This window comes from Planctellipticum variicoloris, assembly GCF_030622045.1.
Classification (GTDB): Bacteria; Planctomycetota; Planctomycetia; order Planctomycetales; family Planctomycetaceae; genus Planctellipticum; species Planctellipticum variicoloris.
Genome location: NZ_CP130886.1, coordinates 5,073,815 through 5,131,485, shown reverse-complemented (window position 1 = coordinate 5,131,485; position 57,671 = coordinate 5,073,815). Strand labels below are relative to the sequence as shown.

43 protein-coding genes (2 of these 43 running past the window's edge) are annotated in these 57,671 nt (G+C 64.6%); 18 read left to right on the top strand and 25 right to left on the bottom strand.

Going from position 1 to position 57,671, the window contains the following annotated elements; all coding sequences use genetic code 11:
• The 3 genes from SH412_RS19935 to SH412_RS19925 all read left to right on the top strand — a co-directional run.
• On the top strand, positions 1 to 975 hold the 3' portion of the coding sequence (locus SH412_RS19935) for a DUF1553 domain-containing protein (protein WP_336519773.1). Its footprint begins 621 nt before the window's first position; only the last 975 of its 1,596 coding nucleotides appear in the window; its start codon lies beyond the left edge, outside the window; the stop codon is at positions 973 to 975.
• Positions 976 to 1,117: 142 nt separating this feature from the next.
• Entirely contained in the window at positions 1,118 to 2,470 is a 1,353-nt protein-coding gene (locus tag SH412_RS19930; protein WP_336519772.1) for a DUF1501 domain-containing protein, read from the top strand.
• Positions 2,467 to 4,128, top strand: coding sequence for an EF-hand domain-containing protein (locus SH412_RS19925; RefSeq protein ID WP_336519771.1), 1,662 nt, complete (start codon positions 2,467 to 2,469; stop codon positions 4,126 to 4,128). Before SH412_RS19930 ends, SH412_RS19925 begins: the two co-directional genes overlap by 4 nt.
• Before the next feature lie 101 nt (positions 4,129 to 4,229).
• Here the strand turns inward: SH412_RS19925 and SH412_RS19920 are convergent, their stop codons facing one another.
• From SH412_RS19920 to dps, 3 genes are all read right to left on the bottom strand, one after another.
• Positions 4,230 to 4,802, bottom strand: coding sequence for a YfcE family phosphodiesterase (locus SH412_RS19920; protein ID WP_336519770.1), 573 nt, complete (start codon positions 4,800 to 4,802; stop codon positions 4,230 to 4,232).
• Between the two features lie 9 nt (positions 4,803 to 4,811).
• Positions 4,812 to 5,474, bottom strand: a complete 663-nt coding sequence (locus tag SH412_RS19915) for a hypothetical protein (protein WP_336519769.1) — start codon at positions 5,472 to 5,474, stop codon at positions 4,812 to 4,814.
• 105 nt (positions 5,475 to 5,579) lie between these two features.
• Positions 5,580 to 6,062 (bottom strand): DNA starvation/stationary phase protection protein Dps, encoded by a 483-nt coding sequence (gene dps, locus SH412_RS19910; protein ID WP_336519768.1) that lies wholly within the window; start codon positions 6,060 to 6,062, stop codon positions 5,580 to 5,582.
• A gap of 616 nt (positions 6,063 to 6,678) precedes the next feature.
• Here dps and SH412_RS19905 point away from each other — a divergent pair.
• From SH412_RS19905 to ltrA, 3 genes are all read left to right on the top strand, one after another.
• Entirely contained in the window at positions 6,679 to 7,584 is a 906-nt protein-coding gene (locus SH412_RS19905) for a helix-turn-helix domain-containing protein (RefSeq protein WP_336519767.1), read from the top strand.
• Between the two features lie 31 nt (positions 7,585 to 7,615).
• Positions 7,616 to 8,854 (top strand): PQQ-binding-like beta-propeller repeat protein, encoded by a 1,239-nt coding sequence (locus SH412_RS19900; RefSeq protein WP_336519766.1) that lies wholly within the window; start codon positions 7,616 to 7,618, stop codon positions 8,852 to 8,854.
• 966 nt (positions 8,855 to 9,820) lie between these two features.
• Entirely contained in the window at positions 9,821 to 11,239 is a 1,419-nt protein-coding gene (gene ltrA, locus SH412_RS19895) for a group II intron reverse transcriptase/maturase (RefSeq protein WP_336519765.1), read from the top strand.
• Between the two features lie 186 nt (positions 11,240 to 11,425).
• Here ltrA and SH412_RS19890 read toward each other — a convergent pair whose 3' ends face one another.
• Together SH412_RS19890 and SH412_RS19885 are read right to left on the bottom strand one after the other, a co-directional pair.
• Positions 11,426 to 11,875, bottom strand: a complete 450-nt coding sequence (locus SH412_RS19890) for a hypothetical protein (protein ID WP_336519764.1) — start codon at positions 11,873 to 11,875, stop codon at positions 11,426 to 11,428.
• A 218-nt stretch (positions 11,876 to 12,093) separates the two neighbouring features.
• Positions 12,094 to 12,555, bottom strand: a complete 462-nt coding sequence (locus SH412_RS19885) for a hypothetical protein (RefSeq protein ID WP_336519763.1) — start codon at positions 12,553 to 12,555, stop codon at positions 12,094 to 12,096.
• A 308-nt stretch (positions 12,556 to 12,863) separates the two neighbouring features.
• Between SH412_RS19885 and SH412_RS19880 the strand changes: the two genes are divergently transcribed.
• Positions 12,864 to 14,465: an arylsulfatase gene (locus SH412_RS19880; RefSeq protein ID WP_336519762.1), complete on the top strand. Its 1,602-nt coding sequence runs from the start codon at positions 12,864 to 12,866 to the stop codon at positions 14,463 to 14,465.
• Between the two features lie 59 nt (positions 14,466 to 14,524).
• Here the strand turns inward: SH412_RS19880 and SH412_RS19875 are convergent, their stop codons facing one another.
• Both SH412_RS19875 and SH412_RS19870 read right to left on the bottom strand, forming a co-directional pair.
• Positions 14,525 to 17,350: an efflux RND transporter permease subunit gene (locus tag SH412_RS19875; RefSeq protein ID WP_336519761.1), complete on the bottom strand. Its 2,826-nt coding sequence runs from the start codon at positions 17,348 to 17,350 to the stop codon at positions 14,525 to 14,527.
• A 298-nt stretch (positions 17,351 to 17,648) separates the two neighbouring features.
• Entirely contained in the window at positions 17,649 to 19,172 is a 1,524-nt protein-coding gene (locus tag SH412_RS19870; protein ID WP_336519760.1) for a thiamine phosphate synthase, read from the bottom strand.
• Between the two features lie 274 nt (positions 19,173 to 19,446).
• On the opposite strand from SH412_RS19870, the gene SH412_RS19865 reads away from it, so the two are divergent.
• Positions 19,447 to 22,041: a protein-disulfide reductase DsbD family protein gene (locus SH412_RS19865; RefSeq protein WP_336519759.1), complete on the top strand. Its 2,595-nt coding sequence runs from the start codon at positions 19,447 to 19,449 to the stop codon at positions 22,039 to 22,041.
• 465 nt (positions 22,042 to 22,506) lie between these two features.
• Here the strand turns inward: SH412_RS19865 and dprA are convergent, their stop codons facing one another.
• The 11 genes from dprA to SH412_RS19810 all read right to left on the bottom strand — a co-directional run bounded on the left by dprA (position 22,507) and on the right by SH412_RS19810 (position 34,976).
• Entirely contained in the window at positions 22,507 to 23,640 is a 1,134-nt protein-coding gene (dprA, locus tag SH412_RS19860; RefSeq protein ID WP_336519758.1) for a DNA-processing protein DprA, read from the bottom strand.
• A gap of 443 nt (positions 23,641 to 24,083) precedes the next feature.
• Positions 24,084 to 24,905 carry an OmpA/MotB family protein gene (locus SH412_RS19855; RefSeq protein ID WP_336519757.1) on the bottom strand — a complete coding sequence of 274 codons (822 nt, stop codon included), beginning with the start codon at positions 24,903 to 24,905 and terminating at the stop codon, positions 24,084 to 24,086.
• Positions 24,906 to 25,569: 664 nt separating this feature from the next.
• A complete protein-coding gene (locus tag SH412_RS19850) occupies positions 25,570 to 26,979 on the bottom strand; it encodes a hypothetical protein (RefSeq protein ID WP_336519756.1) in 1,410 nt (469 codons plus the stop codon).
• 475 nt (positions 26,980 to 27,454) lie between these two features.
• Positions 27,455 to 28,753 (bottom strand): Gfo/Idh/MocA family protein, encoded by a 1,299-nt coding sequence (locus SH412_RS19845; RefSeq protein WP_336519755.1) that lies wholly within the window; start codon positions 28,751 to 28,753, stop codon positions 27,455 to 27,457.
• A 119-nt stretch (positions 28,754 to 28,872) separates the two neighbouring features.
• Positions 28,873 to 29,442 (bottom strand): hypothetical protein, encoded by a 570-nt coding sequence (locus tag SH412_RS19840; RefSeq protein WP_336519754.1) that lies wholly within the window; start codon positions 29,440 to 29,442, stop codon positions 28,873 to 28,875.
• A 3-nt stretch (positions 29,443 to 29,445) separates the two neighbouring features.
• Positions 29,446 to 29,787: a hypothetical protein gene (locus SH412_RS19835; protein WP_336519753.1), complete on the bottom strand. Its 342-nt coding sequence runs from the start codon at positions 29,785 to 29,787 to the stop codon at positions 29,446 to 29,448.
• Entirely contained in the window at positions 29,784 to 30,611 is an 828-nt protein-coding gene (locus SH412_RS19830; RefSeq protein ID WP_336519752.1) for a TIGR04255 family protein, read from the bottom strand. Before SH412_RS19830 ends, SH412_RS19835 begins: the two co-directional genes overlap by 4 nt.
• A 139-nt stretch (positions 30,612 to 30,750) precedes the next feature.
• Positions 30,751 to 32,220 (bottom strand): MFS transporter, encoded by a 1,470-nt coding sequence (locus SH412_RS19825; protein ID WP_336519751.1) that lies wholly within the window; start codon positions 32,218 to 32,220, stop codon positions 30,751 to 30,753.
• 369 nt (positions 32,221 to 32,589) lie between these two features.
• The gene (locus SH412_RS19820) at positions 32,590 to 33,162 is read right to left on the bottom strand and encodes a peroxiredoxin family protein (RefSeq protein WP_336519750.1); all 573 of its coding nucleotides are present in this window, start codon (positions 33,160 to 33,162) and stop codon (positions 32,590 to 32,592) included.
• 104 nt (positions 33,163 to 33,266) lie between these two features.
• Positions 33,267 to 34,025, bottom strand: coding sequence for a DUF1223 domain-containing protein (locus tag SH412_RS19815; protein WP_336519749.1), 759 nt, complete (start codon positions 34,023 to 34,025; stop codon positions 33,267 to 33,269).
• A gap of 255 nt (positions 34,026 to 34,280) precedes the next feature.
• Positions 34,281 to 34,976, bottom strand: a complete 696-nt coding sequence (locus SH412_RS19810; RefSeq protein WP_336519748.1) for a hypothetical protein — start codon at positions 34,974 to 34,976, stop codon at positions 34,281 to 34,283.
• Between the two features lie 379 nt (positions 34,977 to 35,355).
• Between SH412_RS19810 and SH412_RS19805 the strand changes: the two genes are divergently transcribed.
• The 4 genes from SH412_RS19805 to SH412_RS19790 all read left to right on the top strand — a co-directional run bounded on the left by SH412_RS19805 (position 35,356) and on the right by SH412_RS19790 (position 41,259).
• Positions 35,356 to 36,177, top strand: a complete 822-nt coding sequence (locus tag SH412_RS19805) for a type III pantothenate kinase (protein WP_336519747.1) — start codon at positions 35,356 to 35,358, stop codon at positions 36,175 to 36,177.
• On the top strand, positions 36,170 to 37,327 hold the full coding sequence (locus SH412_RS19800; protein ID WP_336519746.1) for a GTPase: 1,158 nt from the start codon (positions 36,170 to 36,172) through the stop codon (positions 37,325 to 37,327). The genes SH412_RS19805 and SH412_RS19800 overlap by 8 nt, the downstream gene beginning before the upstream one ends.
• 315 nt (positions 37,328 to 37,642) lie before the next feature.
• Positions 37,643 to 40,711 (top strand): LPS assembly protein LptD, encoded by a 3,069-nt coding sequence (gene lptD / locus SH412_RS19795; RefSeq protein WP_336519745.1) that lies wholly within the window; start codon positions 37,643 to 37,645, stop codon positions 40,709 to 40,711.
• A gap of 110 nt (positions 40,712 to 40,821) precedes the next feature.
• Positions 40,822 to 41,259 carry a diacylglycerol kinase gene (locus tag SH412_RS19790; RefSeq protein WP_336519744.1) on the top strand — a complete coding sequence of 146 codons (438 nt, stop codon included), beginning with the start codon at positions 40,822 to 40,824 and terminating at the stop codon, positions 41,257 to 41,259.
• Between the two features lie 11 nt (positions 41,260 to 41,270).
• On the opposite strand, the gene SH412_RS19785 is transcribed toward SH412_RS19790, so the two are convergent.
• Entirely contained in the window at positions 41,271 to 42,347 is a 1,077-nt protein-coding gene (locus tag SH412_RS19785; RefSeq protein ID WP_336519743.1) for a threonine aldolase family protein, read from the bottom strand.
• 511 nt (positions 42,348 to 42,858) lie between these two features.
• Here SH412_RS19785 and SH412_RS19780 point away from each other — a divergent pair.
• Positions 42,859 to 43,617 carry a DNA alkylation repair protein gene (locus SH412_RS19780; protein ID WP_336519742.1) on the top strand — a complete coding sequence of 253 codons (759 nt, stop codon included), beginning with the start codon at positions 42,859 to 42,861 and terminating at the stop codon, positions 43,615 to 43,617.
• Positions 43,618 to 43,816: 199 nt separating this feature from the next.
• Here SH412_RS19780 and SH412_RS19775 read toward each other — a convergent pair whose 3' ends face one another.
• Both SH412_RS19775 and SH412_RS19770 read right to left on the bottom strand, forming a co-directional pair.
• Positions 43,817 to 45,496: a hypothetical protein gene (locus SH412_RS19775; RefSeq protein WP_336519741.1), complete on the bottom strand. Its 1,680-nt coding sequence runs from the start codon at positions 45,494 to 45,496 to the stop codon at positions 43,817 to 43,819.
• 225 nt (positions 45,497 to 45,721) lie between these two features.
• The gene (locus tag SH412_RS19770; protein WP_336519740.1) at positions 45,722 to 47,005 is read right to left on the bottom strand and encodes a class I SAM-dependent rRNA methyltransferase; all 1,284 of its coding nucleotides are present in this window, start codon (positions 47,003 to 47,005) and stop codon (positions 45,722 to 45,724) included.
• Between the two features lie 141 nt (positions 47,006 to 47,146).
• On the opposite strand from SH412_RS19770, the gene SH412_RS19765 reads away from it, so the two are divergent.
• The gene (locus SH412_RS19765; protein WP_336519739.1) at positions 47,147 to 47,623 is read left to right on the top strand and encodes a hypothetical protein; all 477 of its coding nucleotides are present in this window, start codon (positions 47,147 to 47,149) and stop codon (positions 47,621 to 47,623) included.
• Between the two features lie 39 nt (positions 47,624 to 47,662).
• Here the strand turns inward: SH412_RS19765 and SH412_RS19760 are convergent, their stop codons facing one another.
• The 3 genes from SH412_RS19760 to SH412_RS19750 all read right to left on the bottom strand — a co-directional run bounded on the left by SH412_RS19760 (position 47,663) and on the right by SH412_RS19750 (position 51,705).
• On the bottom strand, positions 47,663 to 47,917 hold the full coding sequence (locus tag SH412_RS19760) for a type II toxin-antitoxin system RelE/ParE family toxin (protein ID WP_336519738.1): 255 nt from the start codon (positions 47,915 to 47,917) through the stop codon (positions 47,663 to 47,665).
• A complete protein-coding gene (locus SH412_RS19755) occupies positions 47,914 to 48,153 on the bottom strand; it encodes a hypothetical protein (RefSeq protein WP_336519737.1) in 240 nt (79 codons plus the stop codon). The genes SH412_RS19760 and SH412_RS19755 overlap by 4 nt, the downstream gene beginning before the upstream one ends.
• A 315-nt stretch (positions 48,154 to 48,468) precedes the next feature.
• Entirely contained in the window at positions 48,469 to 51,705 is a 3,237-nt protein-coding gene (locus SH412_RS19750) for a PVC-type heme-binding CxxCH protein (RefSeq protein ID WP_336519736.1), read from the bottom strand.
• A gap of 419 nt (positions 51,706 to 52,124) precedes the next feature.
• Between SH412_RS19750 and SH412_RS19745 the strand changes: the two genes are divergently transcribed.
• The 3 genes from SH412_RS19745 to SH412_RS19735 all read left to right on the top strand — a co-directional run bounded on the left by SH412_RS19745 (position 52,125) and on the right by SH412_RS19735 (position 56,631).
• A complete protein-coding gene (locus SH412_RS19745; protein ID WP_336519735.1) occupies positions 52,125 to 54,185 on the top strand; it encodes a S9 family peptidase in 2,061 nt (686 codons plus the stop codon).
• Between the two features lie 23 nt (positions 54,186 to 54,208).
• Positions 54,209 to 55,012: a carbon-nitrogen hydrolase family protein gene (locus tag SH412_RS19740; protein WP_336519734.1), complete on the top strand. Its 804-nt coding sequence runs from the start codon at positions 54,209 to 54,211 to the stop codon at positions 55,010 to 55,012.
• A 590-nt stretch (positions 55,013 to 55,602) separates the two neighbouring features.
• Complete coding sequence (locus tag SH412_RS19735; protein WP_419555820.1) at positions 55,603 to 56,631, top strand: Gfo/Idh/MocA family protein; 1,029 nt, start codon at positions 55,603 to 55,605, stop codon at positions 56,629 to 56,631.
• A 37-nt stretch (positions 56,632 to 56,668) separates the two neighbouring features.
• Here the strand turns inward: SH412_RS19735 and ruvX are convergent, their stop codons facing one another.
• Complete coding sequence (ruvX, locus tag SH412_RS19730) at positions 56,669 to 57,160, bottom strand: Holliday junction resolvase RuvX (protein ID WP_336519732.1); 492 nt, start codon at positions 57,158 to 57,160, stop codon at positions 56,669 to 56,671.
• 492 nt (positions 57,161 to 57,652) lie between these two features.
• Between ruvX and SH412_RS19725 the strand changes: the two genes are divergently transcribed.
• A protein-coding gene (locus SH412_RS19725; RefSeq protein WP_336519731.1) for a DinB family protein crosses the window boundary here: on the top strand, positions 57,653 to 57,671 show its 5' end (the start). 467 nt of this gene lie beyond the right edge of the window; only the first 19 of its 486 coding nucleotides appear in the window; its start codon is at positions 57,653 to 57,655; the stop codon falls past the right edge of the window.

The window sequence follows — 57,671 nt, the reverse complement described above, 5'->3', positions numbered from 1 at the left end:
CACGACCATCCCTTCGACGCCTGGAAACGCCGGCAGTTCTGGGGGTACGCCGCCTTCTTCGCCGGCATCGTTCCCGCCCGGGCCGGGTCCGACGACATCCCCGTGCAGCAGTCGGTCGAAGTTTTCGACCGTCGTGAACTGGCCATTCCCGACGACATCAACCAGCGCGTCGTCCAGGCGACGTTCCTGAACGGCGATCAACCCGAATGGAAGCCCCGCACGTCGTCGCGCCAGACCCTCGCCGACTGGATCACCGCCCGCGATAACCCCTACTTCGCGCGCGCGACCGTCAATCGACTCTGGGCCCACTTCTTCGGCCTGGGTCTCGTCGACCCCGTCGACGATCTCAGCCCGGCCAACATCCCCAGCCACCCGGAGCTGCTCGACGAGCTTGGCCGGGAATTCGCCCGCCACGATTTCGACCTGCAGTTCCTGATCCGCGCCATCGTCAACAGCCGGACGTACCAGCTCACAAGCCGCAGAACCCATGACAGCCAGGATGAACCGTCCCGCTTCGCCCGGATGGCGGTTCAGGGCCTCACCGCGGAATCGGTCTACCGCAGCCTGCAGCGGGCCACCGGCGCCGCCCCGCCCGACGTCGCCGACCGATCGGTGGTCCTGTTCGCGCCGCAGGGTGAAGATCAGCAGTTTCGCGAACTGTTCGCCAACGTCACCGACCGCCCGATCGATCGCCAGACCAGCATCCTGCAGGCGCTCCTGATCATGAACGGTCCGCAAACCGACGTCCGCCAGCTCCGCATCCTCGAAGCAATCCTCGCCTTTCCCGATCTGACCGCCGCCGAGCAGATCGAAACGCTCTTTCTCTCGACAGTCAGCCGTCTCCCCGCCGCCGCAGAATCCGCCAGGCTCGTTCAGGCGGTCGAAGCGCAGGCTTCGCCGGACGAACGCCGCAAAGTCCTCGGCGACATCCTCTGGGCCTTGCTCAACAGCAGCGAGTTTCTGTTCAACCATTGAGGCCAGTCCATCAGGAGCGGACAGACAGGAATGTCTGCCCCGCCAGAAGAAAGTTTTTCAACAGAAGGCGGCCCCGACATTCTTGTCGGGCCCTCCTGCGAACAGGCGACGAAGTCAGACGCACACTCCGCCGGAGACTGTCATGCCAGCGAACTCCCCACACGCTCCTTTCACCCCCGCCTGGTCTGTCCCTCTCTCCCGCCGGCGCTGGCTGCAGGTCACCGGCGGCCTGTCTGCCGCCGCGGGGGCGAGCTGGCTCCCGCAACTCGCCGCCTGCGCGCAGCAGACCGGCGTTCGCCCCAGATCCTGCATCCTCCTCTGGATGAGCGGCGGCCCCTCCCACATCGATCTGTTCGACCTGAAACCGGAGCACGAAAACGGCGGCGAATTCAAACCGATCGACACCGCCGCCCCGGGCGTCCAGATCTGCGAACATCTCCCAAAACTCGCCGAGCAGGCCAGGCGGCTCGCCATCATCCGCTCCATGAGCACGAAGGAAGGGGACCACGCCCGCGCCACGCACGTCATGCGCACCGGCTATCTCCCCCAGGGGCCGATCCAGTACCCCGCACTCGGCAGCCTCCTCAGCAAAGAGCTGATCTCCGCCGACTGCGAACTCCCCGGCTACGTCAGCATCTCCCCCTTCATCGGTCTCGCCCCCGCCGCATTCGGTCCCGGATTCCTCGGCCCGCAATACGCCCCGCTCATCGTCGGCAGCAGCGGTCCGGGGCAAAGCGACGCCGCCCTCCGCGTGCAGAACGTCGAGTCCCACCCGGGAACCGACGCCCCCCAGGTCGATCGCCGGCTCTCCCTCCTGCAAGGCTTCGAAGCCGACTTCGCCGCCGCCCGCCCCGGCCTCATGGTCGACAGCCATCGCTCCGCCTACGCCTCCGCCGTCCGGATGATGCGCTCCGAAGGGATCAAAGCCTTCGATCTGGACGACGAACCCGCGGAGCTCCGCGACCGCTACGGCCGCAACACTTTCGGCCAGGGCTGCCTGCTCGCCCGCCGACTTGTCGAACGGGGCGTCCCCTTTGTCGAAGTCAGCTTCAGCGGAACCGAAGGAGCCCTCGGCTGGGACACCCACCAGCAGAACTTCCCCACGCTCAAAACCCTCTGCGGCACGCTCGATCCCGCCTGGGCGACTCTCATGGACGATCTCGGCCAGCGCGGACTCCTCGACTCAACCCTCGTCGTCTGGATGGGCGAGTTCGGCCGCACGCCCTCCATCAATAACAACGCCGGTCGCGATCACTTCCCCGCCGCCTGGTCGACCGTCCTGGGGGGCGGCGGCATCCGCGGCGGGCAGGCCCTCGGCAAGACCAGCGCGGATGGCATGACCGTCGCCGAGCGTCCGGTCACCACCGCCGACCTGCTGGCAACCGTCGTGCAGGCGGTGGGGCTCGATCCCACCAAACAGAACATGTCCAACGTCGGCCGCCCCATCCGCCTGGCCGATCCCGCCGCCAGGCCGATCGAGGAGGTCCTGGCATGATCGTCTCTCGGCTCTCCCTGATCCTGCTGCTGTTCGCCGCCGCAACCCCCGCGACCGCCGATGATCCGCCGCCGCTCCATCAGGACGTCCTGCTCCTGGCCGACGAGGGGCCGATCGGGCTGCGTCTCATCGTGACCGTCGAGGGGCGCGATCTCCGCAGCGGCTGGGACGCCTGTCTCGGCGCGCTGCTCGAAAAGGGCGACGCGAATGCCGACGGCACGACCACCTGGGAGGAGCTCGCGCCTCGACTCCCATCCTCCTCCGAAATTCAGTTCCTGATCAACGGCGGGGGCGGACGCGCCATCGCCGACCGCGAGGACTCGTCGTTCCTAAAGCAGAAACGTGGCCCCGTCTCGCGCGACGAATTGAACGCCTCCATGAACTCGCTCGGCTTCGGCCCGCTCGCGTTCCGCTACACGTCCGAAGCCACCCCGGCGGGCGGAGCCTTGCAGACCAACGCTCAGCAGTTCGCCGGCGTGGTCCTCTTCTCCCGACTCGACCAGGATCGCAACGGCCGACTGTCGCGCACGGAACTGCAGGACGGCCTCACCACCCTGCGGCATCTCGACGAAAACGAAGACGACCTGCTCGTTCCCGCCGAACTCGACAGCACCAACCGCCAGGGCGTGGTTTCCCGCATGGGAGGATCCATGGGCCGCTCGACCGATACCGGGCCGTTCCTGGTGCTGCCGCTCGGCGAGCGGACCGACGCCGCCGTCCGGATGCTGCTCCGCCGGTACGACCATGCCCCGGCCCGCGACGGGACGCTCACGGCGGCCGAGCTGGGACTTTCCGAAAGCCAGTTCGCCGGATTCGACAAAGACCACGGCGGATCGCTCGATCGCGGCGAGCTCGCCGCTCTGCTGCAAACTCCGCCGCTCCGTTACAACGTCACCTGCGACCTCCCCGCCGGCGGTCGACCGGCCGTGTTGAAGGTCACACCGCAAATGACCACGGACGCTGCTCCCGTCGCAGAACCGGGCCGCATCGCTCTTCAGCTCAATCGACTTCAGATCAGTTTTCAGGGCGTCAACCAGCCCCCCCTGGACGCCGAGGCCATCGCCGCCGCCTGGCTGCAGACGCTCGATCGGGACGCCAACGAGTACCTTGAGGCGACCGAGCTTCGCAACTATGGCCTGCAGCCCCTGTTCGCCCTCCTCGACGGCGATCGCGACGAGAAGGTCACCAAGGCGGAACTGGCCCATTACGCCGAGACCCGCCTTCACCTGTTCGAACAGCAGCTCGTCATCACCGCCGCCGACTCCAGCCGGAATCTGTTCGAATCGCTCGACGCCAACCGCGACGGCCGACTCTCCGCCGCCGAGTTCCGCCGGGGAGGCGAACAGCTCCCGGCCTGGGACGCCAATCGCGACGGCGAACTCGCCGACCAGGAAGTCCCGCAGCGGATGACCCTGTCGTTCGCCCGCGACTCCAGCCCCCTGCTCGCGCAGCGGCTCGGCTTCGCCCGTCCCGCCTCGATGGTCGAAGTCCAACCCTCGACCGTCAACGTCGTCGCCCCCGCCTGGTTCGCCGCAATGGACCGCAACAGCGACGGCGAAATCTCGCGCCAGGAATTCATCGGTCCGCTGCCGCGATTCGCCGCATTGGACGCCAACTGCGACGGCCGGATCGACGGAACCGAAGCCGCCCCGCGCTGATCTCCACTCGCCGACGTGTTGAACGCAATGACGTAGGGTCCGCTGGGCGGACCGTCCGGGTTGGCAATCGAATTCCGACGTACCGGTCCTCACAGCGGACCCTACATGGTGACGATGCCCTCACACAGCGCAACAATCCGCGCATCGAGCGGCCGCGTCTCCAGAATCGCTACCGACGGCTTCCGGTACGTCCAGCCGCTCGTTTCGCCCGGGTTCACAAACAACCGGCCGGACGAGTCCCAATGCACTCGTGCCTTGTGGGTGTGAGCGTAGACGCAGACGTCGAACTCACCCGGCTCTTCCCGCAGATGAGCCAGCATATGCGTGAGCAGAATCCGCGTGCCGTCCGCCGCCCGATAGCCGAAGGGCGGCTCCCCCAGCTCGCCGATGATCCGCATCCCCGCCGCCACGCCGGGCTTGTTTCCTTCGTTGTCCCCATAGCACGCCACAACCGGGCAGCGGAGCTGCCGCAACGGCGGGATCGCGATCGACGAAACGAAGTCCCCCGCAAACAGCACCAGCTCGCACGCCTCCGCATTGAACACCTCCACCGCCCTGCGGATGTAGTCCAGATGGTCGTGACTGTCGGCAAACACCCCGATCCGCATTCCATCGCCCCGACGAATTCGACTCAGCCGCAGCACGCAACCGGCCCGGCGAAACCAGAAACGCATCCGCCGCGATCAGCGCGACACCTCGCCCGCCACTCCCTCGTCGACGATCCTGAGGTGCTGCTCCAACCCCTGCTCGATCGCCAGCGCCAGCTCTGCAGAATCCAGTCCCGTTACCAGCTTCCGGCTCGTCCCCGCCGACTCAACCACCTCAACGTCGTACGTTACTGACGTCCCGTTCTTGCCGTGGCTGACTTTCTCTCGAACAAAGAACTGCCGGATCTCCCCGGCGTCGAGCGTCAGGTGACCCGGCCACGGGAGCGGCTCGTGGCGCACCGTCAGCTCGTGGTTCCGGACCGTCACCACCGTCCAATTCAAGAAGCCGCACAGTGTGTACCATGTCAGACCGACTCCGACCGCCACATGCGCGATCGGAAACAGGATCATGATCAGATTGAACGGAAACGGCGGCCCTCCGCCGAGCGCCATCGCATACCAGAACACCAGAAAACTGTCCCACACAACGCAGAAGAAGACCAGAAACACGTGCACCGGCCGAAACCACCGCCACGACAGCTCGTAACTCCAACCGTCGTCCGTAATCCGGAGTGCCGCCGGCTTGGGAACGCTCCCCCGCGACCGCGCCGCCGGCCCGGACGGAACAGCCTGCCGGCCGCAGTGCTCGCAAACCAGCGTTCCGACAGGCAGCGGTGCGCCGCAGGAATCACAGAGCATCGTGTAGATTCGTCCCGATTTCGAGCAATACCAGGCCGTTTCGCCGTTCCGCCTCGGACAACGCCGGCAGCACCGAACGGATCACTCGACGCCGGAACTTTTCCGCTACGCCTCCGCCTGCAGGTGCGCCTCCACGAACCAGAGCTGCTTGTCGATCTCGCGCGCCACGCCCGTGAACAAGTCCGCCGTCACGGCGTCCCCCAGCTCATCCGTCGTATCGATATCCGCCCGGACCCCCTTACCAAACGCCGCCAGCGCCGCCGACAGCGCCTTCACATGTCCCTTCCCCGTCGACAGCGTCAGGTCGTAGGCCGGCAATTGCGTCCGCGAACTGACCGCCGCCAGCGTCCCCTCCGCAATCCCCCCCAGCGCGGCAATCCGCTCCGCAATCTCGTCAGTCTGCTCTTCGACGATCTCCGCCACCGAATCGAACAGCTCGTGCAGCGCAATGAACGACGGCCCCTTCACGTTCCAGTGGGCCTGCTTCGTCTGCAGACCCAGATCGATCGCCTCCGCCAGCCGCAGGCTGAGAATTCGAATCACTTCCAGGCGTTTCTCTTCCGGAATATCGATCTGCGTGCGATGCATCGAGGCGCCTCCTGACTCAGTGGTGACGTGGAACTGAACCGAACGCGGTTCCGTCCCGGATGCTGACATTCTAGGCCCCGTTTCCGAAGAGGCCGAGTCAGCCGCAAAAAATGACGCATGCGACAGCCAGACAGAGCCGCCCCGAACTGTCGGCAGGGGACGAAGTCCGCGAGGTGGACTTCGCACGACAGTCCGGGGCGGTCGCCTCAAGGTCGAAACCCACGGGTCAGCAGTCATCTTTGAGTCCCCGCGCAGCCGTCGCTGCGCAGGCAGGCGACCTCCAAGAGCAGCAACCGCCGTACCAGACTCATCGCAAACACGACGCCCGCCGATCCGCTCAATTGCCATAACCGGCTTCCAGAACAACCGTTGCAGCGTCTTCTCGCTCCTCGACGCTTGCCCCGCCAGACCGCCCCCCCGGCCTCTCCGCGACCTCGCTGTCAACTTCCCGCGCACCCCTGCCCGACCATCGGGCGGGAACCGCCTCGCCCCCGCACCCCATTCCGGAAGCCCCCGGAATCGCGCACTGGCCGACAGCCCCCTCCCGCCTAGAATTTCTCGCCGATATTTTCAAACTCGTCTCCGCCAAACGAGTTGTCGATCCCGCGAGACTCTCGTGACTCCCCGTGAACTTCTCACTCCGAAGCAGGTCGCCCAGGCCATCGGCGTCAGCGAATCCTCGCTCAAACGCTGGTGCGATCGGGGGGCGCTCCCCACCGTCCGCACCGTCGGCGGACACCGCCGGCTCCCCCTCAACGGCGTCCTCAAGTTCCTCCAGGAAACCGGACAAACCCTCGTCCAGCCCGAGCTACTCGGGCTCCCCCCCCGCTGCGGCCAGACCCCCCGCTCACTCTCCCGGGCCGCCGAAGAGCTCCTCGGCGCCCTCCTCGAACCCAACGACGAACTCGCCCGTCGCATCCTCTTCGACCTCTATCTCGCCGGACACCGACTCGCCACCATCTTCGACTACGTCGTCCAGCCGGCCTTCCAGGAAATCGGCGCCTGCTGGGTCCGCAGCGAAATCGCCCCCTTCGAAGAACGCACCGCCTGCGAAATTGCCCAGCGCATCCTCCACGAGCTCCGACTCGCCTGGAACCTCATCGATCCCCTGCAGCCCGTCGCGTTGGGCGGCACCCTCGCCGGCGACGAATACCGCATCCCCACCTCCATGGTCGAACTCGTCCTCCTCGAATGCCGCTGGCGGGCCTTCTCGCTCGGAACCAACCTCCCCGCCGAGTCCTATTCCGCCGCCATCCTCAAGCATCGACCCGCCCTCGTCTGGCTTAGCATCAGCACCATTCCCGATCCGGACCGGTTCCTCCACGACTACGCCCTCGTCGCCCAGGCCACCCACGACGCCGGCGTCCCCCTCGTGATCGGCGGCCAGGCGCTCGACGAGTCCCTCCGCCGGCAGATCCGCTTCACAACGTTTTGCGAGAACATGCAGCAGCTCGAATCCTTCGCCGAAACCTGGCTCGCCGCAGCCGGTCCCCCCGCGCTGCTCAGCGACGCCACACCCTGAATCCAGCCTCCACGTCCCGGGAAAATTCGCCATGCTCGCGAAATCGCTCCTCCTGACCGGCGCCCTGGTCCTGTTGCCGACGTCTGCCTTTGCGGCCGACGCTGTCGAAAACTCGTGGCCGCAGTGGCGCGGCCCGGCCCGCGACGGAACCGTCGCCGGACCCGCCTGGCCCGAGAAGATCTCGGGCGGCCGACTGACCCGGACCTGGCGAGCCGAACTCGGTCCCAGCTATTCCGGACCGATCGTCGTCGGCGACCGCGTCTATACCACCGAAACCCGCAACGCGAAGACCGAGCACGTTCAGGCCCTCGACCGGGCAACCGGCCAGAAACTCTGGGAAGTCTCCTGGACCGGCGCCCTGAGCGTCCCCTTCTTCGCCAAATCCAACGGCGACTGGATCCGCTCCACCCCCGCCTGCGACGGCGAATCCCTCTACGTCGGCGGCATGCGCGACCTGCTCGTCTGCCTCGACGCCGCCACCGGGTCCGAACGCTGGCGCCTCGACTTCGCCGAGGTCTTCAAGTCGCCGCTCCCCGCCTTCGGCTTCGTCTGCTCCCCCCTCGTCGTTGACGACGTCCTCTACGTCCAGGCGGGGGGTGGATTCGTGAAGCTCGACAAACGGACGGGGAAAGTCCTCTGGCGAACCCTCGATGACGGCGGCGGCATGAACGGCAGCGCCTTCTCCTCGCCGATCCTCACCACCCTCAACGGACAACCCCAGTTGCTGGTCCAGACTCGCGAAAAACTCGCCGGCGTCGAACCCGAAAGCGGCAAGGTCCTCTGGTCAACTCCCGTCGAAGCCTTCCGCGGCATGAACATCGTCACGCCGACCCGGTACGAGAATCAGCTCTTCACCAGCAGCTACGGCGGCGGCTCGTTCCTGTTCGCAGTCGACCCGACCGACGCCGCCGTCTCGCAGGTCTGGAAAAACAAAGTCCAGGGCTACATGTCGACGCCGGTGATCATCGGCGGCCACGCCTACCTGCACCTGCGAAATCAGCGCTTCGCCTGCATCGACCTGGCGACCGGCAAGGAAGCCTGGGTCAGCACGCCGTTCGGGAAATACTGGAGCCTCGTCGTCCAGGGGGACCGCATCCTCGCCCTCGACGAAACCGGCGACCTGCGCCTCATCCGCGCGACGCCGGAAAAGTTCGATCTGCTCGACGAAGTCCACCTCACCGACGACTCCACCTGGGCCCACCTCGCCGTCGCTGGCCACGAGCTCTTCATCCGCGACCTGAAAGGCCTGACCGCCTGCCAGTGGAAGTAGGCCAAGCAGCCCCGCCGGGAACCTTGGAAATTTCAGGTCGATACCAGGGTGATCCGAGTCTTCGAGGCACGCCGCAATCCACTCTGGAAACCGGCAGGGCGGTCGCGAATGAGTGGTCGCAATGCGGACGCCGTAATCGTTAAAACGGGTCGGTCCGCATCCTGAACCCCAACGGGGCCGAAGAGGCGTCGAGAATGGTTGAGGGGCGGCACTGGGACGAGCCGCCAGTGGCGCGCTGCGACCAGTGCGACGCTGCGATATACCTGGTGAGGAGATTTCCCTCGTTCCGAGGCTCCGCCTGGGAATGCTTCTTTGGACGCTCTGCGTCCTCTTTCTGACTCACTCGAATCCGTCAAGTGGCAGACGACGTGGAGCCTCGGAACGAAGGAGGGGGTGAAGGCCACGAGCCCCGCGGCCTGGTGGCTACGGGGCTCGTGCTGGCGGTTTTGCTCATTCCCTGGCTCTGCCTGGGAATGCTGGTTTGTTTGCCAGGCATGTTTTGAATCTCGGAGATGCAAGTTCTCTGCGGGCCGTTGTGACCGGAACCGCGAGGCTAGGTCAGGGTGTTCGTCGCGAGGCGAAATCTGAAGGGAACCGATGCCAAAACTCGGACTCGACGTACAGAAATCGGATACAAGGCCGTTCACACGGGGTAACGCGGCAATGGACGCGGACGCCCGATAGTCACTCGGACGTGTGAGCGGTAGATCCGGCGGGGCCCGAGGGAAAGATTCAAGGCTTAACCTGGGAGGTCTCCTGCTCTGCGAAGGCGATCTTCGCTATTCATGCGGCAACGTGTGGAGATGGGGTGGGAGAAGTCAGCCGAGGTCGTAGTAGTGTTGGGCCGTCGATCCGCTCGGTCGAGACACTGACCCTAAAGGGCAGAAACAGCCAGGGACCGCAAGATCGCCCCGCCAGCACGAAGGACCGAATTCGTTGATGCAAGGAGCAGTCGGGAACGACTCGATGAGCGTGGAGCAGCAGCAAGGCGGAGAATACCAGCGGACCTTCGACTTCGAAGGTGCGGAGGAGTTTCTGCGCCCCGGCCAGAACGGCGAGGACGGCATCCAACCTGTTCGGTGCGAGGAGCGGCAATCGCTCACGGCGTTGACCCCAGCACGAGCCTTGACCGCAAGTCTGATGGAGGAGGTGACCAGCCGTGAGAATTTGAACCGAGCGTACCGCCGCGTGCTGGCGAACAAGGGGGCTCCGGGAGGGGACGGGATGACTGTCCAGCATCTGAAGACCTGGATCGCCGAACACAAGACGGCGCTCATTGCCTGTCTGTTGGACGGAACCTATCAACCACAACCGGTCCGTGGGGTGGAAATCCCGAAGCCCGGGGGCGGGGTGCGACAATTGGGCATCCCGACCGTGGTGGACCGTCTGGTGCAACAGGCCATCCTGCAAGTGTTGGAACGACTCCTGGACCCGACATTCTCAGCGTCAAGTTTTGGCTTTCGCGCGGGACGCGGGGCGCACCAGGCACTGGCGCAAGCCAGTCGCTATGTGGCGGAGGGCCGCACCATCGTGGTGGACCTCGACCTGGAGAAGTTCTTCGACCGCGTCAATCACGACATCCTGATGTCGCGTCTGGCTCGTCGGATTGCCGACCCGCGTCTACTGCGGATCATCCGCCGCTTCCTGGAAGCGGGGTTGCTGCAGCACGGCGTGTGTATCGAACGACACGAGGGGACGCCTCAAGGGGGACCGTTATCCCCCTTGCTGGCGAACCTGCTCCTGGACGATTTGGACCAGGAACTCGAACGGCGGGGACACAAGTTCTGTCGGTACGCCGACGACTGCAATATCTACGTGCGGTCGCAGGCAGCGGGAGAACGAGTGCTTTCGACAGTGACACAGTTCCTGGAAGGGCGCTTGCGACTGCGAGTCAATCCGGCGAAGAGTGCGGTGGCTCCCGTGCAGGAACGGAAGTTCCTGGGACATCGGCTCCTGCCCGACGGCACGCTGACCATCGCCCCGAAAAGTCTGGAGCGTGCGCAGGATCGCGTCCGCGAAATCACTCGTCGCAACCGAGGCGTCAGCCTTGACCAACAGATCCAGGAACTCAACTCCTTCCTGACAGGCTGGGTGACGTACTTTCGCCATGCGAAAGCGCGGTCCGCTCTGGCAGAACTGGGCGGTTGGGTTCGGCGGAAACTGCGGTGCGTGCGACTGAAACAGCGGAAGCGGGCCAAATCGATCACCGACTTCCTGCACGATCTGGGTGTTCCCTGGAACCGTTGCTGGACGACGGCGGCGAGCGGCAAAGGCTGGTGGCGGATGGCTCACACCCCCGCTGCCCAGCAAGGCATGAGCAACGCCTGGTTCCAATCTCTGGGACTGGTCGATCCTCTGGAAAGATACTTACGGCTCCAACATTAACGGAAACCGCCGGATACGATGAGTACGTCCGGTGGTGTGGGAGGACGGCGGGGGCAACCCCGCCTCCTACCCGATTGGACGCTCTGCGTCCTCCTTTTGACTGGGATTCGTCCCAGGGAAGACGAGGCGGAGCCGCGGAAGAGGGCGTTCCCAGGCGGGAGCCTGGGAACGAGAGGAAGATTGCGATTACTTCTTCTTGGCGATCTCATAACCCTTCGCGAACGCCGTGTCGCCGAAGACCAGGTTGAGCTGTTCTTCGCCCTTGGCGGCGGCCACCTTGCCCTGGCACTTGTCGCAGCAGAAGGCGACCTTCGTGCCGGCGACTTCGACGGTCGCTTCCGGATTCAGCTTCGCGCCGGACAGCGGGCACTTCACTTCCTTGAACTGTTCGGTCACGACGAGTTGATGATTGGCCTTGGTGGCGAACTTGGCCGTATCCTTCTCGAACGCGCCCGGGCAGTTGCCGCAGCAGAAGTAGACCTTGGCTCCCTTGTAGGCGACCGACTTGGACATATCGATGGCCTTGCCCGACACCGGGCACATCGCCTTCGATTCCTTCTTCTCGTCGGCGGCATTCAGCGAGAAGGCTCCGACCAGGGCGACAACAGCAGCAAGACTCAGAAGACGCAGAGACATGGGGAAACTCCACAACGCAAGAGGCGGGATCTGAGTCTGCGGAATCGGTTCGGGACCTTCCCGCCCCGCCGCAGACTCCAGAGTTCGGAAGGCATTCCGCAACAGACGGAATGCGGAAGCACCAGGCAGGGGGCCGACCGCGAGACGGCTTGGTGGGCCGACGGGGTCAGGGGCCAGAGGCCGCGCTCACAGAGACAGACGGGCGCGGCGGAGAACGGTTAGACGTTCCAGCGGCAGCAGGTCAGGCAGAGGGCGGCGCCCCAGGGGGCGGCATCGGGCTCGCTGGCGACGCCGGGGCGAAATGTCGCGGCGTCGTTCTCGGCGGGCATCGCCAGCCAGAGGAGGGGAGCGGCGGCCAGGAGCTCCGCGTCGGTGGACGGGGCTGCGGCGGGAGTACGCGGGGGGACGGAGGGAGTGGCGGCGGCTGAGTGTCTTTCGCAGGAGCAGCGGTGGTGCGAGGCGACCTGCGGCCCGCTCGTCTTCTGCCGCCCGGCCAGGCGTTTTGCGCAGCAGGGAGGGAGCGGCTTCGACTCCGGCGCGGCAGCACCGCAGCAGGATTTGCCGGCGGCCAGGGCCGTCTGCCGGGAGCAGCAGCAGTCGCGCGAGGCCCACGCCGGAACCGCCAGGCAGGCGGCCAGCGCAAGACGCATCGCAGCAGACAGCAGCCACGCGGCGGACATCAGCAGAAAACTCCCTGAGCCTCGAATCACCCCGATTGTAGGCGCATTCTCGCTGCGGTGACAGAGAAAAGTTTCCCGCATTCTCTATTGTAACAATTGGCCGGGATTCCGCGGAGTTGACAACCCAGTCCGCGCAATCCCGACTTCTTCCAATTCGGATGGCCCGGCACTCGGCTTGAGTCCGTTCGCAGCGTTCCCGTGTGGAACGCTCGACTCACCGTTTCCGGCCGTCAGCTCGCTGACGCGCCGTCCTTCGTCCGGTACGATCATTCGTGGTTCATTTTTTCTTTCTGCTGACAGGCCGCCCCATGACATCCCACCTCTGCCGGCTCCTGCTCGCTGCACTGATCGCCGGGTTGACGACATCCGCTCCGGCGACCGACAGCCCCAACGTCGTCGTCTTTCTGGCCGATGACCTGGGCTATTCCGATGTCGGCTGCTACGGCGGCGAGATTGCCACGCCCAACCTCGACCAGCTCGCCGCCGGCGGTCTGCGGTTCACGCAGTTCTACAACACCGCCCGCTGCTGGCCCTCCCGCGCGGTGCTCCTGACCGGCTACTACGCCCAGCAGGTCCGTCGCGATACCGTCCCCGACCTCCCCTATCCCACCGGCGGAGCAGGCGTCCGGCAGCCCTGGGCGCAGCTCCTGCCCGCCCGGCTGAAGTCGGTCGGCTATCGCAGCTATCACTCGGGGAAGTGGCATGTCGACGGCAAGCCGGTCGAGAACGGCTTCGACCACTCGTACTGGGTTCAGGATCAGGATCGATTCTTCAACCCGAAGGTCCACTACGAAGACGACGTGCAGCTTCCCCCCGTCGAACCCGATTCCGGTTACTACGCCACCGTGGCGATTGCAGACCATGCGGTGAAGTGCCTGAAGGAGCACGCGGAGCGGCATGCGGGAACGCCGTTCTTCCACTACGTCGCCTTCACCTGCCCACACTTCCCGCTGCAGGCTCTCCGCGAAGACGTCGCCCGCTACCGCGGCAAGTTCCGCCACGGCTGGGATGCGCTCCGCGAAGATCGGTTGACGCGAATGAAAGAGCTGGGGCTGGTGAAGTGCGAACTCTCCGATCGCACTCCCGGCGTCCCCGCCTGGGACGAGCTGACCGGTGCGGAACAGCGGGCGTGGGAACAGCGGATGGAAGTCCACGCCGCGATGGTCGACCGGATGGACCGTGAGATCGGGCGGGTGCTCAATCAGCTTCTGGCGATGGATGCGTTCGACAACACGTTGATTCTGTTTGCGAGCGACAACGGCGCCAGCGCAGAAAAGATCCTGCGCGGCGATGGCCACGATCCGACGGCCCCCATCGGTTCCGCGGCGACCTACCAGTGCCTCGAACCGGGCTGGGCGAATCTGGCGAATGCACCGTTGCGGCGTTCGAAGATTTTCGTGCATGAAGGGGGAATCTCGACGCCGCTGATCGCCTGCTGGGTGAATGGGATCACGAGTCGGGGGGAGCTGCGGCATACGCCTGCGCATTTGATCGATGTGGTTCCGACGGTGCTGGAGGTGACAGGGGCGACGTTGCCGGAGGTGTTCCAGAATGAGCCGCAGCCGGCGTTGCCGGGTCACAGTCTGACGCCGTTGTTTGCCGAGGATGGGGCGGCGCAGCACGAGGATCTGTGGTGGTTCCATAGCGGGAACCGGGCGATCCGCGTGGGAGACTGGAAGCTGGTCAGCGAGGGGAACGAGCCGTGGGAGCTGTTCAATCTGGGGATCGACCGGAGCGAAACCCTGAATCTGGCGGAAGGTTTTCCGGAGAAGGTCGAAAAGCTGGCCGCCCGCTGGGAAGCGAAGCTGGCGGAGCTCCGAGCCGTCGCTGAACGCAATCCCCCCCCGCCGCGACCGGCCGGGAGCGGACCGAACAAGAAGGGCGGTAAGAAGGCGGCAAAATCGGAGTGATCCGGCCCCGTTCTTCTCGCCCTGCGCATTCGCAACCTCGGGCGAAAGTCGCGAGAGACTCAGGCTTCCGGGCGGATCGACGATCGCACCGGGGCCTCAAACGACAGGTGCGGCGCGGGGACCGCCGAAGGAGTCGCGGAGGTGGCCGGCTCGGCGATGCCCGGTTTCGGTTCCTTGCTCGCCGCCAGGCGCGGCTCGAACAGCTTGCCGAGGGGTGACGCGAGCAGGTTCGGCAGGAGCATGATGTCCGCGAGCAGGGCCACGAAGATCATCGCCGACAGCAGCCAGCCGAAGCGACTGATCAGGAGCAGTTCCGCCGGGGCGAGGACGAGCAGCCCTCCCGCCACCACGAGGCTGGTCTGCCACATGGGCGGGCCGCAGTGCATGAGGGCGTCGGCGATGGCCTGATTCCTGGAATGGCCGATTTTCAGACCGCTCTGGAACCAGGTGAGGTAGTGCAGGGTTCCGTCGACCGCGATGCCGAGGGCGATGGAGGCGGTGATCATGGTGCCGATATCGACGCGATGTCCGAACCAGGAGATGGCGCCGAAGACGACGGTGATCGGCACGACGTTGGGAATCATGGCGACGATGGCGGCCGGGAGGCTGCGGAGTCGGATGACGAAGACGGCGAGGATGAGCACGGCAGCCAGTCCGAAGCTGGAGACGAGGCTTTCGAGGACGGCGACCTGGGTTCGGAGGAAGAGGGGGACGGCGCCGGTGATGACGTGCTCGGTGCCGGGGTGCAGCCGAAGGATGTTGCGGGTGAGCTGATTGAGATCGTTGAGAATGCGGCTGTATTCGGTTTCGGACATGACGGCGGTCTGGGCGCTGATCCGCCAGAGCTCGTCTTTCGGGTGGTTGAGTCCCTGATCGCCGGGCTGGTCGAGGTCGTGGGGCCGGGCGGCGACGGTGTAGAACGAGCGGGAGGCGGGGATCTGTCCTTCGCGGATCCGCTCTTCGATGGTGTTGGCGCGTTTGATGTACTGCTTGCCGGCCAGGAACGAGTCGGATTCCGGGGGGGCGCTGACGGGCTGGAAGTCGGCGAGGGAGATGGCGCCGCTGACTTCGGAATACTGTCGGAAGGCTTCTTCGATGGCGCGGACGACTTCCATCCGCTGCAGGAAGTTCTGTTCTCCCTGAGCCTGCTCGTCGAAGCGGACGATGACTTCGACCGGGACGATGCCGGCGAGGTTTTCTTCGATGAAGTGGTAGTCCTGGACGACGCGGGAGGTCTCCGGGAAATAGCGGATGACCTTGGTCTCGGTCCGGAACCGGGTGAGGCCGAAGGAGGCGACGCCGCAGACGAGCAGGAAGACGGCGGCCTGGAGCGACGGACGGTGGGTCATGGCGCGGCCGAAGGTTCGCCAGACCGTGTTGTCGACTTCTTCGCGGGCGGGCGGTCTGGCGGGCCAGAGCTGCAGCAGGGCGGGGAGGACGTAGAGGACCATTCCGAGGGACAGGAGCGTGCCGATGGCGGCGTAGAGGCCGAAGTCGCGCACGGGGGCAAGGGGGCTGGTGCACAGGGAGGCGAGGCCGATGGCGGTCGTCAGGCTGGCGAGTCCGCAGGGGGCGGCGGAGACTTTGCAGGTTTCGACGACGGCGGTGGCCGGATTGTGCAGGGCGGCGTGTTTCCAGTAGTTGGCGACATGGATGGCTCCCGAGAGGGTCAGGAGCATCAGCAGCGACGGCATCACCACGAGGACCATATTCATCGAGCCCCCGGTCACAGGGACCAGGGCAACCGCGAGGAACGGCGTGAACCAGGCGACGAAGAGGATCAGGGCGGACAGTCGGAGGTTGCGGACCATGCAGAAGGCCATCAGCGCGCCGATCAGGGCCGAGGTGAGAATCACCGACCGCTTATGAAACAGGTGCAGGGGCTGGGCCTTATCCCACCCGGCCTGCTTGACTTCGGCGTTCAATTCGGTGCCGGCGATGGCGCTGCCGCCGAGGCGCAACTGATCGCGGGGAATTCCGACGGCCTCAGCCGCCGCGCGGATGGCGAGGATTGCTTCGCGTTTTTCGGCGAGGCCGACTTCGGAGAGGCTGACGGCGACGGCCGCGGGGGCGCCGGGGACGAAGAAGGAGCGCGAGATGAGTTTTTCCGCGCCGGTCGTCCCGTCGTCGGCGCCGAGCGTGGATTGTTCGAGCCAGGCGGAGACTTCGCGGGTCAGCGGAGATCCGGAGCGCATGCCGCGGAACGAGACTGAGAGATCGTGATCGAGCGAGGTCTCGTCCGAAAGTTCCCCGTCGGGTCGCAATACGGCGGGTGCGCCGTGCCCGCGGGACTCTTCGCCTTCCGGGAGGGGGACGGCGACGAGGGCGGCCAGATTGGGCTGCGCGTCATGAAAGCGGAGTTCGATGCCGAACTTCGATTTGGCGGCGGCGGCGAGTTCGGCTTTCACTTTCCGCAGGCGCGTTTTGGCGGCATCGGTGAGCTGCAGGCGCAAGGGGCCGGCTCCGAGGACGGTCCCTTCCAGGCGGCGGACGGCTTCGCGCGGTTCGATGCTGTGTTCCTGCATCGCTCGCAGGATTTCGCGCGGTTCGACGACGTCGGACACGTGCATCAGACCCGAGCGTTTGACCCCCTCGGCGTCGGTGAATCCTTCGAGTTTCTCGACGAGGCGGGACAGGCGGGCGTCGCCCAGGGAGCTGTCGTCCCAGGTGAGGAAGATCCGTTCTTCGACGGGGAATTGCTCGCGCGCCCAGCGCAGAACCTTAAGCTGGGGGTCGGCGGCGGGAAGCCAGTTCTCGACGTCGTTTTCGAGCCGGGTCTGCTTGAGGGACCACCAGGCGAGCGGCGCGACAAAGACGAGGGCCAGAACGACCCACATGGCGTACCCGTTGCCCCACGGATCGCGTCGTTCGAAAAAGTGCGTCATCGACGGGCCTCACTCCTGATGCCGGCCGCCGTGACGAGCCGCACCATCCATCGCATCCTTGCTGGCAGGCCGATTACAACCGTCCGTAAGGACCATCGGGATTTCCCCCCGATCTGTCTGCAACCGTTTCCCGGAATCACGGAGATAATAAACGGGACCCGGCGTATGCCGGAAGACGGGTTGCCAAGTTGCTCGCAACTATTCTGGGATAGCCAGGGGTACTGGGGAGAGTGCATTGCTTTTGCGGCGTCGATTTTCCGCCTGGAACTGCCATTGTGTTCCGGTGGAAGGATTTCCGTCAGGCGCGGAGCCAGGCCAGGAGCTCGCCGGCGGCGTCGCGCGGGACCGATTCGCCGCAGATGGCGGCGCTGACGGCGACCCGTCGGGCTCCCGCGCCGATCACCTGCTGGACGTTTCCGCCGTGGATGCCGCCGATCGCGAACCAGGGGAGGGAAATTTCCCGGGCCACTTCGTGGACGAATTCCAGGCCGGGAAATTCGACAAACGACTTGGTGCCGGAGGGAAACGTCGGCCCGACGCCGAGATAGTCGGCGCCGTCGAGGACGGCCTGCCGCGCCTGTTCGATGGAATGGGTGGAAACGCCAACCAGTCGGTCGGGGCCGACGATCCGTCGGGCGTCGTGGACGGAAAGCTCTTCCTGCCCGACGTGGACGCCGTCGGCGTCGACCAGCACCGCGAGATCGGGGCGGTCGTTCATGATGAGGAGGGCGTCGAATTCGCGGGTGAGGAGTCGAACGCGGCGGGCGTATTCGACGAGCTCGCGGTCACGGAGGGACTTTTCGCGGACCTGGACGATGCGGACGCCGGCTTCCAGGGCGCCCCGGATGGCGGGACCGGCGCCGTGGTCGCAGAGGTTTTGCGTCACCAGGAGATAGAGCTGCTGCCCGGCCAGGCGGTCGCGGTTGGTCGTGCAGAGCAGAAAGGCTTTTTCGAGGGTATAGGTGCGGTAGCGGAGCTGTTCAATCAGGCCGCAGAAGTCGGCGTCGAGGATTTTTCCGTATTCTTCGAGCGAGCGGAGGGCCTCCTGGACCCGCTTCCACGCGGCCTGCAGGACGACTACGGGTGACGACCGGCGATACTCGGCCTGGGTGCTGATCCGGGTGCCGACATCGCCGAGGGTGTCGCGGGCCGCGAGCAGGGCCTGGGAGGGGAGCCGGGAGAGGGCCGCGGTCAGGGCGTGCCGGAGCTCCTTGAGTTCGCGGGCCAGGAGGCTGTCGTCGAGTCCGAACCGGCCGTAGTCTTCGATGACGCGGAGACCTTCGCGGACGCGATTGGCGGCTGCGTCGAGAATCCGATACGTCTCGGTGGCGTCGGAGGGGGTGGCTTCCCGGAGATCCAGGCGGGACTCCGACGTCAGCGGTTCCGCGTTCAGATCGGGTGTGCGGGGTGCGGGAGCGAACAGTTCTTCCGGGCGCAACCCGAGGTCTGCCAGGCGTTTGGCGGCGTCGGACGGCGTATGGAGCAGCGCCCAGAGGAGGTGTTCGGTTCCGACGTGGTCGTGGGTTCCGGATTCCACCGCCTGGCTGCGGGCCTGAGTGAGAATGACCTGCGCCAGCTCGTCGAAGAGCTGCAATTCCAGCGGTTCGTCGGCCGGGAGGTCCATTTCGGCGGGGAGTTCCAGTTGCAGCGTGGCTGCGGTGACGCCGCGTGCGGCGAGAAACTCCAGCGACCGGTTTTCTTCCAGGAACAGGGCATGGAGCAGGTGATCCGGCAGGCAGGCCACGTCCTGAGACCGGCGGGCCAGCCAGAGGCTTCGCCGGATCGTTCGCAGCGCGCCGGGGGTGAAGGCGTCAAATCGCACCGAGGCTGATCCTTTCGAGTCGTAAGCGACTGGCGTGTTGCGGGTTGCGGCGGATTCCGGAGGGAATCGGGGCCTGCGTCTGGTAAGAAAGGTCCGCTTCTGTGATCTGACTCACTGTTGTAACATGCGGGGTGAGCGAATATTGGGATCGAGAACGCGTTGAGGGGCGGAGGCGGTCTGCGGAGATCGTCCGTCCGACGTAGAATGAACAGGGAAGGGTCCGGTCGCGCACAGCGATCTCGGGCATTCCGGGCCGAAGTTCGAAAGTGACGCCATGCCTGCGATCCGCAGTCTCCGTGGGATTCTCTGCACTGTCTGCCTGGTGCTCATTTCCAGCATGACGCTGGCGCAGGATTTTGATCTGGGCAATCTTTCGCTGCAGCCGCGCGGCAAGAAGAGCCGGGCCAAGCCTGAGTTTACCGTGACGCTGACTCCGACCGAAGCGAAAGCGGGGGAGACGGTGACGCTGGGGGTGCGGGTCAAGCTGCCGCCGGATTACTACATCTACGGCACGGACGGAGATTTTGGGGGCAAGACGGTCATCAAGACCGAGGAAACGGGGCTCGAAGCGATCGACGCCGCGTTCGTGCCGGACCATCCCGCCAAGACGGCGTTCGAGCCGCTGTTCGGCACCGATGTCTCCAAGTTTTTCGACGAAGTCACGTGGTCGCGCAAGTACCGGGTGTTGGCCGGCGTCACCGAGGCGAAAGTAAAAGGGACGCTGGAGGGGCAGTATTGCAGTTCGGGCGAGGGGGGGATGTGCGTGCCGATCCGGCCACCGTTCGCCTTCAGCCAGACGGTCGCCGTCGTCGGCGGGGCTTCCGCTCCGACAGCGACGCCCTCGGCGGCGCCGTTGCATTATTCGTTCGTGGAACGCCCGACCAAAGCGAAGGCCAAGGACAATCCGACCGAGTTTGCGATCGCGCTGACTCCGGCCAACCCGAAGGTCGGGGAGATTGTGACTCTGGCGATCACGGCACGGCTTGACGAGGGCTGGCACACGTTCGGACTGGACCACGTTGGAGCGGGCGGGACGCCGACCGAGATCTTTGTGGACAACCTGCGCGGACTGAAAGCGGTCGACGAGGCGTTTCAGCCCTCGACACCGTCGGCAGTTCATGAAGAAGCGGGACTGACGCTGAAGATTCACGAGAAGGCGGTGACCTGGAGTCGGAAGTACGAGGTCACCGATCCCGCCAACTACGGTCTGTCGGGCGAAATCGCCTGGCAAACGTGTATCGAAGGTCGCTGCCTGCCGGTCCGGACGTTTGCGTTCGCGTTGCCGCACGCGGTGGATTTGTACGTTGCGCAGCGTGCGCCAATGCTCTCAAAACCGCCGCGGGAAGCGATAGCGGATCCGATCCAGCCGGGCGAAGCGCCGGCGGCGGCCGCTCCCGTCACCGAGCCGGTCCGTCAGGGGCAACCGCAGGATAAGGGACTGCTGCCGTTCATTCTGACGGCGATCGGCTTCGGATTCGTCTCGCTGCTGACGCCGTGCGTGTTCCCGATGGTCCCGATCACCGTCAGCTTCTTTCTGAAGCAGAGCGAGAAGCAGCACTCCAGTCCGGTGTTGCTGGCACTGGTTTACGGCGGGACGATCATTTTGACGTTCACGATCATCGGCGTCGGCGTGGCGGCGGTGTTCGGGGCGTCGCAGCTCAACGCCCTGGCGAACGGGTTCTGGGTCAACGCGTTCATCGGCACGGTGTTTGTCGTGTTCGGCTTGAACATGCTGGGGATGTATGAGATCCGGGTTCCGTCGTCGCTGCTGACCATGACGGCTACCCGCGAATCGGCCGGCGGCTACCTGGGGGCGATCTTCATGGCGCTCACCTTCACGCTGACCAGCTTCACCTGCACGTTCGCCTTTGCCGGCTCGCTGCTGGTGGCGGCGGCGCAGGGGGAAATTTTCTGGCCGGTGGTGGGGATGGCGGCGTTCGGGTCCGCGTTCGCGTCGCCGTTCATCGTGCTGGCGCTGCTGCCGCGGCTGCTGAAGGGGCTGCCGAAGAGCGGCGGCTGGATGAATACGGTCAAGGTGGTGATGGGGCTGATTGAGATCGGGGCGGCGGTGAAGTTCTTCAGCGTCGCGGACCCAGCGCAAGTCTTCTTCGACCACACGATCGTGCTGCTGGTCTGGCTGATTCTGGCGGTGGTGACGGGGCTGTATCTGCTGGGGCTGTTCCGGCTGCCGCACGATACGCCGGTGGAGAAGATCTCCGTATTCCGGCTGGTGACGGCGATGAGCTTTCTCGGGCTGACGGGTCTGCTGTCGCTGGTCGTGTTCGCTCCGCAGGTGGGAGGGGGGGGCGCCATCCGAAATCTGATCGTGGCGTTTGCGCCGCCGAATCTGCACCAGGAAGATACGGACAACGTGCCGGGGCCGGAGATCACGCACCACGGGCTGACGTTCGGGCTGAATCTGAATCAGATGATTCCCTACGCCCAGGAAAAGCAGCTTCCGCTGTTCATCGACTTCACGGGGATCAACTGCGTGAACTGCCGGCAGATGGAGCACCTGATGGCCCAGCCCGAATGGCGCGACCGCCTCCGTAAATTCGCCGGGGTGCAGCTCTACGTCGATACGGACTCGATTCCCAAGATCCCTGATATCGAGGTGGGACGCAGAATCCGCGAACAGAATCTCAAGTTCCAGGAGGAATGGTTCGGCGATGTCACGATGCCCGCCTATGCCGTCGTGTCGCCGGACGGGAAAAAGGTCTTCGCAACTTACGAAGGAGCAGAAACCGCTCGCACGGCTGGTACATTCGTGAAGTTCCTCGACTACGGATACTCCCAGTGGCAGCAGTGGGACAGGCAGCAGGCGCAGAAGCCGGCTCCGAAGCCGGCGGATGTGGCCACGGTGCCGTGAGAGGTGCTGCGCGCGTTGAGAACCGGGCAATGCCCCGTTGACCGCGTCACAGGCTTCGATCGCAGAAATTCGCAGAGGGTCCGCGCTGCTGGCGATCACGATGAACACCGGGCATCGTCACCACCACTCCTCCCCAGCCCCTCGACCGCCACCAGCTTCACCAGCTCCCGCACAACATCGCCGCTCGTAACCATTTGCGATCTCCAGTGTTAAAGTAAGCTTCTCATCCAGCATTCTTCCCTCGTTCCCAGGCTCTGCCTGGGAATGCCTCTTCCGAGGCTCCGCCTCGTCTTCCCTCGGACGGATACCAGTCAGAAAGTGGGCGCAGAGCGTCCAAGACCAGCCTTCCCGGGCGGGAGCCTGGGAACGAGGAAATCCAGACGCGCCGCCGAGCGGGAAACGCTTCCATCGGCGGACGACGACGTCCGCCGTGCGCAGATGGCGGCTTCCGCACAATTCGCCACGCTATCGCCTGACGATCTGCCCGCCGGGCAGCCGCTGAACCAGCCGGCGCATTTCCAGCACCGTCAACGTCGAAAGCACCCGCGAAGCCTCCAGAGCCGACGCCCGCAGAACGGCGTCCACCGGCTGGGCTTCGCTGGAGATCAGATTCAGCACCGACCGTTCCAGCTCATTGAGAACCAGTTCCTGCGGATGATGGACCGTCTCCTCGGCCGAGACCGCCACCGGCCTCGTCAGCGGGCCGAGTGCTGCCAGGACGTCGTCGACGCCGCGAATCAATGTGGCGCCGTCGCGAATGAGATCCAGGCACCCCAGGCAGGCCTCGTGATCGATCCGCCCCGGCACCGCGAAAACTTCGCGATTCTGCTCCATCGCATGCCGGGCGGTATGCAGCGCCCCGCTCGAGCGGGGCGCCTCGACGACAATCACCCCCATGCTCAGCCCGGAAATGATCCGGTTCCGTTGAGGAAACAACCCGGCGATCGGCGCCTGCAGCATCGGAGATTCCGACAGCAGCGCACCGGAGTGCGTGATGTCGATGGCCAGCTCGGCGTGCTCGGGCGGGTAAATCGTCCCCAGCCCCGTCGCGCACACGGCGAGCGTCCGGCCCCCGGCGTCGAGCGCCCCCTGATGCGCAGCGCCGTCGATCCCCCGCGCCAGGCCGCTGACGATCGTGATCCCGGCCCGGGCCAGCCCGCCGGCGAGGCGCTCGGCTTGCTGCCGCCCGTAGGGGGTACAATGCCGGGAGCCGACGATGCCGATCGCAAGTTCATCGGCAGGCCGCCAATCCCCCCGGCAATACAGCACGCCGGGAGGGTCGGGAATGCGATCCAGCGGCGGCGGATAGCCATGGCGTCCGCGAAGCAAAAGTCTCGCTCCGGCGGCCCGGCAACGCTCCCACTCGGCGCGGGCTGCCGCGGGGGTTCCCTCGGCGACGATCGCCATCGCCAGCTTCGGTCCGACGCCCGAAACCTCGCGGAGCTGCGCAATCGACGCTTCCAGAACCGCCCCCGGCGAACCGAACCGATCCACCAGCAACTGATACATCCGCGAGCCGATGCCCGGCACGAGCGTCAGTCGAAGAGCGTCAACGACATCGGACGCCAGGTCGTCAGGTGCAGCCGCGAAGTCGGTCATCGCACGCAACCCGCATGGGACAGGCGGACGAAACAGAACCACGGAACACAGTGTACGCCTACATGGATATCGCCCGCCAGCCCTGGCTTCGCCCGTGTGCGTCGTGCCACGGAATTGGAGGGAGCAGATTGCGGAGCGATTGGGGGGGGGCTTCTCGTTCCCAGGCGGAGCCTGGGAATGCCGTCTTCGGACGCTCCGCGTCCTCCTGATACCCTGTTCCTGCGCAGCAGACGAGGCGGAGCCTCGGAAGAAGGCGTTCCCAGGCGGGAGCCTGGGAACGAGGAAACAAACGTGGCCCCGACAACGCAAAAGCACAGGGCCAAAAAGAACCGACCGCCTGGTTGCGGGGGGTTGGCAACCGGACGGTCGGCGGGCAGGGCTGCGGATCACAGCCTGCTTGCTGCAGGTCTCCTCATCCGCGCGGCGGATGAAGAAACGTGGTTCTAACGTGTCGAGTGGGCCGCCGGATCCCAGCCGGCGACGACCGCGTCGGGAGCGAGGACGAAGATCTCCACCCGACGATTCTTCTGACGATTGGCGTCGTTCGTGTTCGGTGCGACCGGCTGGAACATGCCATACCCGGCGGCGCCCATCCGCTTCTCGTCGATGCCGGACTTCTTCAACGCCAGCACGACCGAATCGGCCCGGTCCGTCGACAGGTGCCAGTTCGTCGGATGTCTGGCCCGCGTCGTCGACTTTGAAATCGGCTTGTCGTCGGTGTGCCCCACGACCAGGACGTTCAGGTGACTGGCGTCCGCGTGATTCATGATCTGAGCGAACTCCTGCAGCACCCGCATGGCGTCCGGTCGGACCTGATCGCTCCCCAGTTCGAACAACAGGTCCGTATGGAACTTGCTGACGCCGGTCCGCGGGTCGAACTCGAACTCCGGGTACTTCTGCCGCAACTCTTCCAGCTTGCGGGTCATATCGTCGGACAGCGGATTGTTGCCCCGGTTGGCGCTCACCAGCATGTCCTGCACCCGCTGCTCCAACTGATTGTTGGAAGACGCCAGGTTGTTCAACCGCTGGTTCGCCAGGTCGAGGTTCTGCTTGAGCGCGGCATTCTCCTGCTGGAGCTGCCCCACATTCCCGCCGAACCCGTCGCGCTGCATCGACAGCGCCCGGTTCTGAGCCCAGAGCTGCTGATTCCGCAATTGAGCCTGCGTCAGGTACTGATTCCGGCGAGCCCCGCAGCAGCAACCCACCTGGGCCACTGCCAGCAGGCTGACAACGCTCCAGAGGCACATCCGTGTGCAAAGAGCCATCGAGAACTCCTTGGGCGAACCGCTGCTCCGACGCCAGACCATCCCGGAGCTGAGTCCGAAACAGAACGGCGACGTGCAAACCCCGCTATCGAGGCGTTGGCCCGCAATCGGTCGAGTAATAGGCGACGAGAGAGACTGACATGAAAACTGACGCTGCCCGCCCGCAGCCTTCGCGGCCCGACCAATGTTCCCGCACAGGTCCGGCCAGCCGGGGCAGACGGGGCGAGTTATAAGTACGCCCGAGACGGTCGCCAAGGGGAACTTGAGCGAAATTTCGCGGGAGCGCGCGAAACTTCCGTTTCACAGCCCCCTCCCAACACCCACCGGCAATTCCTGCCGAGCCGCCGGGGGCGGCGGCGCTGCCGACTCAGAGTTGGGTTGGACGTGGATAGCTGATTCGGCGGCGATGGAATGCCGCTTCGGCCCCGTGAAACTTGCGTTTCACGGAACACACGCCGGCGTTCAGAGCGATCCCTGGCAGCGACGCGGGATGACCAACCCGATCGGCGAGTGCTCTGTCAGGGCCGTGTCTTCGGGGGCTCCAAGAGTGCGAACAGGGAATAGGGAATAGCCAGAGGTGTCGAATTCGTTTCGTCTTTTTCTGGCTATTCGCTATTCCCTACTCGCTAATCCCTCGACCCGAAATCGAAGCCGTGACAGAGCGTTAGTTGCCCAGCATGCCGCCGACGGTTCCCGCGAGTCCCGAGTACGTCTGGCCGCCGGCAAACACCGACTGCAGCAGGTCGGCGCCCATCACCGTGGCCAGGATCAGCGCCACGGTCGACACGCCGAGCAGCGCGAACGTGCCGCCCCCCCACTCGACCTCGCGCGCCGGCAGCTTCATCCCGTAGTTGCCGGCGACGAACTCGGCATGGCTGGCGCCGCTGGCCAGATCGTCGTCGAAGTCCTCGTCGTCGGCCCCGAAGACTTCCAGGTCTTCCAGCTCATCGTCTTCGCCAAGCACATCCTCGGCGACTTCGATCTCATCAATGTCGTCGTCGTCGAGCTCAACCGCGGAGCCCGCTTCGCCCGACATCTCTTCGTCGTCGAACATGATGACGCTGGTGTCGCCGGTCCGGCCGCCGCCGCCCAGCGACGGAATTTTATACGTGTCGTCATCGTCGAGCAGCGGAACTTCAACATCGGTTCCGCCCGAGGCATCTTCTTTCAAAGAGAACATGGCCGAGGTCGCGCCGAATTCGTCATCGGAGGCGTCCGACATTGCGAGGTCGGGCAGCGTCGGAGCATTGGAGCCGCCCGACAGTTTGAAGCTGCTGTCGCCCCCCAGACGCAGGCCGCTGTCGCCCGCCAGGAATTTCGACGAGCCTTCCAGCGAAATCCCGCTGTCCGCCGGCCTGCGCGTGCCGATCCCGCTGTCGCCGGCGAGGCGAATGCCGCTGTCGCCGGGGAGCGTGATGCTGTCGTCGTCATCAAACAGCGACCCGCTCGAAACCAACGAAATCCCGCTGTCGCCGGCGGTGGAATCGACCAGTTTGACGTCGCTGTCGCTGCCGGCGGTCAGTCGCACATCGCTGTCGGAATCGATGAGTTCGACTTCGCTCGAGGAGTCTCCGGAGCCAATCAGTTTGACATCGCTGTCGCTGCGCGGAGCGATATGGCTCAAGTCTTCCCCGACCAGCCGGATGTCGCTGTCCGATCCGGGACCGGACATGACGGGCAGATCGGCGCTGCTGCCGCTGAGCCGGCTGCTGGGATCGCCCAGGACCAGCCGGACGTCGCTGTCGGAAGCCGGTTTCGATCCTTTGCGGACAATTGTTTCGGATTCGTTGACGCCCTCGTCCTCATCGAAGACTGACGACGCGAATTCCTGCAGCGGGGGATTCCCCATCAAGGTTTCCGCTTCGTCCTCGTCATCAAGCAGCGGCACTTCCGGGCTCGAATCGGTCTGCCGCCGACGCTTCAGTTCGGCGACGTCTTCGGACTTGAATTTCCAGGTCCCACGGTCGGCAAAGCCCCGCACCTCTCCCCGTTCGCGACTGCGAATCAATTCGTCGGTGGTGACGCCCAGAACGGAGGCGGCTTCTTCGAGGCTGAGGTACTTTTTGGCGACCATGAAATCAACACTCCGCCGTGGCGATGAGCAGGATGCCGTGCTGCATAAAACCGGCCGCCGCAATCCATTGCCGCGGAAACGACTGGTAACGACGGCTCCGCCGAGGGGCGAGACTCCCCCGCCTCCCTAGATCGACAACTGCCCTGAGCAGGTTGCGTCGGGACGCGGCTCTCGCGCGGGATCGGTCCGGAAACTCCTCCGCAGCCCGCATGATCGTTGCTGCTGGCGGCTTCCGGAAACTTCTCCCAGCTCGAATTCTACGGGTGGCGCGGCGCGCCCGGCAAGACTTTCCCGTGTCGGAACCTCAGAAACCGCCAGCATTTGGCCCTGGCGAGGCCGATCGTGCCGGCCGGCCGAAGCTGTCCGAACCTGCTCATTTCCAGTTGTGTCGGCCAAGTGCGGGAAAGATCAGATGCCGCTGATGGTAAGTCTCAGCGGCATCTGCAGTTGCAACGGAGCATCCTGCCGCGGCCGGTCAGACCTTCGGTTCCCAGCCCGGACGGTATTCGCGCTCCCACAGCTTGGCGGCTTCGGCGTCGCCGGTGATCTGGTGTGTTTCCGGATCGAGGCTGATCACCCGGCCGGTCTTGTAGGAGATATTGGCCACGTGGCACAGCAGGGTGCTCTTCTGGCCGATCTCAATTTCCGAGTTCGGCGTTTTGCCGCTGCGGATGCACTCGAGGAAGTTGCCGACGTGGTCGAGGTCGTTCCCCTTGCCGGGGGCCTTGCTGATTTCTTTGCCGGAGAAGTCGTAAATCGTGTGGCCGCCTGAGGCTTCGACGTGCATCGAGCCTTCGCTGCCGTAGAAATTGACGAAACCGTTCTTGTCCGGGCGGCGGGGATGGCAACTGCTCCCTTCCCAGGTGCAGCCCTTATTGCCGAAGTGGAAGACGGCCGTGGCCGTGTCGGGAGTCTCCTGATCGTCGTCGAAGTGGTAGCGTCCGCCGAAGAAGCTGACCTTCGTCGGGTATTCGACGCCGAGTCCCCAGCGGGCGATGTCGAGGGTGTGGATGCCGTTGTTGGCCATCTCGCCGCCGCCCCAGTGCCAGCGCCAGTGCCAGTTGTAATGGACGAGGTTGTCGACGTAGGGACGTTCGGGGGCCGGTCCCTGCCAGAGGGAATAATCGAGCGTCTCCGGGACCGGAGCGGGTTTGCCGTGGCCGATGGTGGTGCGGGCGCTGTCGTACCAGCAGCGGGCATACAGGATGTCGCCGATCGCGCCGTCTTTCAGTTTGGCGATCGTGTCGATCATGGCGGGGTAGCTGCGGCGCTGGTTCCCCATCTGGACCGTCCGCTTGTACTTGCGGGCGGCGGCGACCATCAGTTCCCCTTCGCGGGCGTTGTGGCTGCCCGGCTTCTCGACGTAGACGTGCTTGTTGGCGGCACAGGCGAGGATTGTCGCGGGGGCGTGCCAGTGGTTGCAGGTCGCGATGAAGACGGCGTCGAGCTTGGGGTCGTCGAGCAGGCGGCGGAAGTCCTGGACCGGCGTCGGAGCCGGCGCCCCCTTGGCCTCGATCGTCTTCATGCCCCGTTCGAGGCGGAGCTGGTCGACGTCGCAGACGTAGCTGAGCTTGGCCTTGCCTCCTTTGAGGAGGGTGTCGACGTGAGCCATGCCGCGCCCCAGGCCGATGACGCCGACATTGAGGGCATCCGACGGAGCGTCCTGAGCGACGGCGCCGCCGACAAACAGGCTGGGGGCAATGAGGCCGGCGGCGGCGAGGGTGGAAGACTTGAGGAACTCCCGGCGGTCCGGGGCGGGATACGGGGCAGACATCGGGCAGGCTCCTGCGAATGAGCGGCGGCGGACATCCATCAACGAGGATGGATGTCAGTGTAACCGGAGGCTCAGCGAGAAGGGACTGTGTCGGCCAGAATTTGCCGGGGACCTCTCGCTCAAGGTCTGAGATTCTTCAACTTCTCAGGAGCAATTCCAGATGGGAGACCGACTCGCATGAAGAATCGGGCGAAACTCTGTGCAAGGTGTTCTTTGTAGGGTGGACACAAGCGGAGCCTGGGAACCTTAGTTGCGGCGAATTCTTTGACCTGCGGTGTCGATGCTGCATAAATCTCGTGAAAGTCGACGATCGACACCGGGAGCTGACAGTCGTCGTGAACAAGGTCGTTCAACAGGTGATAGCCAGGAATATTGCCACGACTGAGATCGCTTGGAATGTTTCGACCTCCCCAGTGTTGTTCGCCGCGGGACAATGCCGCCGCGACGAAATCTCGCAGCGCTACGACGGGGCAGAGGACGACGCTGCGGGCCTTGCCATGCTCCAGATCGCAACTCTGCGTCATCACCACAACGTCCAAGACCTGCAATTCGACGTCGTAGTCCGATCCGTCGGGGCCAAAGGAGCGCGACAGATCCGGAATCTCAAAGTCTCGCAGGATGTCTCCCTGCTCGAGGCTGCTATCTCGAACGATGCGATACCAGGGATACTCTGCTGCGAGATCGACCACGATTCAGTCATCCTCACCGGGCGCGATCGGATTGGCAGTCCATGGCGTGCGGCTGCGGACGTGGAGCCTGACGTGACGGGTTGGTTTGCGCGAGATCAAGACGAAGATCGAAAGTTCGGAAATGGGCTCGGAGACGCTTCGGGGTAAAGCAGTCAACGCATCGGGCTCTACCTCTATCGGAATCAAAAACCTGGCCTGCATTGTCGTGGCACTGGCAGACCGATGAATCGATTCCGCTTTTGCCAATTGACTTCCAGACCGTGCAGGGCCAACTGCCCATTCGTCGGTTTCCCATGACGCGTTGGCGAGTTTGTAATTGAGCTCAGGCAGTGTCGCGATCGTCATGCTTTCCGCTTCCAATGCTTCCGCTGGACCACATCGGTCGTTATGTCGGTAAAGCCACGAACAATCCACTCACGAGCCAAGTCGATCCATGCCGCTATTGCCTCGGTTTGGCGGTCCAATGGCATGCCGCGTGCCGTGAGTTCACACAACAAAACAGGGGCGTCATCGGTCCGGCGTACGGCCTGACGAACCGAGACATGAAGGCGTCCATGATCTCGGGGCAGAGCAAATGATGCTTTCCACGCAATCGCCTCCGGAACCGGCAAGAAACGAGCGTTACTGTCCCAGCGGAAATCTCGGAAGACCTCCGACACTCCTACAGCCGGTTGCCACCCCTCTCCTGCTTCAATGTGATTGATGTAGGTGACTTCCAGTTGATTGACTTCGGGAGGTGCGAGTTCCTGATGCCCGCAGAATTCGAACAGACGACTCCAGCTTGACAAGAATCGCTGTCGCACAGCGGGGAACCGGGGGTACTGCTGATCGCCCGAAGATCTTCGCCAGTTTTGCAGAAATCGGTCTGGCTGAAGCTGCAAGAGCCAAGTACTCGTCGCGTCAATAAAGAACATTCGAGGCAGTGGCGGAACCGCAGCGACCTCAACCTGGCTCAGTTCTGTCGCTGAACGAAAATTGGTACGTTCCACGACTGGCGCCAACGGCGCGGCCACTTCGACGGCCGGATACTCCCGTCGGATTTCCTGCCAGAACAGTCCCAGATGCGTCGGCAGAAATCCGGCAATCGGCGCGAACTGAGCCCCGATCACCACCTCAATGACAGGCGGTAGTTCGTATTCAGGCAAGGGCTCAACGGCCAATGGGGACATCGGTAGCTGACCTTTCCCGGATGAATCTGAACTGGCGCACCCCTTCCTGTCGGAGTTTAGTCAGCCGCAAGCTGACCGTAAAGTCCGAAGTCGTGATGGCAGACGTCCCGCATCTCCCTCACTGTGGGCCGACTTTCGTCTACTCGTCCCCGAAGTGCTTCGGCTCCGGCAGGAAGAATGACAAAATGAAGTTCATCGCAAACAGCGTCGTTGCGATGCCTGCGGCGACGTACGCGAACTTGGCTGCGGGCGATCCGCCGGGCACGAAGCTCATCCCGGCGACCAGCGGCGTCAGTGCGGCGAACGAAGTTCCGATCATCCGGCCGCCGATGTTGGCGGCAAAGCTTTCACCGGTGCCGCGCAGGTGCATCGGGTAGGCGTGCGGGAGGTAGTTGCCCCAGAAACTGAACTGGGCGACGGTGAAGAAGCCGGCGAAGAAAATGGCGATCCCCAGCGTCGAGACGCTGAAGTTGTGCATGCCGGGGATCATGCTGATGTCCATCGTGAAGAACGTGGATTCCTGGCCGCCTGCGAACGCCAGGAAAATCAACGGCATCGCAATCAGGCCCGGTCCGACGAAGACCCGCAGCAGCGTGCGGCGGCTGGCGAACCAGACGACGATGATCGCCAGCGCGAATCGGCCCACCAGACCGCCGACTTCCTGAGCTTTCGTGTATTCGGCGGCCTTCTGCTGAATCGTGACGCCCGCAATTTTCTTCTGGGCATCGGCCGGTTTGCCTGCGGACTTCTCTTTGATTTCCGCCTGCACCGCATTGATGCCCGGCACGATCTGGGGAATCTGCTGAATGGCGCCGAAGGCGACGCCGTAGCTGCAGGCAAACATCAGCGTGGTCACAATCGTGGTGCCGCGCAAGTCCTTCGAAAACAGTTCGGCGATGCTCGGCCGGCGGAGCGTCCCCGCCGCCTTCTTCTGCGCCCACTTCGGAGACTCGGGGAGAAACGGCCGGATGATGATCAGGGGAATCGCGGGAATCAGGCCGGACATGAGCGTGTAGCGCCAAGCCGCATGGGCGTCTTTCACAACGCCCAGATTCAGGAACTCCGGCAGAACGATGCCCGGGAGCTTTGCGGAGTACATGATCATCAGGCTGTTGGCGATGGCGACCAGGAGTCCGCCGATTGACGAGAATGCCTGGGTGTATCCCAGAACCTTCTCTCGCTGCTTCGGATCATCGAACAACTCCGCCAGCCAGGCCACCGCGGCGACGAACTCAATGCAGACGCCGATAAACGTGGTTGTTCGGAAAAACAGGAGCATCCCCAGGCTGGTCGAATACCCGGCCGCAAAGGCCGAGAACGCATAGAGCAGGATGCTCCAGGTCAGGACGCGCCGTCGGCCGAGGCGGTCGGTCAGATAGCCGCCCAGCAGGCCGAAGATGCCGCCGGCAAAGGCCGGGACATAGAACATCAGGCCGAGCCACCGTGCAAACTCCGGGGTCCCGGGAGCAATCCCTCCCAGTTCGGCGAGCGCCGGCCGGAGGATCAGCGGCAGCATGAGGAGTTCGTAGATGTCGAACGCGAATCCGATTGCCGCGATGACGCAGATCAGCCACTGGGCGGCGCTCAGACGGGCGGGGGCGGCAGGCATGCCGGGCTCCTGGGGGTGGATTGCGGGCGGGATCGTTCGGCGGCGACTCCCTGGCCGCTCGCGATTTCGATTTCCTGCACCCATCCGTGCGCAGCAATCAATGCCTCGCGAGCGTTCCCAGAGCAGTCCGAAGGAGTGTAAGCCTCCGCCCGACCGAACGGAAGCGACCACATCCTCAGGCCCCGAAATCCGCGGCACGAAAACCGAGAGACGTTTCAGGCAGAAAGCTGCAAACACCGGATCGCGGACAGGTTGACACGATGACGGGCATGGGGGATTTTCGCGTTCTTCCCTCCACTGTGTGTTCATCGTGACCGGGGCATCGCGAAGACGCTCCTGCCCCCGGCCACCCGATGCCCCGCGACCGTTCTACTTTGTCGTCAACGCCTTCAAGACTTCGTCGACATTCGCCCGGCCGCCGTGGGTCTGGCTGATCAGCGCGTACGTGATCTTGCCGTCCGGCTGAATTACGAACGTCGAGGGGTAGGCGGTCTCCCGCGGGGCGTCCCAGCGCAGGCGATAGGCGTTGGTGAACTTGTAGTCGAGGTCGAGCAGCAGGGTCGCGTTCCCCGGCAGCTTGCGGTCCCCGAGAAACTCACCGGCCTTCGCCGCAAGGTTCCGCATCGGCCCCGGATACACAAACACAACGCTTGCTCCGGCGGCCTCGAAGTCCTTCGCCTTGCCCAGAAACTGACCAACCTGCGCGTTGCAGGCCGGACACTGGTAGCCTGGAAAACCGCGCAGGACGATGAGGACGACTGGCCCCTTCTCCAGAAGTTTCTTCAGTTCGACGGACTCTTTGCCCGTGGACTTGAGGGTGAAATTGGGAGCGGTCTCGCCGACGGCCGGCGGCTTGTCGGCCGCGATGGCTGATGAAGCGACGCAGGCGGTCAGCGTCAGACAAAGCCAGGTGCGACGGGAAAGAACGGATGTGCGAGGCATGGCGAGACTCCTGCGGGGCACGGGATACGGGCGGCATCGGTCCCCGACGAACGGCGTTCGCGGGGGACACGACCGCCGGAAAGACAAGGTCCGCGGAGCGGACCCTACGGGGCTGGTTTCTTCAGCGGGACGGCGGTTGCGGCGACGATGCGGAACGTCGAGCGACTCTGCAGGTAGCCGATGCATGTGGCTTCCGTCGGGTCGAGATCTTCGGGGATCGCAACCTTCCAGGTTCCTTGCGCGACGCCTTTGGGTTCGGCGACCACCTGGAACTTCCGCACGACGGCGACATGCTGCAGTTTTCGATTTTTGTTTTCGCCCGCTTTGACGTCGTTTTCCGCAGCCGACTGCGTAATGGCAAGATTCAGAAACAGCGGTTTCGTGTCGGCCCGGGTGGCGTATTTGAGCGTCAATGATTTGCTGTCGGAGGCCAGTTCGGGAATCAGCGTCAGGCGCAGCACGGCGGGCGACTGCAACGCCTCGTCGACCGCGGTGTCGACCTCCGCTTTGCGGGATCCGACAAACTGGCGCGTGCCGTTGACGATCGTCTGAGGTGTGTAGACGTCGTCGACCTTGAGCTTGTGCATGTAGCCGAGCTGCCGCTGCGTAAACGCGTTGTCGGCGAATTCGTCCTTCCAGCCCAGATTGTCCCAGTAGTCGACGTGGAAGCCGACGCAGTAAATCGGTTCTCCTTCGCGGCCCCGCCGGGCGAGATCGGCGAAGACCTTGTCCGCAGGGGGGCAACTGCTGCAGCCTTCGGAGGTGAAGAGTTCGACAACCGCGAAACCGCGGGCCGGTTCGGCGGCCTGACCGTCGAGACCAGCCAGCAGGAAGAGGGGAAGGCCGAACAGGCAGCGTGGCATGGCATGCGGCTCCGTGGCGGAACGTCGACGACTCTCGTGCAAGAGTAGCCGCGGACCGGCACAGGGCTCTGTGGGTTGACTCACACTGGATTGCAGTTTTTCAAAGGGACCGTCGGCGCCGGCCGGACGTCCGAGGCGATCGAGGCGATCGAGAGGGGGCCGCGGCTGCAACCGTCGACCACTGCCAACCCAAAAGAGAGCCGGCCTCGCAGTTGCGAGGCCGGCTCTGAAGTTCGAATCTGTCGAATCGCCGAGTTACAGCGACTCGGGCTCCTTGGGGGTATCGTTCTTGTCTTCGACCGTAGCAGCTTCTTCCTTCTTGGCGGGCTGTTCTTCCTTGGCCTTCGCCATGTCGTCGAGCTTCTTCTGCAGGTCGGCGAGGGACTGCTTCAGCGTGTTGTTCTCGGCCTGCAGCTTGGCGGCGGCTTCCTGCGCCTGAGTTGCGGCTGCGTTGGACTTCGCGGCGGCTTCCTGTGCGGTCTTCGCGTCGGCGACCGCGGTGTCGGCCGTCGCCTTGCTGGCGGCGGCTTCGTCTTTGGCCTGCTTGGCGGCCTTTTTCGCGTTGGCGGCCTGCTTGGCCGACTCGTCGGCATTGGCCTTTTCGGCGGCGGCGAGCTTCGTTTGTTCTTCCGCCTGCTGCTGGCTGGCGACGGCCCTGGCCTCGGCTTCGTCAGCCCGCTTGAGAGCGGCGGCTTTGTCGTCCTTTGCAGCGACCAGTTCCTGCTTCAACTGGGCCAGTTGAGCGTGCAGTTCCTTGACCTGCGCCTCGGCCTTGTCGGCGTCGGCCGCCCGCTGCAGAGCGATGTGGTACGGGAGAATCGAGTAGCAGCAGCCCTGAGTCGGGGCGGCGACCGGCGTGGGGCAGCAATTGGCGGCGGCGCGACCGCGGCCGGCTTCGACGGAGCTGGTCAGTGCGGCGACGGCGAGCAGAGCGAGCGACAACGTCTTCATGGGGAACCTCGAATTCTCGATGACGAATGAATTTACAGGCGGGGCCCGCGGCTGACCGGCGGGCGGCTGGCAGGGCGTTCCGAGACTAGCCTAGCGTTTTTTTCGGCGATTGTCCCGCAACGGCTGAGCATCCCCCGCAGTTTGCGGAGCACGAAAACTCGATGCCTGCTTCGAGCCCGCGCCAGTCGTCACAGACCTGTTTTTCCGCACAATCAGACCGTCCGTTCCAGCTCTCGGCCTGTTCGGGCAGACCCCGCTGCCGGGCGGACCGCTGTATTGTGATTTCCGATCCTGTTAGAACGTCTGAGGGCGGGAGACGCCCGTCAGAGACTTTTTCAGCCTTCAGCAGCAGATCTTGACCGTGATGGAAAGTGGCGTCGTGAGCGACCCCCTGGAGCCGGACCGGCCGCTCGTCGCGATTGATGTGGGGAACACCCGTATCAAGCTGGGCCTCTTTGAGCGCCGGGCGGACCGCCGCTGGCCGGAGTGCCGGGAATTTACGGCGATCCCTCGTTCCGGTTCCGTTCCCTGGAACCTGCTCGCTCGCTGGGCCGGGGGGGAGATGCTCCCCACGGTGATCGGCGGTTCTCACCCGGCGATCATCGAGCAGTTGCAGCGGGATTGGGCCAACCAGCGCTGGCCGGCTCCGCTGGTGATCCGGAACTTCACGAGTCTTCCGATCGACGTCGATGTCGACGTTCCCGAACGAGTCGGACTGGACCGGCTGCTGAATGCGGTCGCAGTGAATGAGTTCCGGCCGGCCGGAACTTCGGCGGTGATCGTCGACGCCGGAACGGCCATCAATATCGACGTGGTCAATCCTGCGGGGGCCTTCGCGGGAGGAGCTATTCTGCCGGGTCTGGCGCTGGGCGCCCGCGCGCTGCATGAATACACGGCCCTCCTGCCGTGGCTGGGGCCGGAAGAACTGCGCGGCGACGCGCCTGCGGCCATCGGCCGGAATACTCGGGCAGCCATGCAAAGCGGGCTGCGGTGGGGCTTTGCCGGGGCGGTCCGCGAACTGGTCCAACGGATGACTGCCGAGACAGGATTGGCGCACTCTCCCTGTCTGGTCCTCACAGGGGGCGACGGGGGGCTGTTGACGGAGATGTTCCCCGAGGCGCGTTACTTCCCGTCGCTGGCGATGCACGGGCTGGCGCTGTGCGCCTGGCATCGGAACGAGGAGCGAGCCTCTGATGTCTGAACCGGTCAGTTCGGTCGCGGTCCTGACTCCCGTCGGGCGCGGCGCAGTCGCGACAGTCCGCTGGTGCGGTCCCGCTGACGTTCTTGACGAGGCGGCGCGCGGACTGTTCCGAGCCGCCAGCGGGCAATCGCTGACTGCTCAGCCGTTGCATCGCATCGTTTACGGTCAATGGGGGACGGTAGCCGTTGAGGATGTCGTAGTCTGCCGGACGGCTGAGGAGGAACTGGAGGTCCACTGTCACGGCGGCGTTGCGGCCGTGCGGCGGATCGTGGGCGATCTGGTGGCCGCAGGCGGGCGGGAAGTCTCGTGGCAGGTGCAGCAGTCGCAGCGAACCAGCGGCCTGGAGGCCGAATTGCAGATGGCATTGTCGCGGACCTCGACGCGGCGGACCGTGGAGTTTCTCCTGGAACAGCTCACGGGGGGCTTGCTGGCGTCGGCCAGGGGCTGGCGCAGGCTGAGCTGGGGCAACGACGAACGCCGCCAGGCGGCCGAGGCAATCGCTGAAATGCTTCGCTGGGAATGCTTTGGTCGGCATCTGGCGGAGCCGTGGCGGATTGTGCTGACCGGGCGGCCGAACGTGGGGAAGTCGAGTCTGATCAATGCGCTGCTCGGCTATCAGCGGGCGATCGTGTTCGATCAACCGGGAACGACCCGCGACGTCGTCACCGGCGAGACTGCCTTTGAGGGCTGGCCGGTAGTCCTCGCGGATACGGCGGGATTACGGGAGGCTGACGAACAACTCGAAGCGGTCGGTGTGGCGCGGGCGCGCGAGGCGGTTGCGGGGGCCGATCTGGTGCTCGTGCTGATCGACGTCAGTCAGCCGGCGACGCCCGCGGATCTCGAATTGCTGGCGGGACATCCCGATGCCGTGATCGTCGCGCACAAGTCCGATCTGCCCGATCGCTGGGGAGAGTTCCGGCCGGCGGGGGCACTTCCTGTTTCGTCGGTGACGGGCGAAGGGGTGCAGGAGCTGCAGCGGCGATTGATGGTGCGACTGATTCCGCAGACGCCACGACCGGGGGCCGCCATTCCGGTGACTGGGCGACAGGTCCGACTGCTGACGGCGATGTTGACTGCGTTGCGGCAGCCGACGGCCGACGCATGGCTGGCGGCACTTGAGGCGTTCTGGTCCGGGGGGGAGTTCGCGTGAAACGCGGGCGACAATTCTTCGGGTTCGCGTTTCCCGGCGAGGTCGTTTCACACCGCCTCGGCGATCGCCTCTGCGATCGCCTCTGCGAAGGCTGACAGACGAAACTCGGTAATGCGCGTAACCGACGACACCGTGGAGGGTTATCGCGTTTTTTGCGGGTCGGTAAGCCAAATTGACACCTTGGCGAATCGACACCTATAATCCGCCCCCCTCGACAATGGGCGGAATCTGCCGCTCGCGGGGCTGGAACGGGGAACGGACTCCCATCGCCAGCTCCGGTCGACGTCGATAGCCACGTCCGCTGCAGGAGTCCCCGTGACGGGGCGCAGATCTTACCTGCGAACGATCGGGCTGATGCTGGCCGGCGCCATGCTTATGGCGGCGGTTGTGGCATTCGTCCGCACGCCCCTGCAGGGAGACACCGCCGATCCGGGACTGATGTCGCCGATCACCGTGGAAGCGGAATGGTCGCAGGAGTGGCAGGAGGGCGACGCTTATATCGGCATCTTCCGGGGTCGATGTCGAGTGATTCAGGGGAGCACAGTCTTTGCCGCGCGACAGATGGTGATCTGGTCGCGGCAGGCCGAGACGCCCGCGGGGGTTGAAGACCGCCTGTCGGTTTATCTTGAGGACGACGTGCAGGTCACGAGCGACCTGGGGAACCGGACGGAGTCTTCGCTGCTGGTCGAGCTGACCACGAATCGGGGCGTGTCGCTGACGTCGACCGGTCGGATCACCGACCACACGGGAGATCAGGAGCCGCTCTACCAGCGGGCCGTCGCCCGCCAGGAGCGGGGCACGCGGGCCAGGCTGATTCAGACTCAGCTTACGGTCGACCCGCTGGCGCCGATCAATCCGGCCCCGGAGAACCTGTTCCTGCCTCAGCCTCAGGACAACCTGCGTCGCATCCGAGTTTTTTCGCGCAGCGCGGTGCCCTACAACATCGAAAGCCGGCAGCTCACTTCGACGACGCCTCCCGAGCAGGTGGTAGTGATCACGGGGGGGGTGAATTTTCTGATTGACGGCCTGGATGCCGAACTTCCCAGCGGCGCCCTGTCGGGGCTGCAGGGGATGGGGATGGAGAAGATTGGAACTGTCGATCTGTCGGCGGATCGAGTCGTCGTCTTCACCGACGCATTCGGACCGTCGGACTTCTCGCCTGACATGGTTCAACCGCGCGATGCCAAGTATCAGATTTACCTGGAGGGGAACATCGTTGTGCGGCAGGGGAACAACGTGATCCGGGCCGATCGGGCGTTCTTCGACGCACGCGAGTACCGGGCGCTGATTCTTAACGCCGATCTGCGGTCCGAACTGCCGGAGTTCGGGGCGATGCTGCGAATCCGGGCCGAACGGTTGCAGCAACTGTCGCAGGACAATTTCCACGCTCAGAACGCCTGGGTCTCGACCAGTCAGTACGGCAAGCCGGGCTATCGGCTGCAGTCGACGGACGTGTTTCTGGAGCAACGGGACTGGTCGCCGTGGGGCAATCAGCGGCCGCCGGAATACGATCCGATTACCGGCGAGCCGATCGCGGAGCGGCATCCGTGGGTGACGACGCTGAATTCGACGTTTCTGGTGGACGAGGTGCCGCTGTTCTATTCGCCGTATGCCAGCGCGCCCGCGGAAGATCCGAATATTCCGTTGCAGGGATTCAACTTCAGCGAGGACAGGATTTTCGGGACACAGGTCCGGACGAGCTGGGATGCGTTTCAGCTTTTCGGCATGCAACGTCCGCAGAACGTCAAATGGGGTCTGCAGCTCGACTACCTGAGCCGGCGCGGTCCGGTGGTGGGGACCAACGGCAACTACCGCGGGCTCGATCCGTTCGGGAACGAGTTTCTCGGGAACGGACTGGCGACGTACGTCAATGACGGCGGGACGGACAATCTGGGCCTGGGACGGCGCGACCTGCGGCCGCCCGATCCGAACCGCGGCCGGCTGCACTGGCAGCATCAGCACTACTTCAGCAACAACCTGCTGTTCCAAGGGGAGGCGGGGTACGTCAGCGACCGGAACTATCTCGAACAGTACTTCGAGAACGAGTTCGACCGGGGCAAGGACCAGGAGACGCTCGGTTATCTGAAGCAGCAGGGGGATGCCTGGGCGTGGTCGCTGCTGGCGCGACCTCAGGTCAATCAGTTCGAGAACAATACGCAGTGGATGCCGCGCGGGGACATTTACGGGCTGGGCGAGCCGCTGCTAGGCGGGCTGCTGAACTGGTCATCGCACTCGATGCTCGGCTACGCACAGCTCAACCAGGCGAAACCGCCGACCGATCCGCAGGATATTTTCACGCCGTTGCCGTACTACGTGGATGCGGAGGGGATGGTGGCGACGTCCCGGCACGAGCTCGAGATGCCGCTGGATCTCGGGGCGCTCAACCTGACGCCTTATGCGATGGGCGAGGCGGCGTACTGGAGCGACGGCTTCACGTCGCAGTCGATTGACCGCCTGTATGGACGGGCGGGGGTGCGGGCCAACATCATGTTCACCCGCATTTATCCGCTGGTGCAGAACTCGTTGTTCAATCTGAACGGCCTGGCGCACAAGGTGAGCTTCGACGCGGACTATTCGTTTGCCGATTCGAGTCGGGATCTGTCGACGATTCCGCAGTGGAACGAGTTTGACGACGACGCGCAGGAACGGTTCCGTCAGCGACTGGTCGACAACACGTTCGGCGGCGTGCTTCCGGGGCAGCTCGATCCGCGGTTTTACGCCGTCCGGTCGGGGGCGGGGACCAGCGTAACGGCGCCTTACAGCGAGCTGGTCGACAGCCAGCAGGTGTTGCGATTCGGCTGGAGCCACCGGCTGCAGACGAAGGTGGGGCCGCCCGATCGGCAGCGGATCAAAGACTGGCTGACGTTCGATCAATACGTGTCGTATTTTCCGAACGCCGGTCGCGACAACTTCGACGAAGACTTCGGTTTGTTCAGCACGCGGTTGCGATGGGCCGTGGGGGACCGGACGACAGTGGTCGCCAACAGTCTGTTCGACTTCTTCGATACCGGTCAGCAACTCTGGAATCTGGGGGTACAGTCGCAACGCAGCCTGCGAGGCAGCGTGTATCTGGGGCTGCGACAGATCAAGGCCGGACCGTCGCTCGACAGTCAGATTCTGACCGCCAGCTACAGCTATGCGATGAGCCCCAAGTGGGTGTCGACAGCGACGACGGCGTATGACCTGGGAGAAGGTCGGAATCGGGGGCAGGCGCTGTCGATCACTCGGGTCGGGGCGGATTTCCTGATTCACTGCGGTCTGAACTACGACGCCAGCAAGAACAACGTGGGGGTGATGCTGTCCCTGGAACCGCGTCTGGGTTCGAAAAACCAGCTCAGTTCGCCGCAACTCGGCTCGCTGCTGGGGACGGGAATGGGGAACTGACCTGCGAGGCCGCGGTGCGGGCATCGAGGGTCGCAGAAAAGCGACGTACTGGACTGCTGCGGGCGCCGCCCGCGCGATTGAGACTTGGAACAGTCATCGGGGACTTTGCCGTGTCCGCCACTCGCAACAGCCTTCGCCAATCGGATCAGCCGGCCGGGACGAACAGCGCTCCCTGGCCGGTCCGTTCGCGCCGTCCCTCCTGGCGGCAGCATCTGGTCGATGCGGAACATGGTCTGAGGGAAGGACTGCAGCGTGACAGCACTCTGTGCATTCATCTGTTCCTGGACTGTGTAATTCTGGTCGTGTGCGGCGTGTTCGGCCTGGCCGCGTGGCAATGGGTGGCGCTGTCGCTGGCGCTGACCGGCATGCTGGTGGCGGAGTTTTTCCATCATGCGCTGCGGGTGATGGCCTCGCTGATTCCGGATCAGCGCGCCGGGGCGCACGTGCAGCGTCTCGGAACCGCCGGAGCGCTGGTTGCCGCCGTCGGAGGGCTGGCGACGATCCTGCTGCTGCTGGCGGATCGGGCGCACGAACTGTTTGGACGTTAGCAGTTGCCGATTTATTCCATTCCGCGGGCGGAAGAGGTCCATGCGGACCTGATATCGGCGGCCAGTGCGTCGACTTCGGCTTCGGTCGTGTCCCAGGAGCACATCAGACGGACGCCGCCGGCGCCGATGAAGGTGTAGAACTTCCAGCCGAGTTCGGACAGCGCCGAGCGAACAGCTTCGGGAAAGCGGACGAAGACCGAATTCGCCTGCCGGGTTGAGATGAACTCGACGCCGTCGAGCTGAGCCAGATGGCCCTGCAGCCGGGCCGCCATTGCGTTCGCGTGGGCGGCGTTCCGCAGCCAGGCCCCGGACTGCAGCAGGCCGACCCAGGGAGCCGAGAGAAACCGCATCTTGGAAGCGAGCTGGCCGGCCTGTTTGGTGCGGTAGCCGAATTCCTCGGCCAGTTCTTTGCGGAAGAACAGAATCGCGTCGCCGACTCCCATGCCGTTCTTCGTGCCCCCGAAGCAGAGGACATCCACGCCGACCTTCCAGGTGATCTCCTTCGGGGCGACGTTCAGGGAAGCCAGTGCATTCGCAAACCGGGCGCCGTCCATGTGCAGGGCCAGGTGATGCCGACGGGCCGTCTCCTGAATTGCATGGAGGTGGTCGAGCGAGTAAACCGTCCCGAGTTCGGTGGCCTGCGTGATGCTCAGCACGCGCGGCTTCGGAAAGTGAATGTCGTTCCGCTTTTTGACCGTGCGCTCGACGGCTTCGGGCTCGACGCGCCCCTCCGCTCCCGGAACCAGCAGCAGCTTGGTTCCGTTCGAGAAGAATTCCGGAGCGCCGCACTCGTCGGTCTCGATGTGCGCCAGTTCGTGACAGATGATGCTGTGGTAGGAGTGACAGAGCGACGCCAGCGCCAGCGAGTTCGCCGCGGTGCCGTTGAAGACGAAGAAGACTTCGCAGTCGACTTCGAACAGCTCGCGCAGCAGGTCGGACGCCCGCGCGGTCCAGGCGTCGTTGCCGTAGGCGGGGGCGTGCCCGCAATTAGCCTGCTGCAGGGCCTCCCACGCCTCCGGACACATGCCGGAATAGTTGTCGCTGGCGAACTGACGGCGGGCGAGCGGCGCGGGATCAGCAGACGACATCGGAAACTCCTGGGATTCCGGCGGCGACAGACACGACTTCCAGTATCCTGGAAACAACGTGTATCTTACCGCACGCCCCCAAACCCGTCCAGCCGGCCGGCCGCCGGGGGCGGCCACGGTGCAGACTCTGAGACGGGTTGGGCGTGGATGCCACTTTCTGCGGCGATGACGATAAGGAAGACGCGTCGAGTGGATTGAAGTCAGCCGCCAGGGGCGGCCACGGTGCAGACTCTGAGATGAGTTGGGCGTGGATGCCACTTTCTGCGGCGATGACGATAAGGAAGACGCGTCGAGTGGATTGAAGTCAGCCGCCGGGGGCGGCCACGGTGCAGACTCTGCGATGGGTTGGGCGTGGATGCCACATGCTGCGCCGATGAACAGAGTTGACGGGGCGGGGAGTGCGGTCTGGCTCGTCCTTGACGTTAACCGGGAGCCCTTGGGGCGTGGCTTTGGGATGGGTAATCTCGGAGGATGGAATTCTGAAGGATCAGGTCAAGAGCGGAAGAAGAAAATGCCACGCAAGGGAGCCCGGCGACGGAGTGAGATTCCGGCGGAGATTTTGCGGGGGCTCAGCAACGGTTCGCTGGAGAGCGCCAACCTCGTTGAAGGGCTGGCAATTGACTTTCAAAAACTGCTCGCAGCCGTTGCGCCGGAACTCCCCGCAGACGTCCTGGCGACCATTGATCCCGAAGATGGAATCACCGGTCGAATGTCGGCGGCCGGCCGGCTGCTGCACGCTCATGGCGGACTCGATGTCCTGCGCCGGTTGACGGGACACACGTCGGACACGGTCCGCGGCTGGGGGGCGTATGTGGTGGCTTGCGCGCCGGACATGACGCTCAAGCAGCGGCTGGCGCACATTCGGCCGCTGGCGGACGATTCTCACTTCGGCGTCCGGGAATGGGCCTGGCTCGCTGTCCGACCGCACATCGCCCAGGACATCCGGCGGTCGTTAGAAGCTCTCCAGAACTGGACGAAGCAGAAATCGGCCAACGTGAGGCGGTTTGCGGTCGAAGTGACACGTCCGCGTGGCGTCTGGTGTCGACACATCGATGTTCTCAAGGAGGAGCCGGAACTGGCCCTGCCGCTGTTGGCGCCGTTGAAGGCCGATCCTTCCAAGTACGTGCAGGATTCCGTCGCCAACTGGCTGAATGACGCCTCAAAATCGCAACCGGACTGGGTGCGGGGAGTCTGCGAGTCATGGCGGAGCGGCAGCGACGATCCCGCGACCTTGCGAATCTGTCAGCGGGCGACCCGCAGCCTGAGGTGAGAGATGAGTGATGAGTGATGAGTGATGAGTGATGCTCGCTTCCCTCGTTTCCAGGCGTCGCCTGGGAATGCTCGCTTCGGACGCTCCGCGTCCTCTTCTTCTCATTTTCCTCACTCGCCACGCACCACTCCATACTCGCCACCTCTTCGCCTTGTCCTCACCATCCACCATCCACCATCCACCATCCACCATCCACTCGTCACTCTCCGGCATCCCCAACCCCCAGCGGCGCGATTTCATAGATGTCGATCCCGCCCGCCTCATCCGAGAACTGCAGGATCCACCGCAGAAACGCCCCCGGCTGCTGCAGAATCCATGCGGAGGGGGCCATGTCACGCGGGATCAGCACGTAGCGAGCGCCGGAGCTGCTGATCACCGGCAAGGTCTCGCGGTGCGGAAACCGCCGCAGGTTGTTCCGCAACTGCAGATCCCGCTCCGGGAAGAACCCCGAATACCCGTTGACCAGCGGCCGACGGTGCCACGTCTGCCAGTACATCGCGACCGTCGTCCCTTCGTAGTCGTCGACAGTCGTCCCGGGGGCAGTCGGCAGCGACAGAACCGCGCCCGGCCCGGCCTGGTCCCGCAGCCAGACCACCCACGCGGGAAGTTCCCCGGCGGGTGCCCTCCACAGCGTCTGCCGGACGGGAAGCACATCGCACAGCACGATGCCCCCCACAACGGCCAGCGGAGCCCACGCCGCCCCGCGTCGCCGGGGCGTCTTCGAACTGTCGATCGAGCGCGGATGCAGACACTGCAGGGCTTCGATCACAAGGACCATTACCGCCAGATTTACGAACATTGCAAACCGGAACGGGCTCCGGATCTGCGCCAGTCCGGGAACGTGCTCGCGCAGGAAGTCGTAGGGAGACTTCCCCCAGAACAAGTTGTCGGGTCCCAGCGACAGCGCGAAGCCCGCCAGCCCGATCGCGGCCCAGTACAGCACGTACCGCCGCCGGTCGGCGGCGCAGAGCCCGGCGAGCAGTCCCAGCACGGCCACGATCAGCCGCAGGTTGCCGGGCCCCATCCGCCATTCGACGCTGTGCCGCCAGGGATCGGGAGCCGTGAACGCGGGCAGCAGCCTCCGGCCCGGCGGATCGGTGTAATCCCGCGCCTGCGCGGACAGCCCGACAATCGACGGCCGATCGCGGACGAACGTCGCCTGGCCCTTCATCACCGCGCGCTGTGTGATCGCCAGCGGCAGGATCATCGCCGCCGAGATCCCCCCGGCCGCCAGCAGCAGAGCCCAGGTCTTCCACGACAGCAGGCTGCGCTGGATCAGGCAGACCCCCGCCATCCCCAGCACCAGCGTCTGGAACAGCCCGTAATAGTTGCACAGCCAGTACGTCAGCCCGTGGGCCAGCCCCAGCCGCAACGCCGCCCCCCACGCCGGCCGTTCGAGCAGCTCGAAGGCATACCGCGCCGTCCAGATCACGCCGCACAGCGGAACGAGCTGCAGGCAGTCGAGCTGCCAGAAGACCCACGGCAGAATCTCGACCAGCGTCCCCCCCAGCAGACACGTCGCCAGCCGGCCGCCGCGGGAACGGACCAGCCCGTGCGCCGCCCAGCCGTTGAGAACCAGCGCCAGCAGCAGATAGCAGTTGTAAGCCAGCACCCGGTTCCCCGTCAGCCAGATCACCGGCGCCACGATCAGCAGCATCGGTTGTGGCTCCGAGAACGCGAACGCCGAGTCGATGGGATCGAAAATCGGGGCCTGCCAGTAATCCGCGAACCCGTGCGTCGCCCGGTCCGCGTTCCACCACATCGTCCACAGATTGAACAGCGGCACCGTCGCCGGCGGCTTCCCCGCCAGAGGCAGGCTGTCACCGAGATGCCAAACGAGCGGCTGCGTGGCGATCAGAGCGAGGACGACATACCACACGAGCGGCAGCCAGAGAGTTGAGAGTTGAGAGGGGAGAGTTGAGAGGGAAGATGAAGAATCGTGTGCCGCGGGCGGCTCGTGCGACCGAACAGCATCACTCTCACGTTGCACTGGCAGCGAGCTGCCAGTGGCACAAGTCGGCACTGCTGAGAGAGGAGGAGCGTCCCCGGTCATGACTGGCCTCCCCGATCTCTCAGCTCTCAACTCTCATCTCTCAATTCCCCCTCACTCCATCCTCATCCAGATCGTCTTCAGATACTCCGATTCCGGGCAGTTCGTCGCAATCGGATGATCGCCCGAGGCTCCCGTGCGGTTGAAGATCTGTCCCCGCCGGCCACCTTCCGGCGCCGACGACACAATCCGCGTGAACTCGGCCATGTCCAGCATCCCCGAGCAACTGCAGGTCAGCAGGATGCCCCCCGGCTTGATCACCGACATCGCCAGCCGGTTGAGGTCGAAATACTTGTTCCGCCCCTCGCGTTCCTCGTCCCGGCTGCGGATCAGCTTCGGCGGATCGAGCACCAGCGCATCGTACTGCTTGCCGTTCCGCTGCATGTCCCGCAGGTAGGCGAACGCGTCCGACTGCGCGAAGTGAATCCGCGCCTGGTTGAGATTCGCATTGTCTCGCGCAAGCTGCGCCGCCTGCTCGTCGACTTCCACGCCGGTCACTTCGGCCGCATTGCCAAGCACCTTGGCCTGGATCGCAAAGCCGCCCGTGTAACAGCAGACGTCCAGCACGCTCTTCCCGGCGACGAGCTTCGCAAACTCCCGCCGGTTATCCCGCTGATCGCAGTAGAACCCCGTCTTGTGTCCGCCGGTGAAATCGACGCGGAACCGCGTCCCGAACTCCTGCACCGTCGTCCGCGACGGCAGATCGTCCGACCCGACCGGATCGGCGGTGAACCCCTCGTGCTCCTCGGTCGCCGGACCCGGTCGCAGCACGCCGTGCGTCGTCCCGCACAGCGGCCCCAGCAGATCGAGCAGCGCCTCCGCCCGCTGATACATCCCCAGCGCGAACGCCTCCACCACCAGCACATCGTTGAACCGGTCGACCACCAGCCCCGACAGCCCGTCCCCCTCGGCGTGGACCACGCGGTAAGCGTTGGTCACTTCGTCGAGCTGGAGCAGCTTCCGCCGCAGGTCGACCGCGCTTTCCAGCTTCCGCCGCCACCAGGCCTCGTCCGGAATCTCGAAGCCGCCGGAAAGCTGCCGGACGGCGATCTCCGCCCGCGGGTTGAACAGGCCATACCCGAGCTGCTCCCCCGACGCCGACTTCAGCCGGACCACGTCGCCCGGCCGGCAATGCTGCGGATACTGCCCCAGCCGCCGGCGAAACAGGAACGGATGATACGTCGGCGCCCGCACCTCCATGTCCGGAATATCCGCCTCATCCCGCGGACAAAGCGGCTGCTGACGCAGCACTTCCGGCGCGTAAGGGAGCCGGGGCTCCGGACGGGAATCATCGGGGCGCTGGAAAGGTCGCGGCGGAGCAGGGCGTCTGGGTGGCATTCCGGGAATGATACCCGCGGAAGGGGGCCGGCGACAAATGGGCATCTGATCGCAGTGATCCGTTGAGAAGACGGACCTCCGCACGTTTATGGGTTCTGGGACTTCCGTAAATCACGCGAGTTACCAAGCTGCGAGAATCCCATGCCCTGGCGCGAACGCTTCCTCTGGGCCGTCCTTGGCGGAGCCGCGGTCGCCGGCGCGGTCCTGTTCCTCGGGAGTCTGGTGGCGATCGCCGTCGTCCTTGCGGCCTGGCCGGGCTCTCGCGCCCGCGTCGATCACGCCGTCGCCACCATCGCACCGCTGGCCGGTCTGGTCTCAACAATTCTGCTGCTGGCCCGCCGGAAACGCTGGTCCCGACAGCTTCAGACCGTCATTCTTGGCGCCGCAGCCGGCGCCCTCGCCATTCTCGCCGCGGCCACCGGACTGGAACTGGCGTTCGGCCCAAGGCCCGTCGCGTGGACGCTGCCGTTTCTGAAAATGTCCGCTCCCTTGACGCTGACCATCCCGGAATGGGCCGTGCTGTCGCTCCCCGCAGCGATGCTCCTGGGAGCCGCCGCAGGCCGGACGGTCGGAACCGCGAGATGGCGACACGAGGCGAATTCGCCAGCAGAGCGCTGAGACGAGATGAATGAGTGCAAGACGGAACTTCGCCTCGAATCAAACCCATGTCCATACCGCAATGACAGCCACGAGTTGATCCTCGGCACGTACGACAAAATCGACTCCGAGCGGTTTGATCAGCAGCGTCCGCCGCGATGATTCGCGGGATTCGCCGGCCTCCGCGGGATCCCGGCGAAGCCGCGCATCGATCTCGTTGCCGGCGGTCGTGACTGCGGTTCGATCCGCCGACTCCGTCCAGATCCGGACGAGATCGGCTTCCGCGGATTTCGTCCAGACAACGGTGTACTTCATCGCGCGCCGAGTTCCTGCCAGATTTCCTGCAGGCTGCGACCGGAGAGATCGCCGCTCCGTTCCTGCAGCTCTGCCTCCGAAAACGGCGACTCCCCTCGGCCGCGCAGTGACGCACTAACAAGCGAAAACGGCCTGAAGATCCCCAGCGGGCGACCCGCTTCGTCGCAGATTTCCACCTCGCCCGTCGCCATCTGCAATTCGGCGATGGCTCGGGCATCAAGCGTCAGACGTGTCATAACCGCATCTCCCCTCTGGACTGACGTATTGTACGCGTCATCGCCCGATGCGTCGAGAGATTTCAAAGTGCGAACGAGTGGCCGTCGGCTGAAGCGCACTCGCGAAGTCCCGGAGATTGGTCAGTGGTCCGTCGTCAGTGGTCAGTAGTGAAAGCCTCCGCAAACTGACCCGCTGTGGCTCGCCTCTTGACGTCTTCCCTTCGACATTCCGCCTTCGACATTCGACATTTCCTGCTCCCTCCGATCTCCGCGTCCTCCGCGCCTCCGCGGTGAATCCTCTTCTGTCTTCTCCGCAGCGGCCGGGCGCGCCCGGCCCTACTTGAGCCCCCTCAAGTACGCCAGCAGGTTCTGAAGCTCCTCCGCCGAGAGCTGCGTGTCGAGCCCCTTCGGCATGATCGACGTGCTCGATTCCTTCAGCTCCTCAACTTCATCCCGGCGGAGCCGCAGCTCCTGCAGATCCTGCGTCCGGAGCGTGATCGTGTCGGTCGTCTCCGCGCTGATCACCCCCTGGTGCACCTTGCCGGAGTCCATCACCACCACATACGCGCGATAGCCGTTCACGAAGCTGGCGCTCGGGTAGACAATGGCTTCCAGCAGATCCTTCGCCGACCGGCTCGCGCCGATCGTCGTCAGATGCGGCCCCACCCGGCCTCCTTCACCGGCGACCGCATGGCACGAGGCGCAGGCCGCTTTGCGGCCGAAGAAGACCGCCTTGCCGGCGGCGGCGTTGCCCGCTTCCAGGAGCGGGGCCAGCTCCGCCAGCCGGGCTTCCTGCACGGCGGGATCGACGCCGAGCTTCTTGAACAGCGGCTGCGCCGCCGTGCGGATCGACTCGGGATACTTCCGCAGGATGCCGGCCAGTTCGTCGGCGGAAATGCTGGTCGCGGCTTCCGACTTGAGCAGGGCGGCAATCAGCGCCTGTCCGACGGCCGGGCTGGTCGAGCGACCCCAAGCCTTGAGCATCACGGGAGCGACCAGCGGTCCGGCCGCGTCGAGCGACCTGGTGAGCTTCAGCAACTGGTCGTCATTGAGCGGTCCGTTGCCGAGTGCCCGGCCCAGCGTCGCCTTCTCGTCCGACGACCGTTCCGGGGCGACGAGGGCCGCGACCAGTGCGCCGAAGACTCCGTCATCGAGCGGCGTCGACTGCGTCCCCAGGGCGGTGACCGCTTCGCTCCGGACGGTCAGCGATCGCTGACCGTCGCCGGCGATCCGTTGCAGCGCAGTCTCAAAGCCCGGCAGCGACCGCTGCGTGATGATCCGCAGGGCCGGCAGCACGATGTTCTCGTCGGACGACCCGAGGGCCTCGACCAGCAGCGGCTGCCAGCCGGCGGGCCACTGCGCCAGCGTCGACCGCTGCAGGATCTCCCAGAACAGTACGCACGCGGCCACCGATGACTGCCGATCCTGCAGCGTCGCCGTCACAAACGCCTGCACGTCCTTGTCACCAAGCTGAGCCAGCAGGAACCCGCGGAGGGCGTTGGCCCGGTCGGCGGAGAGTTCCGGCTCGGCCACCCAAGATTTGAGCAGTTCCAGTGTTTCCTTCGCCCACCCCGGCCGCCGGGCGATGACTTCGAGGGCCGTCTGCTGCAGCTTCGGATCGTCGGAGGCAAGCAGCGGCAAGACCATCTCGCGCGTCAGCGGCGAATCGTTCATCTGGTCGAGAGCGATCAGGGCGACACGCTGGACGGCGGGAGAATCGGAACTCAACAGACCCTGAGTCGTCACAGCGTCGTTCAAGTTGATCAGCGCATGAACAACCGAATGTTCGAAGAAACGGTCCACATCGGGTTTCTTCATCGCGTCGGCGAGTTTTGGGATAATCACAGAAGAGTTCGGAGCTGCTCCATTGATCAAGCCGTCGCCAACCGCCTCAAGAGATGCTTCGCCGGAATTCTGAAGCTTCTTTCCAGCACCTTGAAGGATACGGCAGCCCAAGGCTTCAACCGCCATGCGGCGAACGGACAGGTCCGGTGACGATAATTGAAACAGGATCGGCTGGAGTGAATACGGCATTGAGTGCTCGTAGACACACCTAAGAGCCAGTTTGCGGGATATCGCGTCGAAATTGCGACCCTCAGAGTCCAGCGGAAAGGTGCCGAGAAAGAAAGCCGTCGCCTGCGTGTCGCGAGACGCCGCGCAGACGAGTGCCCGCGTCACATCGGGATCAAAAAATCTTTTATCGTCAAGCTTTTCGAACTCTTCGAACCATCGAATGCTGGGAGAATCGCCATTCACTGGGGCATCCGCACTCAATATCTTGGCGCAAAACTCCTCAATGGCGCGTTCACGCACCGCTGGCCTAGAATCGCGTGCCAGCTCCATCCAGTTCTGAACCGGGAACAGCGACCAGTCCGCCTTCTTCCCCCACGGATCGCTGACCTTCGCGCCGTCCTTCTTCCGGATGCGATAAACCCCGCCATGAATCTCCGGCTTCGAAACCCGCGACGTCGGGCAGCCGTTGAGGAACCACGCCCCCGTATTCAGCACCAGCAGCGAGCCGTCGGCGTCTTCCAGCACGTCCGTCGGATGAAAATCGCCGTCGTCGCACTGCAGGAAGTCGTGGATTTCGGCCGTGAACGTTGAGCCGGCCCGCTTCAGCTCGGCGTACCGCATCTTATGCGTGTTGAACTCGGTGAAGAACCAGCGATCTTTGAAACCTTCCCCAAAGTGCGTGCCGCGGTACCGCATGATTCCCGAACAGGCCACGTGGCCCAGGTTGTGGATTGGACCCAGCAGGCCGCCGGTCCATTTGAACTCGGCGACGCAGTCGGCCTGGTCTTCGCGGGGATAGACGCCCCCCTCGACCCAGTGCATCAGGCAGTCGCCCCGGTCGCGGTAGAGGATATTGACCGTCCCGATGCATTCCCCCTCTTCAGTGAAGTCGACTTCCACCGGGTTATCGAACCCGCCCCCGGCATGCACGCGCACGTCGCTGCCGTCGGTCTTGCACGAATAGATCCGCCCCGCCTTCCCCTTGCTGTAGACCTTCCCCTCCTTGTCCTTGAACTCGTGCCCGTGCCGGCCCTGCACGATGTAGAGCCGGCCGGTGGGACTCAGGAACGGCCCGTGCGTATCGCAGGCGTTGCCGCTGAAGCCGAAACCGGTGAGGATCTCCTCCCGCTGATCGGCGACGCCGTCGTTGTCGGTATCCGTAAACTTCCAGATGCTCGGCGGGCAGGCGGCATAGAGGGAGCCCCGATACCACAGGCAGCCCTGCGGCAGCGTAATGTTCTCCACAAACTTCGTCGACTTGTCGAACGTCCCGTCGCCGTCGGCATCTTCCAGCCGGCTGATCCAGTGCGGCTTCTTCGCCAGCATGTCGTCCCGTTTGAGGTTCTCGCCGTTCGACTCGCCGACGTAGAGCACCCCCTGATCATCGAACCCGGCAAAGATCGGCCGCTGCAGCAGCGGAAAGCCGGCCACCTTCTCGATGGTGAAGCCGTCGGGAACTTGCGGGGAGGCGGCGGGGAGAGTTGAGAGTTGAGAGGCGAGAGTTGAGAGGAAGACACCGGAATAGAGCAGCGTCAGACGCACTGTGCGGACGGCGGGCATGGGCGGGGCTCCGTAAAGGGGGCGAGTGCGGCATTGTCCGCAAACCGAGACGCCGCTGCAACGGGGAGCGCTGGCCGTTCAGAAGAGATTGAACCACGAATGACACGAATCAACACGAATTTAGACGAAGATGCTAACCACGGAGGACGCGAAGAGCACGGAGAAGATGGCGGAATTGGGAAGAAGAAAGTGAAAGAGAAGGACTTGAAATCCTTCCCTTTCACTCTGCCTTTTCCGTGCCTTCCGTGACCTCCGTGGTTCTTTTCTTCCCGCATTTCATTCGTGCGGATTCGTGTCATTCGTGGTTCCCCCCCCCGACTTTCGTCTTCTCTTCCGATGCATCATGGCGTCATGCCCCCTGTGGCAGTACGCTGTTCAGGTCACGCCCTGACCAACTCCCGCATTGAGGATGCCCCACGATGCGCTCGCTGCTGCTGGCGACGATGCTGCTGGTTCCGCAATTCGCGCTGGCCGCCGATCCCCCGGCGCGCACGCACGTCATCACGCTGGACGACTACTTCACGCTGGGGACGATGACCCAGTGCGAAACCTCGCCGGACGGCCGCTTTGCCGTCTACCAGGAGCTTCGCTGGGAAGGACAGTCTGAAGGCCGGAACGCCGACCTCTGGCTGGTCGATCTGACGACCGGCCCGCCGCGCCGACTGACGTTCGGCAAGACGGGCGAGCAGTCACCGACATGGAGTCCAGACTCCAGATTCATTTACTACTCCGCCGGCGCCAAGCGCGGCGGTGAAACGACGGCTCCGTACAACGGCAAGCAGCAGGTCTGGCGGATCGGCGTCGACGGAGGCGAGCCCTTCGCCGTCACCCGGCTCGACGACAACGTCGGCAGCTTCCTGCTCTCGGACGACGCCGCGTTCCTCTATTACACGCAGGCCAGCGAACAGACGGACGACGACTGGAAGTCGCTCCGGAGCAGTCACAAGTCGCTCCAGTACGGTCACGGCGTCACGAAGTTCACGCAGGTCTGGCGGCTCGATCTGACGACCTGGCGCGCGGAGAAGGTGATCGACGACCGCCGCGTGGTCACCGACATGGCCCTCTCGCCGGACGGCAAACGGATGGCGATGCTGACCGTGCCCGATGACGAGCTGATCCACAAAGAAGGCTGGTCCCGGCTGGACGTCTGCGAGTTGGCCTCGCGCAAGATTGCCATCGTCACGCCCGACGGCTGGAGAAAGAACCATCCGTCCCCCTACGGCTGGCTCGACGGCGTGCAATGGTCGGGCGACAGCCAGGCGATTGCCTTCACGGTGTCGTTTGACGGTTACCCGGCCCGCATCCTGCTCGCGGAGGCCTCCGCCGGCGGCTGTGCTCTCAACCAGTTGCCGGATACGCCGCTCGTTTCCATTCACGCGAACACGCTGCGCTGGAAACCCGGCACGCGCGATCTCTGTTTTCTGGCCGACGAGCGGGCGCGGCAAAGGCTGTTCTCCCTGACAAACTGCCAGGGAGGGAAGTTCGAAGAGCTGAAAACCCTCACACCCGGCGACGTCTTCGTTTCGTCCTATGACTGGTCGAAAGACGGCGCAACACTGGCGGCGGTGGTCTCGACGCCGGGGCACATGGAAGACCTCTACACGTCGTCCCCGACGAAGCCGTGGAGCCGGATGACCAACGTGAATCCGCAGGTCGACACCTGGAAGCTGCCACAACTGCAGCTCGTCCAGTGGCAGGCGCCGGACGGCGTCGAAGTGGAAGGGGTTCTGGAACTGCCCCCGGACTACAAGCCGGGCCAGAAAGTCCCGCTGGTCCTGGAAATCCACGGCGGTCCGACGGGATCTTCGCCCTACCGGCTGATGTACTGGATCTACGGCCGCACGCTGCTCCCCGCAAAAGGCTACGCCGTCTTCTGCCCGAACTATCGCGGCTCGACCGGCTATGGCGACAAGTTCCTGGAGCAGCTCATCGGGCGCGAGAACGACATTGAAGTCGCCGACATTCTGTCGGGCGTCGACGCGCTCGTCGAGCGCGGAATCGCCGATCCGGACAAGCTCGGCGTCAGCGGCTGGAGCAACGGCGGCTACCTCACGAACTGCCTGATCGCCAGAACTCAGCGGTTCAAAGCCGCCAGCTCCGGAGCCGGCGTGTTCGACTTCGCCCTGCAGTGGGGGATCGAGGACACCCCCGGCCACGTGATCAACTTCGCCACCGGCCAGCCCTGGGAAAAGCCGGAAGAGTACCAGCGCGGCTCGCCTCTCTTCGCGGCGGATAAAATCACCACGCCGACGCTGATCCACGTCGGCGCCGGCGACGAACGAGTCCCCGCCGCTCACTCCCGCATGCTCTATCGGACCCTCCGGTTCTACCGGAACGTCCCGACGGAACTGGTGATCTACCCCGGCGAGGGACACGGCCTGACAAAGTACAACCACCGCAAGGCGAAGATGGAGTGGGACTTGGCGTGGTACGACAAGTACATCCTGGGGAAGACGGGGGAGAAGCCGGCGCAGCCGTAAATTCCAGCCCGCCTGAGGTCGCCATGATTATCGCCCTCGCATCGCCGCGCGCTGCTTCCTCCTGGGACGAAGGTCTCGACAGGCTCCGGCACTTTCTGGCCGAAGCCTCGGACCAGGGCGCCGAAATCGTCTGCTTCCCGGAGGCCTGGCTCCCCGGACTCCGAGGACAGGATTTTGACGTTCTTCCCTTCGGCCAGGCGGACCAGGATCGGCTCCTCCGTTCGGTGGCGGAGTGGACGCGAGAATTCCGGGTGGCGGCCATCGTCGGAACGGAACGGCTCACCGACTCCGGCCGGCAGATTGTCGCTGCTGTCTTCGACGCACGGGGCCGGAGCTTGGGGTCTCAGACCAAGAACCAGCTCGATCCCAGCGAAGACCGATTCTATATCCCCGGAGACTCCCGACGACTTTTCGAAGTGAACGGCGTGAAGTTCGGCGTGGCGATCTGCCACGAAGGCTGGCGGTATCCCGAAACCGTGCGCTGGGCGGCCGTCCGCGGCGCAAAGATCGTCTTTCATCCGCAGCACACCGGGGCCGAACGGCAAGGCGTCCGCCTTACGCAGTGGGGAGCGGCGGACGGCCCCTACTACGAAAAGGCCATGCTTCTCCGCAGCAAAGAGAACACGATCTACTTCGCCAGCGTCAACTACGCCCTCAACTTCCCGGAATCGGCGACCAGCCTGATCGATCCGACAGGCGCCTGCCAGGCGTACCTGCCGTATGGGACCGAGGGGCTGCTGGTCCAGTCCATTGATGTCGATCGGGCGACCGGCCTGCTGGCAAGACGTTTTGCCCCGGAGCGATTGCGCGACGGCTCCACAGACTGAGGCGGTTGCGCGCCGGCATGTTGCAAGCAGGAGTTCGTGCCTTTTACGGCAACTCCGGCGGCTTCGTTATGATCTCAACGCCGGGGAAATGCTCCTGCCGCCAGTCCTCGGTGAGGACCAAGGCAGCCCGGATAACCCGGCAGCTCAGTCTGCTCCGCGGACACGGCCTGATTCGCAAGGTTCCGCGACACACCGCTACCAGTTAACGCCCTGCGGCCGCACAACAATCACGGCGAAGTTGGTGGCTCAACAGGTGGCAGTTCATCAACTTGCGCAACTGACGGTCTGAAAATCTGCACGGATTGACGAGAAGAGATTGAACCACTGAGAACACCGTCGTCACCGAGATCAAGACGCGTCAGAAGCGGATTGGGAGAGTGTGCGTATCTCTTGTCCGCAATTTGTGTTGATTTGTATCATTCGTGGTTCCCTCCTCTTCAATTTTTCTCCGCGCTGAAATCCTCTGCTCTTCAATACTCGCCCCAACCGGAGACTCGACCGTGACCAATCCCGGACCGCCGCTGGAGTATTTGCCTCGGCTGCCGCGGGATCGGACGCCCGGCATCGGGTGCATCGGGGCGGGGTTCATCATGGCCGATTGCCACCTGGTGGCGTATCGCTCGGCGGGCTTCAATCCGGTCGCGATCTCCGCCCGGTCGCTGGAGAAGGCCCAGTCGGTCGCCGACCGACATGCCATTCCAAGTGCGTACGGGGATTACCGGCAGTTGCTGGAGGATGCGGCGGTGGAAGTGGTGGACGTCGCCGTCCCGCCCGATGTGCAGAAGTCGGTGATCGTCGATATTGTCCGGCACGCACCGCGGATTCGGGGGATCCTGGCGCAGAAGCCGCTGGGGGTGAACTTTGCCGAGGCGGTGGAGATCGTCCGGCTCTGCCGCGAAGCGGGGGTGGCGCTCGCGGTGAATCAGAACATGCGGTACGACCAGTCGGTGCGGGCGGCGAAGTCGCTGCTCAACCGGGGCGATCTCGGCGAGCCGGTTCTGGCGACGCTGGATCTGCGGGCGATTCCGCACTGGATGCCCTGGCAGGAACGGCAGGGCTGGGTCACGCTGCGCATCCTGAGCATTCACCATCTCGATACGTTTCGGTACTGGTTCGGCGATCCTGTGCGGGTCTTCGCCAGCGTCCGGTCCGATCCGCGTACGAGCCAGCGATTCGCGCACGAGGACGGGATCTGTCTTTATATTCTGGAGTATGCCGGTGGGTTGCGGGTTTCGGCCTGGGACGATGTCTGGGCCGGGCCCGCACGGGAAGGGGCCGCTGCGGATATCGGGATTCACTGGCGGATCGAGGGGACACAGGGACTGGCGCGGGGGACGATTGGCTGGCCTGCTTATCCGGAGCATACGCCGAGCACGCTGGACTACACGACGATTGCCGGCGGCAACCAGTGGTTCGCGCCTCGCTGGCCGGAAGCCTGGTTTCCAGAAGCGTTCGTCGGGACGATGGCGCAACTGCTGTGCGCTCTGGAGGAGGGGGCTGAGCCGGAGATTGGCGGCGCGGACAACCTGCGGACGATGGCGCTGGTCGACGCATGCTATCTGTCGGCGCGGGAACACCGGGCGGTGGAACTGGCGGAGGTGCTCGGAAATGTCGAATGACGAAGTCGGAATGTCGAAAGGAAGAGTGCTGCTCGTTTCACTCCAGCGCCCCGGGCGCTCGGTCGCGGTCTTTGGCGTCGAGATAGCCCTGCAGGATAATCTGTGCGGCCAGCGGGTCGAGACGATCCTTGCGCTTGCGGGGCGATTCGCCGCGGGACCAGAGGAGGAGTTCCGCTTCGGTCGACGAGTGCCGTTCGTCCCAGTAGGCGACGGGGAGCTGCAACTCGGCGGACAGCCAGGTCCCGAACTGCCGCACCGCCGCCGCCTGGCGGCTTTCGTCGCCGCTCTTCAGCACGGGGAGGCCCAGGACCAGGCCTTTGGCGCGGTAGTCCGTGGTCAGTTCGCGGAGGTACGCCAGGTCGAGGCGGGGCGAGCGGACGGTGAGGCTTTCGAGCGGCAGCGCCATCGTCTGCTCGGCGTTGGAAATCGCCACGCCGATGCGTTTCGTGCCGTAATCGAGCCCGAACAGGACCCCTTCCCGCGGCACGCGCAAGGGGTCGCCGGTCTCGCCTGACATCTGATCGGACATCGTCATCCTCTGGAGCTTGCCGCGGCGGCGCGCGAGATGGTCGCCTGCTGCACTTTACATGACGCGTGCCGAGGGTGCGACGCTGGCGGGTCGGCTGGTTGATCGAGGATGGGCGAGCTGTCGTTGGGGCCGCAGACGCAGACATCGCGCCGTTCTTCGCTCCGGCAAGGGCGATGGAGACTTCGCCGCGCAGCCCAAATTGCAAGTTTGCCATTCCGCCGCCCCCTTCCGGGGCGGTGGAGAATAAAGGGCGTTTCGTCCCACGGGTTGCGCTCCTTCCGCCTGACGGCGGACTCCGCTCCACCCGTGGCTACAACCCGTCGCCCCTCTCGGGGCTCAAGACGCGGACTGACCGTTCTGAGGACCGCGGCACCGGCCTTTCGACCACCAGTTAACGACCGCGCTGGTTGATCGAGGACGGGCGAGCGGGCTATTGTGCGGGGTGGGAAGAACGATCTGCTGCGACATCTTACGTCAAGGGAGTGCCCGACGATGTTTGACCGCGAACTGC

What these genes read in the sequence shown, in the direction of transcription:
- dps (WP_336519768.1), bottom strand. Translation starts at nt 6,062, where the DNA reads ATGCATCGCACGCAGATCGATATTCCGGAAGAGAAACGCCTGGAAGTG.
- SH412_RS19780 (WP_336519742.1), top strand. Translation starts at nt 42,859, where the DNA reads ATGCCACGCAAGGGAGCCCGGCGACGGAGTGAGATTCCGGCGGAGATT.
- SH412_RS19830 (WP_336519752.1), bottom strand. Translation starts at nt 30,611, where the DNA reads ATGTCCCCATTGGCCGTTGAGCCCTTGCCTGAATACGAACTACCGCCT.
- SH412_RS19920 (WP_336519770.1), bottom strand. Translation starts at nt 4,802, where the DNA reads ATGCGTTTCTGGTTTCGCCGGGCCGGTTGCGTGCTGCGGCTGAGTCGA.
- SH412_RS19890 (WP_336519764.1), bottom strand. Translation starts at nt 11,875, where the DNA reads ATGTCTCTGCGTCTTCTGAGTCTTGCTGCTGTTGTCGCCCTGGTCGGA.
- SH412_RS19880 (WP_336519762.1), top strand. Translation starts at nt 12,864, where the DNA reads ATGACATCCCACCTCTGCCGGCTCCTGCTCGCTGCACTGATCGCCGGG.
- SH412_RS19835 (WP_336519753.1), bottom strand. Translation starts at nt 29,787, where the DNA reads ATGACGATCGCGACACTGCCTGAGCTCAATTACAAACTCGCCAACGCG.
- SH412_RS19750 (WP_336519736.1), bottom strand. Translation starts at nt 51,705, where the DNA reads ATGCCCGCCGTCCGCACAGTGCGTCTGACGCTGCTCTATTCCGGTGTC.
- dprA (WP_336519758.1), bottom strand. Translation starts at nt 23,640, where the DNA reads ATGACCGACTTCGCGGCTGCACCTGACGACCTGGCGTCCGATGTCGTT.
- SH412_RS19850 (WP_336519756.1), bottom strand. Translation starts at nt 26,979, where the DNA reads ATGGTCGCCAAAAAGTACCTCAGCCTCGAAGAAGCCGCCTCCGTTCTG.
- SH412_RS19800 (WP_336519746.1), top strand. Translation starts at nt 36,170, where the DNA reads ATGTCTGAACCGGTCAGTTCGGTCGCGGTCCTGACTCCCGTCGGGCGC.
- SH412_RS19765 (WP_336519739.1), top strand. Translation starts at nt 47,147, where the DNA reads ATGCCCTGGCGCGAACGCTTCCTCTGGGCCGTCCTTGGCGGAGCCGCG.
- SH412_RS19770 (WP_336519740.1), bottom strand. Translation starts at nt 47,005, where the DNA reads ATGCCACCCAGACGCCCTGCTCCGCCGCGACCTTTCCAGCGCCCCGAT.
- SH412_RS19845 (WP_336519755.1), bottom strand. Translation starts at nt 28,753, where the DNA reads ATGTCTGCCCCGTATCCCGCCCCGGACCGCCGGGAGTTCCTCAAGTCT.
- SH412_RS19825 (WP_336519751.1), bottom strand. Translation starts at nt 32,220, where the DNA reads ATGCCTGCCGCCCCCGCCCGTCTGAGCGCCGCCCAGTGGCTGATCTGC.
- SH412_RS19745 (WP_336519735.1), top strand. Translation starts at nt 52,125, where the DNA reads ATGCGCTCGCTGCTGCTGGCGACGATGCTGCTGGTTCCGCAATTCGCG.
- SH412_RS19735 (WP_419555820.1), top strand. Translation starts at nt 55,603, where the DNA reads ATGGCCGATTGCCACCTGGTGGCGTATCGCTCGGCGGGCTTCAATCCG.
- SH412_RS19915 (WP_336519769.1), bottom strand. Translation starts at nt 5,474, where the DNA reads ATGCTCTGTGATTCCTGCGGCGCACCGCTGCCTGTCGGAACGCTGGTT.
- SH412_RS19820 (WP_336519750.1), bottom strand. Translation starts at nt 33,162, where the DNA reads ATGCCTCGCACATCCGTTCTTTCCCGTCGCACCTGGCTTTGTCTGACG.
- SH412_RS19760 (WP_336519738.1), bottom strand. Translation starts at nt 47,917, where the DNA reads ATGAAGTACACCGTTGTCTGGACGAAATCCGCGGAAGCCGATCTCGTC.
- SH412_RS19740 (WP_336519734.1), top strand. Translation starts at nt 54,209, where the DNA reads ATGATTATCGCCCTCGCATCGCCGCGCGCTGCTTCCTCCTGGGACGAA.
- SH412_RS19885 (WP_336519763.1), bottom strand. Translation starts at nt 12,555, where the DNA reads ATGTCCGCCGCGTGGCTGCTGTCTGCTGCGATGCGTCTTGCGCTGGCC.
- ruvX (WP_336519732.1), bottom strand. Translation starts at nt 57,160, where the DNA reads ATGTCCGATCAGATGTCAGGCGAGACCGGCGACCCCTTGCGCGTGCCG.
- SH412_RS19785 (WP_336519743.1), bottom strand. Translation starts at nt 42,347, where the DNA reads ATGTCGTCTGCTGATCCCGCGCCGCTCGCCCGCCGTCAGTTCGCCAGC.
- SH412_RS19875 (WP_336519761.1), bottom strand. Translation starts at nt 17,350, where the DNA reads ATGACGCACTTTTTCGAACGACGCGATCCGTGGGGCAACGGGTACGCC.
- SH412_RS19755 (WP_336519737.1), bottom strand. Translation starts at nt 48,153, where the DNA reads ATGACACGTCTGACGCTTGATGCCCGAGCCATCGCCGAATTGCAGATG.
- SH412_RS19810 (WP_336519748.1), bottom strand. Translation starts at nt 34,976, where the DNA reads ATGAAGACGTTGTCGCTCGCTCTGCTCGCCGTCGCCGCACTGACCAGC.
- SH412_RS19865 (WP_336519759.1), top strand. Translation starts at nt 19,447, where the DNA reads ATGCCTGCGATCCGCAGTCTCCGTGGGATTCTCTGCACTGTCTGCCTG.
- SH412_RS19815 (WP_336519749.1), bottom strand. Translation starts at nt 34,025, where the DNA reads ATGCCACGCTGCCTGTTCGGCCTTCCCCTCTTCCTGCTGGCTGGTCTC.
- SH412_RS19855 (WP_336519757.1), bottom strand. Translation starts at nt 24,905, where the DNA reads ATGGCTCTTTGCACACGGATGTGCCTCTGGAGCGTTGTCAGCCTGCTG.
- ltrA (WP_336519765.1), top strand. Translation starts at nt 9,821, where the DNA reads ATGAGCGTGGAGCAGCAGCAAGGCGGAGAATACCAGCGGACCTTCGAC.
- SH412_RS19930 (WP_336519772.1), top strand. Translation starts at nt 1,118, where the DNA reads ATGCCAGCGAACTCCCCACACGCTCCTTTCACCCCCGCCTGGTCTGTC.
- SH412_RS19900 (WP_336519766.1), top strand. Translation starts at nt 7,616, where the DNA reads ATGCTCGCGAAATCGCTCCTCCTGACCGGCGCCCTGGTCCTGTTGCCG.
- SH412_RS19925 (WP_336519771.1), top strand. Translation starts at nt 2,467, where the DNA reads ATGATCGTCTCTCGGCTCTCCCTGATCCTGCTGCTGTTCGCCGCCGCA.